Source organism: Paraburkholderia metrosideri, assembly GCF_904848625.1.
GTDB classification, from domain to species: Bacteria; Pseudomonadota; Gammaproteobacteria; order Burkholderiales; family Burkholderiaceae; genus Paraburkholderia; species Paraburkholderia metrosideri.
On record NZ_CAJHCP010000002.1, the window covers coordinates 630,601 to 683,567 of the forward strand.

48 protein-coding genes are annotated in these 52,967 nt (G+C 62.6%); 25 read left to right on the top strand and 23 right to left on the bottom strand.

Annotated features, from left to right (window positions below; translation table 11 throughout):
* The first annotated feature begins 328 nt into the window (after positions 1 to 328).
* Both gnd and LMG28727_RS05615 read left to right on the top strand, forming a co-directional pair.
* Complete coding sequence (gene gnd, locus LMG28727_RS05610; RefSeq protein WP_201641296.1) at positions 329 to 1,366, top strand: phosphogluconate dehydrogenase (NAD(+)-dependent, decarboxylating); 1,038 nt, start codon at positions 329 to 331, stop codon at positions 1,364 to 1,366.
* 143 nt (positions 1,367 to 1,509) lie between these two features.
* Complete coding sequence (locus tag LMG28727_RS05615; RefSeq protein WP_201641297.1) at positions 1,510 to 2,205, top strand: HAD family hydrolase; 696 nt, start codon at positions 1,510 to 1,512, stop codon at positions 2,203 to 2,205.
* Between the two features lies 1 nt (position 2,206).
* On the opposite strand, the gene LMG28727_RS05620 is transcribed toward LMG28727_RS05615, so the two are convergent.
* Positions 2,207 to 2,743, bottom strand: a complete 537-nt coding sequence (locus LMG28727_RS05620) for an ankyrin repeat domain-containing protein (RefSeq protein WP_201641298.1) — start codon at positions 2,741 to 2,743, stop codon at positions 2,207 to 2,209.
* 769 nt (positions 2,744 to 3,512) lie between these two features.
* Here LMG28727_RS05620 and LMG28727_RS05625 point away from each other — a divergent pair.
* Positions 3,513 to 5,906: a phosphoketolase family protein gene (locus LMG28727_RS05625; protein WP_201641299.1), complete on the top strand. Its 2,394-nt coding sequence runs from the start codon at positions 3,513 to 3,515 to the stop codon at positions 5,904 to 5,906.
* A gap of 12 nt (positions 5,907 to 5,918) precedes the next feature.
* Positions 5,919 to 7,076, top strand: a complete 1,158-nt coding sequence (locus LMG28727_RS05630) for an acetate/propionate family kinase (protein WP_201641300.1) — start codon at positions 5,919 to 5,921, stop codon at positions 7,074 to 7,076.
* A 2-nt stretch (positions 7,077 to 7,078) separates the two neighbouring features.
* On the opposite strand, the gene LMG28727_RS05635 is transcribed toward LMG28727_RS05630, so the two are convergent.
* Positions 7,079 to 7,375, bottom strand: coding sequence for a BON domain-containing protein (locus LMG28727_RS05635; protein ID WP_236591616.1), 297 nt, complete (start codon positions 7,373 to 7,375; stop codon positions 7,079 to 7,081).
* A 191-nt stretch (positions 7,376 to 7,566) separates the two neighbouring features.
* Entirely contained in the window at positions 7,567 to 8,883 is a 1,317-nt protein-coding gene (locus LMG28727_RS05640; protein WP_201641301.1) for an MFS transporter, read from the bottom strand.
* Between the two features lie 241 nt (positions 8,884 to 9,124).
* Here LMG28727_RS05640 and LMG28727_RS05645 point away from each other — a divergent pair, with 241 nt between their 5' ends.
* On the top strand, positions 9,125 to 9,526 hold the full coding sequence (locus tag LMG28727_RS05645; RefSeq protein ID WP_201641302.1) for a PaaI family thioesterase: 402 nt from the start codon (positions 9,125 to 9,127) through the stop codon (positions 9,524 to 9,526).
* A gap of 104 nt (positions 9,527 to 9,630) precedes the next feature.
* Here the strand turns inward: LMG28727_RS05645 and LMG28727_RS05650 are convergent, their stop codons facing one another.
* Positions 9,631 to 10,167: a GNAT family N-acetyltransferase gene (locus LMG28727_RS05650; RefSeq protein WP_201641303.1), complete on the bottom strand. Its 537-nt coding sequence runs from the start codon at positions 10,165 to 10,167 to the stop codon at positions 9,631 to 9,633.
* 6 nt (positions 10,168 to 10,173) lie between these two features.
* Entirely contained in the window at positions 10,174 to 10,746 is a 573-nt protein-coding gene (locus LMG28727_RS05655) for a helix-turn-helix domain-containing protein (protein WP_201641304.1), read from the bottom strand.
* 213 nt (positions 10,747 to 10,959) lie between these two features.
* On the opposite strand from LMG28727_RS05655, the gene LMG28727_RS05660 reads away from it, so the two are divergent.
* Positions 10,960 to 11,652, top strand: a complete 693-nt coding sequence (locus tag LMG28727_RS05660) for a YceH family protein (RefSeq protein WP_201641305.1) — start codon at positions 10,960 to 10,962, stop codon at positions 11,650 to 11,652.
* Between the two features lie 65 nt (positions 11,653 to 11,717).
* On the opposite strand, the gene LMG28727_RS05665 is transcribed toward LMG28727_RS05660, so the two are convergent.
* From LMG28727_RS05665 to LMG28727_RS05685, 5 genes are all read right to left on the bottom strand, one after another.
* A complete protein-coding gene (locus LMG28727_RS05665) occupies positions 11,718 to 12,236 on the bottom strand; it encodes an SLATT domain-containing protein (RefSeq protein ID WP_201641306.1) in 519 nt (172 codons plus the stop codon).
* 156 nt (positions 12,237 to 12,392) lie between these two features.
* Entirely contained in the window at positions 12,393 to 13,304 is a 912-nt protein-coding gene (locus LMG28727_RS05670) for an ABC transporter permease (RefSeq protein ID WP_201641307.1), read from the bottom strand.
* 1 nt (position 13,305) lies between these two features.
* A complete protein-coding gene (locus LMG28727_RS05675) occupies positions 13,306 to 14,220 on the bottom strand; it encodes an ABC transporter permease (RefSeq protein ID WP_201641308.1) in 915 nt (304 codons plus the stop codon).
* A 131-nt stretch (positions 14,221 to 14,351) separates the two neighbouring features.
* On the bottom strand, positions 14,352 to 15,647 hold the full coding sequence (locus LMG28727_RS05680) for an ABC transporter substrate-binding protein (protein WP_201641309.1): 1,296 nt from the start codon (positions 15,645 to 15,647) through the stop codon (positions 14,352 to 14,354).
* Positions 15,648 to 15,743: 96 nt separating this feature from the next.
* The gene (locus tag LMG28727_RS05685; protein WP_201641310.1) at positions 15,744 to 16,802 is read right to left on the bottom strand and encodes an ABC transporter ATP-binding protein; all 1,059 of its coding nucleotides are present in this window, start codon (positions 16,800 to 16,802) and stop codon (positions 15,744 to 15,746) included.
* Positions 16,803 to 17,132: 330 nt separating this feature from the next.
* Here LMG28727_RS05685 and LMG28727_RS05690 point away from each other — a divergent pair, with 330 nt between their 5' ends.
* Genes LMG28727_RS05690 through LMG28727_RS05700 form a run of 3 tightly spaced genes read left to right on the top strand, consistent with a single transcriptional unit; the run spans position 17,133 to position 19,430 of the window.
* A complete protein-coding gene (locus LMG28727_RS05690; RefSeq protein ID WP_201641311.1) occupies positions 17,133 to 18,098 on the top strand; it encodes a polysaccharide deacetylase family protein in 966 nt (321 codons plus the stop codon).
* Positions 18,095 to 18,829 carry a GntR family transcriptional regulator gene (locus tag LMG28727_RS05695; protein ID WP_201641312.1) on the top strand — a complete coding sequence of 245 codons (735 nt, stop codon included), beginning with the start codon at positions 18,095 to 18,097 and terminating at the stop codon, positions 18,827 to 18,829. Before LMG28727_RS05690 ends, LMG28727_RS05695 begins: the two co-directional genes overlap by 4 nt.
* A 10-nt stretch (positions 18,830 to 18,839) precedes the next feature.
* Entirely contained in the window at positions 18,840 to 19,430 is a 591-nt protein-coding gene (locus LMG28727_RS05700; RefSeq protein ID WP_201641313.1) for a flavin reductase family protein, read from the top strand.
* Positions 19,431 to 19,478: 48 nt separating this feature from the next.
* On the opposite strand, the gene LMG28727_RS05705 is transcribed toward LMG28727_RS05700, so the two are convergent.
* The 3 genes from LMG28727_RS05705 to LMG28727_RS05715 are packed head-to-tail and all read right to left on the bottom strand — an operon-like array spanning position 19,479 to position 23,057.
* A complete protein-coding gene (locus LMG28727_RS05705; RefSeq protein WP_201641314.1) occupies positions 19,479 to 21,065 on the bottom strand; it encodes a gamma-glutamyltransferase family protein in 1,587 nt (528 codons plus the stop codon).
* Positions 21,066 to 21,075: 10 nt separating this feature from the next.
* Positions 21,076 to 22,260: an amidase gene (locus LMG28727_RS05710; protein WP_201641315.1), complete on the bottom strand. Its 1,185-nt coding sequence runs from the start codon at positions 22,258 to 22,260 to the stop codon at positions 21,076 to 21,078.
* A complete protein-coding gene (locus LMG28727_RS05715; protein WP_201641316.1) occupies positions 22,257 to 23,057 on the bottom strand; it encodes a cysteine hydrolase in 801 nt (266 codons plus the stop codon). The genes LMG28727_RS05710 and LMG28727_RS05715 overlap by 4 nt, the downstream gene beginning before the upstream one ends.
* A gap of 208 nt (positions 23,058 to 23,265) precedes the next feature.
* Here LMG28727_RS05715 and LMG28727_RS05720 point away from each other — a divergent pair, with 208 nt between their 5' ends.
* From LMG28727_RS05720 to LMG28727_RS05785, 14 genes are all read left to right on the top strand, one after another.
* Positions 23,266 to 24,252 (top strand): BMP family protein, encoded by a 987-nt coding sequence (locus LMG28727_RS05720; RefSeq protein WP_201641317.1) that lies wholly within the window; start codon positions 23,266 to 23,268, stop codon positions 24,250 to 24,252.
* A gap of 1 nt (position 24,253) precedes the next feature.
* The gene (locus LMG28727_RS05725; protein WP_201641318.1) at positions 24,254 to 25,882 is read left to right on the top strand and encodes an ABC transporter ATP-binding protein; all 1,629 of its coding nucleotides are present in this window, start codon (positions 24,254 to 24,256) and stop codon (positions 25,880 to 25,882) included.
* Entirely contained in the window at positions 25,879 to 26,979 is a 1,101-nt protein-coding gene (locus tag LMG28727_RS05730; RefSeq protein ID WP_201641319.1) for an ABC transporter permease, read from the top strand. The genes LMG28727_RS05725 and LMG28727_RS05730 overlap by 4 nt, the downstream gene beginning before the upstream one ends.
* Positions 26,979 to 27,896, top strand: a complete 918-nt coding sequence (locus tag LMG28727_RS05735) for an ABC transporter permease (protein WP_201641320.1) — start codon at positions 26,979 to 26,981, stop codon at positions 27,894 to 27,896. The genes LMG28727_RS05730 and LMG28727_RS05735 overlap by 1 nt, the downstream gene beginning before the upstream one ends.
* A 103-nt stretch (positions 27,897 to 27,999) precedes the next feature.
* Entirely contained in the window at positions 28,000 to 28,770 is a 771-nt protein-coding gene (locus tag LMG28727_RS05740; RefSeq protein WP_201641321.1) for a TetR/AcrR family transcriptional regulator, read from the top strand.
* Between the two features lie 437 nt (positions 28,771 to 29,207).
* Positions 29,208 to 31,073 (top strand): allophanate hydrolase, encoded by a 1,866-nt coding sequence (gene atzF / locus LMG28727_RS05745; protein WP_201641385.1) that lies wholly within the window; start codon positions 29,208 to 29,210, stop codon positions 31,071 to 31,073.
* Between the two features lie 84 nt (positions 31,074 to 31,157).
* A complete protein-coding gene (locus tag LMG28727_RS05750) occupies positions 31,158 to 32,255 on the top strand; it encodes a BMP family ABC transporter substrate-binding protein (RefSeq protein ID WP_201641322.1) in 1,098 nt (365 codons plus the stop codon).
* A gap of 47 nt (positions 32,256 to 32,302) precedes the next feature.
* Positions 32,303 to 33,427, top strand: coding sequence for an ABC transporter permease (locus LMG28727_RS05755; RefSeq protein WP_201641323.1), 1,125 nt, complete (start codon positions 32,303 to 32,305; stop codon positions 33,425 to 33,427).
* Positions 33,420 to 34,346, top strand: coding sequence for an ABC transporter permease (locus LMG28727_RS05760; protein WP_201641324.1), 927 nt, complete (start codon positions 33,420 to 33,422; stop codon positions 34,344 to 34,346). The genes LMG28727_RS05755 and LMG28727_RS05760 overlap by 8 nt, the downstream gene beginning before the upstream one ends.
* A 104-nt stretch (positions 34,347 to 34,450) precedes the next feature.
* Positions 34,451 to 35,143, top strand: coding sequence for a biuret amidohydrolase (biuH, locus tag LMG28727_RS05765; protein WP_201641325.1), 693 nt, complete (start codon positions 34,451 to 34,453; stop codon positions 35,141 to 35,143).
* Between the two features lie 2 nt (positions 35,144 to 35,145).
* Positions 35,146 to 36,762, top strand: coding sequence for an ABC transporter ATP-binding protein (locus tag LMG28727_RS05770; RefSeq protein WP_201641326.1), 1,617 nt, complete (start codon positions 35,146 to 35,148; stop codon positions 36,760 to 36,762).
* Positions 36,759 to 37,454, top strand: coding sequence for a cysteine hydrolase family protein (locus tag LMG28727_RS05775; RefSeq protein WP_201641327.1), 696 nt, complete (start codon positions 36,759 to 36,761; stop codon positions 37,452 to 37,454). Before LMG28727_RS05770 ends, LMG28727_RS05775 begins: the two co-directional genes overlap by 4 nt.
* A gap of 3 nt (positions 37,455 to 37,457) precedes the next feature.
* The gene (gene hpxZ, locus LMG28727_RS05780) at positions 37,458 to 37,853 is read left to right on the top strand and encodes an oxalurate catabolism protein HpxZ (protein ID WP_201641328.1); all 396 of its coding nucleotides are present in this window, start codon (positions 37,458 to 37,460) and stop codon (positions 37,851 to 37,853) included.
* Positions 37,854 to 37,887: 34 nt separating this feature from the next.
* Positions 37,888 to 38,670 (top strand): GntR family transcriptional regulator, encoded by a 783-nt coding sequence (locus tag LMG28727_RS05785; protein WP_201641329.1) that lies wholly within the window; start codon positions 37,888 to 37,890, stop codon positions 38,668 to 38,670.
* 40 nt (positions 38,671 to 38,710) lie between these two features.
* Here LMG28727_RS05785 and LMG28727_RS05790 read toward each other — a convergent pair whose 3' ends face one another.
* Complete coding sequence (locus LMG28727_RS05790) at positions 38,711 to 39,754, bottom strand: rod shape-determining protein (RefSeq protein WP_074768585.1); 1,044 nt, start codon at positions 39,752 to 39,754, stop codon at positions 38,711 to 38,713.
* A 178-nt stretch (positions 39,755 to 39,932) separates the two neighbouring features.
* A complete protein-coding gene (locus LMG28727_RS05795) occupies positions 39,933 to 40,820 on the bottom strand; it encodes a LysR family transcriptional regulator (protein ID WP_201641330.1) in 888 nt (295 codons plus the stop codon).
* A 284-nt stretch (positions 40,821 to 41,104) separates the two neighbouring features.
* On the opposite strand from LMG28727_RS05795, the gene LMG28727_RS05800 reads away from it, so the two are divergent.
* On the top strand, positions 41,105 to 42,205 hold the full coding sequence (locus tag LMG28727_RS05800; RefSeq protein WP_201641331.1) for an NADH:flavin oxidoreductase/NADH oxidase: 1,101 nt from the start codon (positions 41,105 to 41,107) through the stop codon (positions 42,203 to 42,205).
* A 196-nt stretch (positions 42,206 to 42,401) separates the two neighbouring features.
* Here LMG28727_RS05800 and LMG28727_RS05805 read toward each other — a convergent pair whose 3' ends face one another.
* From LMG28727_RS05805 to LMG28727_RS05840, 8 genes are all read right to left on the bottom strand, one after another.
* Positions 42,402 to 43,238, bottom strand: a complete 837-nt coding sequence (locus LMG28727_RS05805; protein ID WP_201641332.1) for an IclR family transcriptional regulator — start codon at positions 43,236 to 43,238, stop codon at positions 42,402 to 42,404.
* Between the two features lie 103 nt (positions 43,239 to 43,341).
* Positions 43,342 to 44,070, bottom strand: coding sequence for an SDR family NAD(P)-dependent oxidoreductase (locus LMG28727_RS05810; protein WP_201641333.1), 729 nt, complete (start codon positions 44,068 to 44,070; stop codon positions 43,342 to 43,344).
* Positions 44,071 to 44,100: 30 nt separating this feature from the next.
* Entirely contained in the window at positions 44,101 to 45,408 is a 1,308-nt protein-coding gene (locus tag LMG28727_RS05815) for an MFS transporter (RefSeq protein WP_201641334.1), read from the bottom strand.
* A 97-nt stretch (positions 45,409 to 45,505) separates the two neighbouring features.
* Entirely contained in the window at positions 45,506 to 46,255 is a 750-nt protein-coding gene (locus tag LMG28727_RS05820) for an SDR family NAD(P)-dependent oxidoreductase (protein ID WP_201641335.1), read from the bottom strand.
* Complete coding sequence (locus LMG28727_RS05825; RefSeq protein WP_074768558.1) at positions 46,252 to 46,773, bottom strand: 2,4'-dihydroxyacetophenone dioxygenase family protein; 522 nt, start codon at positions 46,771 to 46,773, stop codon at positions 46,252 to 46,254. Before LMG28727_RS05825 ends, LMG28727_RS05820 begins: the two co-directional genes overlap by 4 nt.
* Before the next feature lie 214 nt (positions 46,774 to 46,987).
* Positions 46,988 to 48,286: a cytochrome c gene (locus LMG28727_RS05830; protein WP_201641336.1), complete on the bottom strand. Its 1,299-nt coding sequence runs from the start codon at positions 48,284 to 48,286 to the stop codon at positions 46,988 to 46,990.
* Between the two features lie 20 nt (positions 48,287 to 48,306).
* On the bottom strand, positions 48,307 to 50,079 hold the full coding sequence (locus LMG28727_RS05835) for a GMC family oxidoreductase (RefSeq protein ID WP_201641337.1): 1,773 nt from the start codon (positions 50,077 to 50,079) through the stop codon (positions 48,307 to 48,309).
* 43 nt (positions 50,080 to 50,122) lie between these two features.
* Complete coding sequence (locus tag LMG28727_RS05840; protein WP_201641338.1) at positions 50,123 to 50,830, bottom strand: gluconate 2-dehydrogenase subunit 3 family protein; 708 nt, start codon at positions 50,828 to 50,830, stop codon at positions 50,123 to 50,125.
* Positions 50,831 to 51,143: 313 nt separating this feature from the next.
* Between LMG28727_RS05840 and LMG28727_RS05845 the strand changes: the two genes are divergently transcribed.
* Positions 51,144 to 52,967, top strand: a 1,824-nt coding sequence (locus tag LMG28727_RS05845) for a DNA-binding protein (RefSeq protein WP_201641339.1), incomplete at its 3' end; no start/stop codon positions are given.

Sequence of the window (52,967 nt, forward strand, 5' to 3'; positions counted from 1 at the left end):
GCCACCCGCGCGCAATCTCGCGCAAATCGCGCGCAAATCTCATTGCCAGGAACTTTACGCCGCGCCACGCCTCTGCAAAGAGGCGTATCGTCTTTTGACACGCGCGGCGCCGCCCGTTTTTCCGTTGCCGTTTGCAGCATGACCGAAGGGCGGCTAACGTGTGTCCGTCGCGAGCGCATCGGCGCGGCTACAGTGGGTGGAGTCCTGCGAGGTCGCCAGCCAAGCTTGGCGAAATATCCAGCGGTACGGATAACCCCGCAACCCGACATAGCCGCGAGACGACGAACCCAGATCAAGCAACGCAACGACGCACTTTCCGGAGCGAGATATGCAGCTAGGCATGATTGGATTGGGACGCATGGGCGCCGACATGGTGCGACGCCTGACGAAGGGCGGTCAGCAATGTATCGCTTACGACGTACAGGCCGCCGCGGTCGAGAAACTGAAACAGGACGGCGTAGCGGGCGCTTCATCGCTCGAAGACCTGGTCGCACAACTCGACAAGCCGCGCGCGGTGTGGCTGATGGTGCCCGCCGCCGTCGTCGACTCGACATTGGAGAAACTCGTGCCGCTGCTGGAACCGGGCGACATCGTGATCGACGGCGGCAACTCGTACTATCACGACGACATCCGGCGCGGCAATGAGCTCGGCGCGCGTCAGCTTCACTATGTGGACGTCGGCACGAGCGGCGGCGTTGCGGGTCGGGAGCGCGGCTACTGCCTGATGATCGGCGGCGAGGCGGATGTCGTGAAGCGGCTCGAGCCGATTTTCTCGACGTTGGCGCCGGGCGCGGGCTCGGCACCGGCCACACCGGGCCGTCAGGCTGGCACCAGTACCGCCGACCAGGGCTTTCTGCATTGCGGGCCGCAAGGCGCCGGCCATTTCGTGAAGATGGTCCACAACGGCATCGAATATGGAATGATGGCCGCGTACGCCGAAGGCCTGAACATTCTCCATCACGCCGACGCCGGCAAGCATGCGCGTGAAGTCGATGCGGAGACCTCGCCGCTGCGCCGTCCCGAGTTGTACCAGTACGATCTCAATCTTGCCGACGTCACCGAGGTCTGGCGGCGCGGCAGTGTGATCGGTTCGTGGCTGCTGGACCTGATCGCCGGATCGCTGGTCAGCGACGCCGATCTGAAGAATTACGCGGGACGGGTGTCGGATTCAGGCGAAGGACGCTGGACCGTGGCGGCTGCGATCGATGAAGGTGTGCCCACGCCCGTGCTCAGCGCGGCGTTGTTCGCGCGCTTCAGCTCCCGTGGCGACGCGGACTTCGCGAATCGCGTGCTGTCGGCGATGCGGCATGATTTCGGCGGACATGTGGAAAAGGGCGCCGAGCCGTCCGGTGGGCAGAAAAGCTGATCCGTGCACCGCGTGCAGTGCCAGTTTCGAGGCCCAGCGCTCGAACGTCGGCCTTGAACCTGGCGCCACGCGTTAGCTGATCAACGGATCAGTGGATCAACCCATCCACCCGCCAAACCGTCTAACCAACCCAGGAAACCGCGATGCAAGCCACTACCTCCAACCCGCACGACGTCGTGTTTCTGTTCGACTGCGACAACACGTTGCTGGACAACGACCACGTGCTCTCGGATTTGCGCGCGCACATGATGCGGGAGTTCGGCGCGGAGAATAGCGCGCGGTATTGGGAGATTTTTGAAAACCTGCGCACGGAACTGGGTTACGCCGACTATCTGGGCGCGCTCCAGCGTTACCGGCTGGAGCATCCACGCGATACGAAGCTGTTACTGATGGCATCGTTTCTGATCGAGTATCCGTTTGCGAACCGGCTGTATCCGGGCGCGCTGGATGCGCTCAGGCACGTGGGGCAGAGCGGACCGACGGTGATTCTGTCGGACGGCGACGTGGTGTTCCAGCCGCGCAAGCTTGCGCGTTCGGGTCTATGGGACGAGGTCGAAGGGCGGGTGCTGATTTACATCCACAAGGAACTGATGCTCGATCAGGTGATGGAGTGTTACCCGGCGCGCCACTACGTGATGGTCGACGACAAGCTGCGAATTCTCACCGCGATGAAAAAGGCTTGGGGCGACCGGTTGACCACGGTCTTTCCGCGTCAGGGTCACTATGCTTTCGATCCGAAAGAGATCGCCAGCAATCCGCCCGCAGATGTGAGCGTCGAGCGGATTGGCGAACTGGCGGATATCGACGTGAATGCGCTGATACTGGCCGCGAAGGGATAACTCAGGAACCCAGTTCCTTCAGGCGCGCCTGCGCATCTGCGGCGCCCATGCGGGCCGCTGCACCGCCCGCCGTCACGCCATTCGCATCGCGGGCCTGCGGGTCCGCGCCGCGCGCGATCAGCAGTTCCATGATCGCCGTGCGATTGAACATCGCCGCCACCATCAACGCGGTGCGGCCATCCGGCGAAGCACCTTCGACATCCGCGCCATGCGCGAGCAGTGTTTCGATCACCTTGTCGAAACCTTTGAAAGCCGCGCCCGCGATCGGCGTTTGCCCATTGTCGTTGCGAAGGTTCGGATCGGCGCCACGTTCGAGCAGGGTCCGCACCGCATCCGCGTGACCGTGATAGCTTGCCAGCATCACGAGGCTGTCGCCCTTGTCGTTGCGCAGATTGGGCGGCACGCCTTTCTCGATGACGGCGGCGAGCATGGATGCATCGCCGCGACGGGCAAGGTCGAATACTTCCTGAGCGAGCGCGAGCAACTCGGGGTCCATCGGCGATTGAGAAGGCGGCGGGGTATCGGCGTGGTCCGTCAATGGAATCTCCTTGCGAGTGAAGCGGGACTGGCGCCGCGATGGCGCCGGAATATCGCTCAGGATACACATTTTGCTGCGTCGCCGCGCACCTCGCGCAGCGTTGAATCAAGCGCTCACGTCAACCCGAAAAGCTTGACCAGCAAAGCGAACACGCCGATCAGAACAGCGACGCCCGCCCACAGGATCACGAGCGAGAGAACGATTGTCACGAACACTTTGAGGGAGCTGGGTTTCGACATGGCGGCCATGGAAGTAAGAGGCAGAAAGTGCGGGACGCATGACGCACGCGTGGCCGCAATGCATTCGGGTTGAGCAGCTTATAGACATTCCGTCGATACGCACAGGCAGTCTAGCGCAAGACAACCCGCTCGATCACATCTCGCCGACTACTTAAAGACATGCCACGTAGACAAACCGCGCGGTCAGGCCGACGATCAGGCGGCGACCGTATTGGCCGCTGTACGACGCACCCAGGCGCCTTTCAATTTTCAGGTGTGCGTCCTCGCCGCACGCATTACCTCGACGCAGATCAAGCTTTGGACGATTGCATCGAACCATGCGGCACGCTGCCTGTCACATCCCCAGACGGTCGCGGCACAGGTCGGAACCAGCCTTTGGTAAATGACCTGCGCCGCTATGCTTTCGTTGTGTCATCTGCATGACAAGCCGGTGCCGTAGCACTTTTTAGCACCGGCGCGCGTCGCCAGGTTCTACTACCCGCCGACGTACCCGCTAACCTGCCTGACAGTCCTTTTCGAGGAGTGACGCCATGGCTGAAGCAACTTCACGTCCCACGCCGCCGCAAACCCTGGACCCCGACACGCTGCGCAAGATGGACCGCTACTGGCGCGCATGCAACTATCTGTCGGTGGGAATGATTTATCTGCGTGACAATCCGCTTCTGCGCGAGCCGCTGAAACCCGAGCACATCAAGAATCGCCTGCTGGGCCATTGGGGCTCGGACCCGGGGCAGAGTTTTCTGCTGGTGCATCTGAACCGGCTGATCAAGCAGCTCGATCTGAACATGATCTATCTGGCCGGTCCTGGCCACGGCGCGCCGGCCAGTCTCGCGCATTGTTATCTCGAAGGGCATTACTCGGAAATCTATCCCGACCGCAGCGAAGATGAAGCCGGCATGCGGCGCTTTTTCCGGCAGTTCTCGTTTCCCGGCGGCATTGGCTCGCATTGCACGCCGGAAACGCCCGGATCGATTCATGAAGGCGGCGAGTTGGGTTACAGCCTGTCGCATGGGTACGGCGCGGCGTTCGATAACCCCGATCTGATCGTCACTGTGATGATCGGCGACGGCGAAGCGGAAACCGGTCCGCTCGCCACCTCGTGGCATTCGAACAAATTCCTGAATCCGATCCGCGACGGTGCGGTACTGCCGGTTCTGCATCTGAACGGCTACAAGATCGCCAATCCGACCATCCTCGCGCGGATTCCCAGCGAAGAACTGGAAGCGTTGCTGACTGGCTATGGGCACAAGCCGTATTTCGTCGAAGGCGACGATCCCGACACCATGCATCAGCAGATGGCCGCGACGCTCGAACAATGCGTCAGCGAAATCAGGGCGATTCAACAGCACGCACGCAGCAGCAACGACCCGACGCGGCCGCGCTGGCCGATGATCGTGCTGCGCTCGCCCAAAGGCTGGACTGGCCCGAAGGAAGTGGACGGCCACAAGGTCGAGGGCTCGTGGCGTGCACATCAGGTGCCGGTGCTCGATCCGGTCACCAATAGCAAGAGCCTGAAACTGGTCGATCACTGGCTGCGCAGCTATCAACCCGAGACGCTGTTTGACGAGGCCGGGCGTCTGGTCGAAGAACTGCGCGAACTCTCGCCCGAGGGCGCACGCCGTATCAGCGCGAATCCGCATGCGAATGGCGGCTTGCTGTGCAAGACGCTCGATCTGCCAGCGTTTCAGGATTACGCGGTGACGGTTAAGAAGCCGGGCAGTTCGTACACGTCGCCGACCGATGTGCTCGGCAAGTTTCTGCGCGACGTGATGCGCAACAACATGACGAACTTCCGCGTGTTCGGCCCGGACGAAACGGCCAGCAACAAGCTGACCGCAATCTATGAGGCTTCGCAGAAAACCTGGCTGGCCGACACCGAGCCGAGCGACAAGGACGGCGGCGACCTGTCACCCGACGGCCGCGTGATGGAAATGCTCAGCGAACACACGCTCGAAGGCTGGTTCGAAGGGTACGTTCTGACGGGGCGCCATGGTCTGTTCGCCACGTACGAAGCGTTCGTCCACGTGATCGACTCGATGTTCAACCAGCACGCGAAGTGGCTCGAAAAGTCCAAACGCGATCTCGGCTGGCGCCAGCCGGTGCCGTCGATCAACCTGCTGATCACGTCGCTGGTCTGGCGTCAGGATCACAACGGCTTCACGCATCAGGACCCGGGCTTTCTCGACGTCGTCACGAATAAAAGCCCGGACGTGGTGCGCATTTATCTGCCGCCCGATGCGAACTGTCTGTTGAGCGTGGCCGACCACTGTCTGCGTTCGCGCGACTATGTCAACGTGATCGTCGCCGACAAGCAGCCGCATTTGCAGTACCTCGATATGGACGCGGCGGTCACGCATTGCACCAAGGGCATCGGTATCTGGGACTGGGCGTCGACCGACCAGGGTGTCGAACCGGATGTGGTGATCGCCTGCGCGGGCGACATCCCCACGATGGAAGCGCTCGCCGCGGTGCAGATCCTGAAGGAACGTTTCGCCGATCTGAAAATCCGTTTCGTCAACGTGGTCGATCTGTTCCGGCTGATGCCCGAGCATGCGCATCCGCACGGTTTGTCCGATCGCGATTTCGATTCGCTGTTCACCACCAGCAAACCGGTGATCTTCAATTTCCACTCGTACGCGTCGCTGGTGCACAAGCTGACCTATAACCGCTCGAATCACGAGAACCTGCACGTACACGGGTATCACGAGAAGGGCAATATCAACACGCCGCTCGAACTCGCGATCATCAATGGCGTGGACCGCTTTACGCTGGCGATCGACGCGATCGATCGCGTGCCAAAACTGCGCGGCGTCGGCGATCACGCCAAGGAATGGTTGCGCGGACAGATCATCGAGCACCTGGCTTATGCGCACGCCGAAGGCATCGACAAGGAAGAAATCCGCAACTGGACGTGGAAAGGCTAACCGGGGTCGCTCATGCACACTCAGGACGCAGCGCACAATCAAACGATTCTGGTGCTGAATAGCGGTTCGTCGTCGCTGAAATTCGGGCTTTTCTCGCCGTCGGGCGATGACGAATCGCTGCTGCTGGAAGGCGCGGCTGAAGGTATTGGCCGCGCTGACGGCAGCTTGCGGATCACGTCACCCGATGGCGGCGTGCTGGTGCAACAGGACCACGTGCTCGAATCGCAAACCGACGCGTTGCAAAGGCTCTCGCAGGTGCTCGCGCAACAGCGGTTTGCGCAGCCGTCGGCGGTGGGGCATCGGGTCGTGCATGGCGGTCCGCATCTGCGCAAGCATCAGCTTCTCACCAATGAAGTCCGCCAGCGCCTGAAAGACGCGGTGCATTTTGCGCCGCTGCATATTCCGCCGGCGCTCGCGCTGATCGACGAGGCGATGAAGATTTTCAGCACGGTGCCGCATTTCGCGTGTTTCGATACGGCGTTCCACGCGACGCTGCCGCCGCGCGCGGCACAACTGCCGTTGCCGCGCCGTTATGTCGAGGCCGGCGTGATGCGCTACGGCTTTCATGGGCTCTCGTACGAGTCGCTGGTCAGACGGCTCGGCGCCGATTTGCCGCCCCGCGCAGTGTTCGCGCATCTGGGCAATGGTTCGAGTGTGTGCGCGTTGCGCGATGGCCGATCGGTGGATACGTCGATGGGTCTGACGCCGACGGGCGGCGTACCGATGGGCACGCGCAGCGGCGATCTGGATCCCGGCGTGCTGCTCTATCTGATGCGCGTGGAAAAGCTCGACGCCGACGCGCTGGAAACCCTGTTGAATCGCCACAGCGGCCTGGCCGGTTTCGCCGATGGAGAAAGCGACATGCAGGCGCTGGAAAAGCGCGCAGCGGCCGGGGACGCACACGCGTTGCTGGCACTCGACGCGTTCGCGACCGCGGTGCGCAAGACGATCGGCGCGTATGCGGCGTTGCTGGGCGGCATCGACTTGCTGGTGTTTACCGGCGGGATTGGTGAGCACAGCGCGGCGATACGTCAGCGCGTGTGCGAGGGGCTGGCATTCGCCGGACTCATCGAAGGCGAACCGGCAGGCAAGGTGAGGGCCATCCACACCGAGGAGGAAAAGCAGATTGCGCGCCATTGCCGGGCGTTGTTGCAAGCCGAAACCGGCTGAGGTTATTTCGCCTTTGGCGCTTTGACGACGGTGCGGTCCGACACGCCGGTTACACCGAATAGCCGCGTGACGTCTTCGAGCACGGCGGTTCGCTGCTGGTCGCGTTGTAACTCGCCTGTCAGCGTGATGCGGCCATGCGACACCTTCACCTTGACGCTGTGTTCGGGGACCGCGGCGTCCCATGCGAGGCGGCGCGTGGCGTCGGCGGCGATTTGCGCGTCGCTCAGACGGGTGCTGGTGAGGTCGGTGCCGGCCTGGGTGGATCTGGGCTTCGCTTTCGCGAGACGGGCTTGTCGCATGGGCTCTCCATAAAAGTCACATGGATTGAACAACACTAGCAGATGTGGCGGATTCTGCTTTCCGCGACGGTTCTGAATGACGAAGTGGGGCGACGCTGCGGGCGAGTGCCGGCCGATTGCCGGCCGATTGGCGCCCGCTTGCGGCCCGCTTGCCGGCATGGCTCGCCCCGTGTCGTCATCACCCGGCTGCGCTAGTGATGGCGTGGCGACCTTGCACCCGTACCTGAAGCCGCTCCCCGGAACACCCATCCATTGAACAAGGCCCCGCCCAGCATCAAGCCACTGGTGATCAGAAACACCGCCTGCATGCCCAGATGCGCGCCGACAAAGCCGCCCGCCAGCGGCCCCGTTACCTGACCCGCGTAATTCGCCGATGTCGCATAGCCAAGAATGTATCCGGCGGAACGGTCGGGGACGTTGTGTCGAATGACGCTGGTGATCGACGGCAGCAGACCGGCTAGCGCGAGACCCATCAGGAAACGCAGCACCACCAGTTGCACGCCGCTCGTCACGAACGCCTGGGGCACCAGCAATACCGCACAAACGGCGAGGCACGCGACGATCACCTTCGGCGCGCCGATCCGGTCCGCGAGACGGCCGACGCGCGATGCGGCGAGCACGCTGCCCAACGCCGACGCGGACATCACGAAACCGGACACCAGCGTCACGTGCCGTACGTCGTGCACGAGTTGGCTCACGTACACGGTGATGATCGGCTCGATCGACATGTTGGCGAACATCAGCAACGCGGCAGTGACCAGCATCGCGAGCACGGGTCGCAGATCGGGGACGCTGGCCCAGCCGGTGGTGGTGCTGGCAGCGGGAGTATCGGCGGCGTTACCGGTGGTGTTACCGGTGGTGTTATAGGCGGCGCTGGCCGTGGAATCGCCAGACTTCGCGCGCTTGCGTTCGACGGGCTTTTCCTTCACGAGCCAGGTCGTCGCGATGAACGCGCAGAAGATCAGCGCCCCTGCGATAAAAAACGTATTGCGGATGCCGATCAGCGGCGGCAGCGCACCACCGATCAGCGGTCCAACCAGATTGCCCGCCATCACGCCCGAGGCCAGTGTGCCGAGGGCCCAGCCGGTACGTGAGCGTGGCGTCTGCGTCGCGATCATCACGGTAGCCCCAGACGAATAGCCGCCGACCAGTCCCGCCAGAAAGCGTAATCCCACCAGTTGCCAGACATTTTGTGCGAGCCCGAGCAGCGACATCACGACGGCCATGCCGAAACTGGCGCGGATCAGGATCAGCTTGCGTCCGTAGCGGTCGGCCATGCGCCCCCACAATGGCGACACGAGTCCGGCAGCCAGAAACGTCGCGCCGAACGCGACGCCCGACCATTGCACCGCGGCCTTGGGAGACGTGACGCCAAGTTGCTGCACGTACAGCGGCAGGAACGGCAGCAGCAGGGTCATCGCGACGATGGTCGAGAATGAGCCGAACAGGCAGACGTAAAGATTGCGCTGCCAGTGTGGCGCGCCGTCGGAAGGAGGGCTTGAACTCATTGAGAGAAACGGTGAGGCTGGCTGCAAAAATGGAACGCGATGCGGCGCGCCGGACAGGGGCGCCGCGCACGAAGCGAAAGAGGATTGTGCCTGAGAGTAGGGGATGAGGCGGCCGACGCGGGCATCTTGAGCGCTGCGAGGCTTGTGAAACGCAAGCTGCGTTTCTGTTCGACTCGATGACACTGCCGGGATAGTGACGCCAGGTGAGAGAATGCGTGGTGCCCACCCGATAAGGTTTGAAATGGACCATCCTGACTTCCCCATCGACAACCCGTTTCTCGAATCGCTCGGCGTGCATCTCACGCAATGGCGCGACGGCTACGCGGAGCTGATCATGCCCATCGATGCCAGCAAGCTCAATCGGCAGGGCGTATTGCAAGGCGGCGCGATCGCGACCTTGCTCGACGCAGCAGCGGGTTATGCAGGCCTCTACGCACCCGTTGGACAACCCGCACGGCACGCGTTCACGCTATCGCTGACCACCAATTATCTCGACAAGGGCCTCGGCCAATCAGTGACGGCGAAGGGCTTTCTGGAACGTCAGGGCCGCTCTATTTTCTTTTCGCGCGGCGAAGCATGGGTGGATGGCAAGCTGCTGATCGCCAGCGCGCAGGGCACGTTCAAGTATTCGAAGACTGCCTGAAACACTGCCTGAGTCTGCGCACACACCGCGAAACGACACGCTCCCCGATACCCGAAGCGGCACACTGCGCCACTCAGCCAGCAACGCGACGCACCGCGCGCCCGTCAAAGCGCCTTGTACATAATCGTGGTCGCATCGAACCGCTCACCGTTGAGCGGAGCGCGCGCATAACCCGGAATCACCCCGGCCGCCTGATAACCCAGCGCGGCATAAAGCGGTTCGGCGTGGTCGCCGGTCCGGGTGTCCAGCGTGATCAGACTGCGCTGCAGGCGCTGCGCATGGCGCTCGATTTCCGTCATCAGCGCCCGCGCAATGCCTTGGCGGCGCGCGTCGGGATGCACCAGCAGCTTGCGCACTTCCGCACGATGGCGCTGGTTCGGCATCGTGTCGTAATCCAGTTGCACGGTGCCGGCAATCGTATCGCCCAGACGCGCGACCAGCAGGATCAAGCCACCTTCGCGCAGCGAGGGCAGCACGTTGCCGCGCCAGAATGCCTCGCTTTCGTCGACGCTGTACGGCATCACAAAGCCCACGCTCGCGCCGTCATGCACGCAGGCACGCAGCAACGCGCCCAGCTCCGCAACACAGCCGGTAAGCTCGTCGGCGCAAAGGGACGTCATGGTCATCAGATTGGCGTTCATGCTGGCTCACACGATAAAGAGAAGGTAGCGCGCGCCGCTGCTGGCAGGCGTCACGAAAGCACTCGGTCCGAAGAGCTGATAGCGCAGACAGTCGCCAGGTTGCAGTTCGTGGCGATGACCGTCGACGGTGATCTGAAGCCGCCCTTCGAGCAGGACCAGATGATGTTCGAGGCCGGCGCGCGGCGACGCGTCGTAGGCGATCTGCACGCCCGCATCGAGCGAGCATTCGAGCACTTCGCCGCTCAGTGCCTGCGCCGGCGGCGACACGGAACGGCGCGTGAAGCCGACGCTGGCGTCGGTCCAGACAGGCTGCCGCTCGCGCGGCACGCGCGGTTCAAACTCTTCTTCGACCATTCGCATCAGCCGCGACATGGGCAGGCCGTAGGCGACGCAGAGCTTGCCGAGCACGCTCGCCGTGGGGCTGACCGCGGCGTTTTCGAGCCGGGACAGCGTGGCGCGGCTCACGTTGCTGAGTTTCGCGAGATCGTCGAGCGACCAGTTGCGCTCGGCGCGCAGCGCGCGTAGCCGATGGGCAATGCGGCGATCGATAGCGTTTTCATCGGAGAGTATGTTTTCCATTTCAGGGAAAATATCTCGAATATGGAAAACAATCAATAGAACAAAAACGGCAGCAACGGCGCTGTCCGGAGATTCGCTCACTGCGGAGCCCCGGGCCGTTTATCATATTGGCCACTTGTCACCGAATCAGAAAGCGCTGACGGGCTGCGCAACGCCGGCCGTCAAGCGGCACTTCATCCACGAGACCCGGCGACCCAAGCCGCACGATCACTCATGAATACCACTTCCGACGCTTCCTCCCGCCCCGCGATCCGCGCTCTGACGTTGCTCGAAGGGCGCGTCCTCGGCGTGCTCGTCGAAAAGCAGCACACGGTGCCGGACAGTTACCCGCTTTCGCTCAATGCGTTGACCCTTGGCTGCAATCAGAAAACCGGCCGCGCGCCGGTGATGAATGCGACCGAAGCCGAGGTGCTGACCGCCGTCGATGGATTGAAGCGGCTGAGCCTCGTCATGGAAGGCAGCAGCAGCCGGGTGCCACGCTTCGAGCACAACATGAATCGCGTGCTGGGGCTGCCCAGCCAGTCGGCGGCGTTGTTGACCACGTTGTTGTTGCGCGGCCCGCAGACTGCCGCCGAACTGCGCTTGAACAGCGCGCGGCTGCATGGCTTCGCCGATATTTCATCGGTCGAGGCGTTTCTCGAAGAACTCGCCGACAACGATCCGCCACGGGTCGTCAAGCTGGCACGCACACCTGGCGAGCGCGAGAATCGCTGGACCCATCTGCTGTGCGGCGAGGTCAGTGCGAGCGAGCTTGCGCAGCCGGGTGATGAGGACGACACCGTGCCTTTGTCCACCTTCGAGGCGGTGAAGGCCGAGCAGAAACGTCTCGCCGACGAGGTGAGCCGGCTTCAGACGGTAGTGCGGCGCATGGCGGCGGAGTTGGGGATCAGCGTCGACGATCTCTGATCGGATAATCGACCCAGCGCGCCCATGTCCACGCTTTTTCAGGCGGCATGACTCTGTCGCATCGATCACGCGTCACGGCTGCGCGCTGTATCCGCCGACAACGTACGCTGGGTGCGATAGAAAATCCGCGGCGGCACGTTGGGCGAATCTTGCGCGAGCCGGTCGAGTTCGTCGCGAATCGATGTGAGGTAGTGGCCGTCGCGCGCATCCGGGTCGCCGGAAAAAATCGCTTCCAGCCTGCGACGTACCGCGCCATAACGCGCACCAGCGGAGCGATGTTTCTCCGCGCGCTCGGCGTACTTCAGAAAGGTTTGCAGCGCGGCGGAAACGGCGGCGGCGACACTGACAAACCCCACGACAATCCGCAGCTCCACCGACACCGCATCCGTTGTAAGCGACGCAAACACCGCTGTGCCGACGAACGCGGTCAATGCGGTCACGAGCCAGCCGAGTTGGCGATCGCGCGCCGATAACATATCGGCCATGTCGTAGTGGCTCATCTGGGACTCACGCGCGCGGCGAATCCACTTCAGCAGAAGCTGGTTCTCATCGACCGGCGGCTCATAGGGAGGCAGTTTCGTCATGTCGCTCGTCAGGGTGGTGGATACCTGACGCTACTGTGCCACATGACTCAGGCCGTCGAGTTCCGACGCGCGACCCGGACCGTAGTCGGCCGATTCCCGGTAGACGGCCTGACAGGGCGAGAAGCGCTTGCTGTACGGGCCGCGCCCGTCGCCAGCTCAGGTCGCCTTCAACCCTGCGACCGCGCGCCGTCGCGCGAGCAATCTCACGGCGAGCAAACAGACGCCCATCACCGTCAACGACAACACCGTCGTCATCGTTCCGAGCGCGTAAATGACCGGTGTCGTCACCGATGTGGTGAGCCCCTGAAGTTCGAGCGGCAGGGTGTTCTGATCGCCGATCGCCTGCGATGTGCGGGCGATCTCGTCCCATGACAGCGTGAAGCCGAACATCGCGACACCCACCACCGACGGTCCGATAATCGGCAGCACGACGTGCCGGAAGCTTTGCCACGGCGTCGCGCCCAGATCGCGCGATGCCTCTTCATAGGCGGGATTGAAACGGTTGAATACCGCGAACATGACCAGCAGACCGAATGGCAGCGTCCATGTCAGATGCGCGCCGAGTGCGGACGTGAACAGGCCCATCGACGTCGTATAGCTGTCGGCGAACGACTGATAACCCCAGGCCGCAGCGAGGTACTTCACGCCGTTATCCAGCAGCCGGAACGTCAGACCAATGCCGAGCGACACGATGATCGACGGCATGATGAGGCTGGCCACCGACACATAGAACACCGCGGTATCGCCGCGAAACTTGCGACGGAACGCGAGGCCTGCCGCCACCGAAAACAGCACGGTCAATACGGTCACGGCCAAAGCAAGCCGTACGGACCGGCCAAATGCGCCCCAGATATCGACATCGCCCACGCCGTCGCGCAGCACGGAGAACCAGTGCAGCGACACCCCGCGCATGGGGAACGTCAGACCGCCCTCGGGTCCCTGGAACGACAGAATGAAAATCGTGATCACGGGCCCGTAGAGAAACAGCACGAACAAGCCGAATAGCAACGCGAGCCAATAGAAACTGGCCGGACGACGTTCCCGATGTTTAACGCGAATGGCCTGCATGTCACAGCTCCTTGCGAATGTCGACGACGCGCGTCAAACCCCACACGATCATCAGCACGACGGCCAGCAGGATGATCGCGTTGGCCGCTGCCGCGGGAAATTGCAGGTAGCCGGTCTGCACCTGAATGATCTTGCCCACCGATGCAATCTGTTGGCCGCCCATCACGCCGACGGTCAGGAAGTCGCCCATCACGATCGTGATGACGAAGATCGAGCCGATCACAATGCCGGTTTTCGACAACGGCAACACGACGTCGCGCACCACTTGCCAGCCGCTAGCGCCCGCGTCGCGAGCGGCTTCGAGCAGCGACCGGTCGATCCGCATCATCGCGTTGAAGATCGGCACGATCATGAAGAACGTGTACAGGTGAACAAACGCAAGCACCACGGAGAAATTCGAATACAGCAGCCATTCGAGCGGCTGGTCGATCACATGCAGGCCGAGCAGCGCCTGATTGACGAGGCCATTACGGCCGAGCAGCGGCATCCACGAAATCATCCGGATCACATTCGAGGTCCAGAACGGAATCGTGCAGAGCAGGAACAGCACGGTCTGCATGCTCGTTGTCCGCACGTGGAAAGCGAGAAAGTACGCGAGCGAAAAACCTAGCAGCAGTGTGACGGTCCACACAATCGCGCAGAACTTGAGCGTCGACCAGTACGTCTTGAACGTCACGCAGACGTCCGTCATCGACGAACAGCCGTTGAAGATTGCCGCGTAGTTCTTCAACGTGAACGCGGGAATGATCTGGTATTCGTTGAAGTCCCAGAAACTGACGATCAGCGTGATCACCAGCGGCACGATGAAAAACAGCAGGAACGTCAGCGACAGCGGAGTCGCCTGCAACCACGCAGGCGCGCGCCGGTGTTTGACGGGCGCGTCCTCGGCGTGTGAGGGAAGGTCGATCGTTGCCATGGGCAAGGTGTCCGGGGAATAACAGCGCAAGAAGAAATGCGTGCGCGGTGGAGAACATTCGTCATAGCCGACGCCTGGTGAAGGCATCGGCTATGACAGTGAATCGAACTACAGGCGCTGCGCGTGGCAGATCAGGCCGCAATGAACTCGTTCCACTTCTGAACCATATAGATGTTCTCGTCCATCACCGCATTCCAGCACGCAATCGCGCCCATACGCTGGGTGTACGAACCGCCGTCGCGCACCGCGCCGGCTTTTTCGAGCAACTGGCCGTCCGGCGCCTTGATGTCCTGCGCGGCCGGTTTGCCTTCCATCCAGTAGTCCCATTCGTACGGCTGCATGTGCGTCTTTGCCGTGTCGACCACGCCGGGGTAGTAGCCCTGACGCATCAGATACGCACCGGCCCAGCCATCCTGGAACCAGTTGACGAATTCGTACGCCGCGTCGAGCTTCTTGCCTTGCAGTGAGCGCGGAAAACCAAAGCCCGATGCCCACGAGCGATAGCCTTCCTTCAGCGGCTGGAATTTGCACGGAATGCCCATCGTGCGAACCTTGGTCACGGCAGGCGACCACATCGACTGGATCACCACTTCGCCCGAGGCCATCAGGTTCACGCTTTCGTTGAAGTCTTTCCAGAAGGCGCGGAATTGCCCGGCATGTTTGGCTTCGATCAGGATCTTGATAGTCTGGTCGATCTCGGCTTTGGTCATGTTGCCCTTGTCGCCGTATTTCATGTGACCCATCGCCTCGATGGCCATTGCCGAATCCATGATGCCGATTGCGGGAATGTTCAGCAGCGCGGCCTTGCCTTTGAATTCCGGGTTCAGCAGTTGCGCCCAGCTGTCGACCGGGTGCTTGATCAGGTCGGGTCGAATGCCCAGCGTATCCGCGTTATACGTGGTGGGAATCAGCGTCATCCATTCGGTCGGCGTCGCGGAGAACTCGGTCGAACGCGCGCCGGTCAGAAACATCACTTTCTTCGGCGCAGTACCCTGATCGCCGATCTTCTTGCCGTTCACTTCCCCACGCGTGAGGACCGGCGTGATCTTGTCAGCGAGTTTGATGCGCTTGGTGTCCATGCCCGCGAGCGTGCCGGCCGGAATCAGTTTTTTGAGCGCGAAATATTCGGTGTCGACGATATCGAACGAGTTGGGCTGGGTAATGATGCGCTTGGCGACGTCGTCGGTCGTGACCGGTACGTACTGGATTTCGATCCCGGTGTCTTCCTTGAACTTCTTCGCGATGTCGGCGCTCTGGTTGACTGCCGTGCCGAGATAGCGCAGCGTGATTTTTTCCTGCGCGTGGACGTACGGAAAACCGGCGATACCGGCCGCTGCCACCGCGCCCTTAATGAACGTGCGGCGCGACAGGCCTTTTTCCTTGACATCCGCTGCGGCCACTGCCGGGCTCTCGTTCGCTTCACTCATTGCTTTCTCCTCATTTGACGTTCGTTTTAGCGCTTGTTTAATGCGGTATTCGTTGCTGCCTGACGTAAAGTCCCTGCTAACAGGGCGTCAAATTCATCAAGCCGCCAGCGGATGCGCGTCCTGCTCGTTCCACCACACCACCACGCGAGCATCCGGGCCCAGCCGCGAAGGGTCGTAATCGCCGTCGCTCACGAATGAAATCAGTTCGGGCGAGCCGTCGAGCGGATCGAGTGTCATCCGCAGATGCGTGCCCTGGTACTCAGCTTCGCGGACTTTGCAGGGCACGCCGCCAATGCGCGTCATGCCACTTTCTCCGCTTGCGTTCTGCACCGGCGTGACGCCATGCGGCACGACGCGCAGATGATCGGCGCGCACGGTAAACAAGCGGCCATTCGTATTGAAGACGTTATGGCCGCCCAGAAAGCGGGCCACGAATTCGGTGCGCGGATGATTGAATACTTCGAACGGCGTGCCGCTCTGTTCGATCCGGCCATGACTCATCACCACGACGAGATCGGCGAGCGCCATCGCTTCTTCCTGCGAGTGCGTGACGTGAACGAAGGTGATGCCGAGTTCTTTCTGCCAACGCTTGAGTTCGGCACGCATCTGTACGCGCAGGAACGGGTCGAGTGCGGAGAGCGGTTCGTCCAGCAGCAGGCAGCCTGGCTGATTCAGCAACGCGCGCGCGAGCGCCACGCGCTGCTGCTGGCCGCCCGATAACTGCGCTGGTTTGCGCTCGGCATAAGCGGACATCGCTACCAGTTCGAGTAATTCGGCCGCGCGCTTGCGTCGAACATCCTTGGCCACGCCGCGCATTTTCAGACTGAACGCAACGTTGTCGAGCGCGCTCAGATGCGGGAAAAGGGCGTAGTTCTGGAACACCATCGCGGTTCCTCGCGCGGCGGGCTCCGCACGTGTGACGTTTCGACCAGCAATCAGAACGTCACCTTCAGAGACGGATTCATGACCGGCGATCATCCGCAAGGTCGAGGTTTTGCCGCAGCCCGATGGACCAAGCAGGCAGCAATACTGGCCGCCTGCAATGCGCAGGTCGATCGCGTCGACCGCAAGCGAATCGCCGTATTGCTTCGACACATGCACCAGTTCGATGTCGGCGGCTTTGGTTTCGAGCACCGTTGAAGCAGACTGAATCATGAAGGAAGGGTCCTCGTGAACGGCGAACAGTGGGGCATGCACGAAACAGACATGCCGTTAATGCGAAGCAGGCAAATGCAAGACATGTGCCATCCGGCCTATCGCCCCGCTCGCAGATCGCCAACGCGCCGTTGTGCTTAACGTCTACACGTTGGCTCGCATATTGCAAACGATTTGCCCCAACGATCGTTAGCGATCGGCAAGACCTGTTTCTGCGCAATCACGGTGCGTCTTCGGTCCGTCCCGGGGCATGAACCGGCCAATCCGGTTCATGCCTGACGCGACCCGTTGCACGATTCGACGCCATTCATCAACTACGGCTTCTTCTCAATGAACGACATACGGAACCTGCCTGCAGCACTGAACCGCGCGCGCGAATCGATCGCCACGCACGGCCGCTTTCCCTACCGGCCGATCACCGACAGCGATGCGTTCCGCTGGCCTGGCGATGCCGGTCTCGCGGTTTATCTGGGCTTCAATATCGAGCACTTTGCGTTTGGCGAAGGTCTTGGCGCGGCGCTCGGTCCGATTTCGCCGCAACCGGATGTGCTGAACCATAGTTGGCGCGAGTACGGTAATCGGGTGGGCGCATGGCGCTGTATCGAACTCTTCGATCAGCTGGACCTGCCGGCGGGCACACTCATCAACACCGCGCTCTACGATCATTGTCCCGAGTTGATTGCAGCCTGCGTCGCGCGTGGCGACGAACTGATCGGCCACGGTCATACGAACGCGCATCGGCAGAGCGATCTCGACGAACGCGGCGAACGTGAGTTGCTGTTGCATTGCCGCGAGCGGATTGCGCAAGTGTCGGGTATGCCGCCGCAGGGCTGGCTGTCACCGTGGATTTCGGAATCGCATCTGACGCCCGACCTGCTTGCGGAGACCGGCTATCGGTATACGCTGAACTGGTGTCACGACGATCGTCCGGTGCGCATGAACACGCGCGGCAAGCCGCTGTGGTCGATTCCGTATCCGCAGGAACTGAACGATCTGCCGATGATGGTAGGCCGTCACATGGATGGCCGTGCGTTCGCCGACATGATCATCGATCAGTTCGACGAGATGCTCGAACAGGCGAATCGCGGCGCACGGCCTCAGGCACTCGTGATGGGTATTGCATTGCATCCGTATCTGGTGGGGCAGCCGTATCGCCTGAGGCATTTGCGTCGCGCGCTTGAACATATCGCAGCGGCACGCGCGCGGGGTAACCTGTGGATGACGACGCCCGGCGCGATTGCCAGTCATATGGACGCTCTGGAGCGGGACGACATCGTACGGCCGGCCATTGTATGAACGCGAAAGCCGGCGTGGCCACCGCAAGGAACACGGCGCGTGAGGAGGCGGATATCGATACCCGTATCTATCAATCGATCTTCGACGGCGTGTTGAATCACCGGCTGACACCCGGCACCAAATTGCCGGAGCCCGAGTTGTGCCAGCTATTCGGCGTGGGCCGCGCGGTCGTGCGTCGAGTGCTCGAAAAGCTCGCGTACGACGGCATCGTCGTATTGCGTCCGAACAAAGGCGCGGTGATTGCCGAACCGACGCCGGAAGAAACGCGTGAGATCTTCGAAGCGCGGCGTTCCGTCGAACGCATGCTGGTCGAGCTGGCGGTGCAACGCGCTAGCGACAAAGACATCAAGGCGTTGCGGCAACAATTGGCAAGCGAGCACGACGCGATGCATCGCTTCGATCAACCTTCGTGGGCGACGCTTGCCAGCGGATTTCATATGCGCATCGCCGCGCTGGCCGGCAATTCGATCCTGCAAAACTATCTGAAGGAACTCGTATCGCGCTGCTCGCTGATTGTCGGTGTGTATGAACCGCCGGGGCACGCACCGTGCGAGCACGCGGAGCATGCTGCGATTGTCGATTGCATCGAAGCACGCGATGCAGCGGGGGCAATGGTGCACATGGACGCGCATCTGCGCGATTTACAGGACCGCATTGAAACCTCGCGGATGCGCGGCGAAAAAAGCCTCGGCCAATTGCTCGGCCTGACCGTCCACGCTTCTTCCAACTAGGCCAACCGACATGGAAATCGATTTCGAAGCGATCACCGAATACCAGCGCTACAAGCTGATGGCGAGCCTGATCGTGCCGCGTCCGATTGCGCTTGTCACCACGCTCGGCGCCGACGGCACGATCAACGCCGCGCCTTTCTCGATGTTCAACATGCTAGGCGAGGAGCCGCCGATCGTAATGATCAGCATCAATCGTGTGGCGGACGGCACACTGAAAGATACAGCGGTCAATATCGTGCGCACCGGTGAGTTCGTCGTGCATCTCGCCGACGAAGCCATCGCCCAGAAAATGCATCGTTGCGGTGCACGCTTGCCACCGAATGTCAGCGAGCTTGCAGAGGTCGGACTGACGCCCGTGCCGAGTTCTCACGTTGCGCCGCCGCGCATTGCAGAAGCGCCGGTTGCGTTCGAATGCACGATCTGGGAAACCCTGGAAACGAGCAGCAGGCAGATTTTTATCGGCCGCGTGCATCGGCTGCATGCGCGTGATGAGTTGATCGATATCGACACATGGCGCGTGCGTTTGCAGCACTATTTTCCAGTGGGCCGGTTCGGCGCGAGTGATTATGTGACGACGCGGGATCGCTTCACGCTCGAGTGATTGATGGTTCGACGCGCAGGTTGCGACACCCTGCGCGTCGAACGTCTTTCAAATCGCGAGTGCGCGTCCATCGCTGCGAGGGTCATGCGCACCCAAGGCCGAACCGTCGGTATCGATTCGAATCACGCCGGGGTGGCCCGCCAATGGACTTTGTGCCGCAATTGCGCTCACTTCATGCCCGCGTGCCGCGAGTGTTGCAAACACATCCGCTCCGGCATCTTCTTCGAGCTTTAACGCATCGCGGGTATCGGAGAAGGTCTTGCCGAGTAGAAAGCGCGGGCGGGCGAGGGCAGTGAGGGGGTCCATTCCATAATCGATCAACCGCGTGAGGATGGCGGCAAGCGTTTGAGGCTGACCATCCGCACCCTGCGTGCCGAATAATAGATGCGGGCGGCCGTCTTTCAGATACATGCCGGGGTTGAGCGTATGAAAGGGCCGCTTGCCCGGCTGCACGGCGTTGTGATGGGCGGAATTCGTGCTGAACGATGCCCCCCGGTTGTGCCACAGAACGCCGGTGTCGCCTGCCACCACGCCGCTGCCCCAGTCGAAATAGACCGTTTGCAGCACGCTGACGCTGCGCCCCTGGCTATCGGTTGCGCCGATAAACACCGTGTCGCCGGGACGAAACACATGCGGCCATGCACGTGCTTCGCGCGGATTAATCGCGCGGGCATGCGCGTCGAGCGTGGCGGCCGACAGCATCTGTTCGACGGGCACGGGGTTGAACTCGGGGTCGGACACGAAGCGGTCACGATCGACAAACGCGCATTTCACCGCTTCCACCAACAGGTGATAGTAATCAGCGCTGCCTTCGGGAATCGAGCGTAGGTCGAATCGATTTAGCGTTCCCATGATTTGCAGCGTCGTGACGCCTTGCGTCGGCGGCCGCAGGCTCACCAGTTCGCCGCCGCGATACGCGACGCGCAACGGAGTTTCGTCGCGTGCATGAGTTCGGGCGAGATCGCTCGCGCTGACGGGTGAGCCAGCCTTTTGCAAGCCGCGCGCCATTCGCTCCGCGAGATCGCCTTCATAAAATTCGCGCGCACCGAAGCGGGCAATCCGTTCGATACTTCTGGCCAGTGCTGGTTGCGCAAAACGCTCATCGATAGCGGGAATGTTGCCGTGCGGTGCGAAGGTCCCGGCGAAGCCGGGTAGCGCATTCAATTCGCCAGCGCGCAACGTCTGCCAGAAATGCTGTGACGGCGTGACCGGAAAGCCCTCGCTGGCATAGTCGATTGCTCGGTCGAACAGCGACGACCATGTTTGCGTGCCGCTCCATGCGCTTTTGCTGATCTCATAGGCGCGATGCCATGTATCGACCGTGGCGGCAGTCGTGATGGCGGATTCCGCGCCGCGCGCCGGAATCGCGGAGTCGAACGCGGGCAGTTGCGCGGCGGCCTGACCGATGCCGGACACCGTGCGCAGCATGCCATCGCGGTCGCCGATCACCCAGAACGCGTCGCCACCCAGCCCGGTGAAGTGCGGATAGGTAACGCACAGCGCTGCACCGATCGCAATCGCGGCCTCGATCGCGTTCCCACCCGCGCGCAATACATCGCGGCCGGCTTCGCTCGCTAACGCATGAGGACTGGTGACCATGCCGCCCGTGCCGCCGACGGATTTCGGATTCTGCATCGATGCTCCACTACTGAAGGTTGGGGCGCGTGTGGCGCGAGTATAGATCGCGCGCGAGGCTCAGCAACGCGCGATCGCTGCCGCGTGCGCCAATGATCGACAGCGCGAGCGGACGATCGATTTCGTCGCGGAAAGGCAGCGTGATTTGCGGTAGACCGGCAACCGTGGCAAGCGCGTTGATCGTGAGGGCATCGTGGTAGAAGCCGCCGATTGCGTCGGCCGACGCTTGCTTCGATAACAACGCGACCGGGGTGGTCGGCATGACGAGCACAACCTTTTGGTCGAAGAGCGGGTCCAGCATGCCGCGCAACTCGGTATGAAGCGCGCGGTATTGGGCCGCCTGTTTGGTGTCCAGCACGTTCAGCCTGGCGAAGCGTTCAACGATGGAAGGACCGAAGTGCGGCTGTGCAGATCGGATCCAATGCCCGAGCGTGGCATCGATTTCGAGGTCCTGGACACGTTGATAACACGCGAGCCAACGCGCTTCGCCGCCGGCGAATACGTCGAGCGAAGTGGCAGCCCCTAGCGATTCAGCCAGCGCAACCAGCCTCGATGCGTCGTCGGCCTCGTTGCGTGCGCGAGCCTCGAACGCTTCGTTAACGCGGACCAGTCGCGCCAGCGGCTTGACGACGTGAGCCAGATCCGCGGGTAGCAACACGTCGCCCACGGCGGCCAGCACGTCGACAGACCGCGCGAACCAGCCAACCGTATCGAAGCACGGCGCGAACGGCAACACGCCTTCGAGCGAGATCGCGTCATGCGTAGGTCGCATCCCCCACACACCGCAGAACGCGGCAGGCACACGCACGGAGCCACCGGTATCGGTGCCGAGTGCAAAGTCCACCTCGCCAGCCGCGACCGCAGACGCCGAACCACTCGACGACCCTCCCGGCAATGCATGCGGCCAGTGCGGATTAAGCGGCGTGCCGTAATGATGGTTCGCACCTTCGAGGCTATAGGCGAGTTCATCGGTAATCGTTTTTCCGTCGAGCGTCGCGCCGGCGGCCAGCACCATGTCGACACAACGCGCGTTGACAGGCGCGGCCTGATGGCTCGCCAGCCAGTCCGGATTGCCGCCACCCGTCACCACGCCGGCAACGTCGATCAGATCTTTGACGGCAAAGCGCAAGCCATCGAGTGGCCCTCGCGAGGTCGCGGCCACTCGCACACGCGGACCAGGAATAAACGCACTCATTTGACGTCCGCCAGTGCGTCGACAATCCGCGCCGAATCGGTGACGAAGCCAAAGCACTTCTTCACGTTCCAGATCGTCGCTTCGGTACAGAATGCCGGCGACGACGTCGCACAGCAGTCTTCGACCAGCACGCAGCCATAGCCAAGGAAATTCGCATCGGTCAGCGAATGCAGCACGCACTGGTCGGTATTCACGCCCGCGAACATCACGGTGCGAATACCGAGATTACGCAGAATGCTGTCGAGCGGGGTGTCCCAGAAGCCGCTAATGCGATATTTGTCGACACAGATATCCTGCGGCAGCGGCGCGAGTTCATCGACCACGGCCGCCGCCCACGAATCCTTTTCGAGCACATGAGAACCGTTGCTCGCGAGCGGCTCGCCGAGGCCGGTCCCCACGCCTTTCGGCTTATAGAGATGCAACTGGTTCGGCGGCATGTTCGCGAGATCGGGGCGGTTGCCCCAATTGACCCAGATGACCGGCACACCGTTTTCGCGCAGCACCGGCAGCAGGCGCTGCAATGGTGCAATCGGCGCGCGGTCGGCACTGAAATCGCCCCCAATCTGGGCAACCCATCCTCCGCTGGTGCAGAAATCATTCTGCATATCGATCACGATAATCGCGGTGCTGCGCAGATCGAGACGCACGTTTTGCGGCTCGCACGGCAGCGTCGCGACGACCGGCTCAGGCGCGGGCAACGACATGTCGACCAGCGTGTCGCTCGCGCTCCAGCGGGGCCGTCCGTCGCGGCCCAACTGACCGGAAACGCTTGTGCCGTAGGCGTCGTGCTGTTTCATCAAAAATTCTCCATTGAGTTTGAATGACTGTTTGAAAGAGGCCGCCGCGACTGTTGGGCAGCGCATCGGGGCAACCTCTGATCCGGTATTTCAGGCGGGTCTGAACCAGGCGGCCACACCGCGCAAATCGTTACTTGGCATCGAAGTTGCATTTGCTTCGTTCATGAATAACCTACTTACCCAAACCAAACGCAAAAGGAATGCCAGAATGTTGCTCAACAAGATCGCCACGCTCAAAACGCTCGCTACATGTGTGGTTGCAGTCGCTGCGTCGACTGCTGCGGTTCATGCGGTCGCAGCCGATCCGCTACGGGTCGGCGTGCTGATTCCCGGCTCGAAGTCGGACAAGGGCTGGATGGAGTCCGGCTACGACGGGCTCGCCGCTGCACAGAAAGAACTCGGCCCGAAGTTGAAGACGCAGATGATCGAGAACATCAACTACGCGGACATGGAACAGGCGTTGACCAACCTCGCGTCGAAGAACCAGTTGGTGATCGGCGTCGGCGGACAGACGCAGGCGTCGGTGCTCAAGATCGCAAAGCGCTTTCCGAATGTGAAGTTCGCGATTGTCGGCGGCAACAAGGGGCAGGACATGCCGCCGAACGTCGCGGGCTATGACGTGAAGCAGGCGGAAATTGCCTACGTCGCGGGCGCCGCAGCGGCGATGCTGTCGAAGAACGGCGCGGTGAGTTATGTCGGCGGGATGGAGATTCCGTCGATCGTCAACGCAGGCAAGGAATTCGGTAACGGCGCGCGCTCGATCAATCCGAAGATCAAGTACTTCGAGAGCTATACGGGCGATTTCGACAACGTGTCGAAGGCCAAGGAAGCGACGCTCGCGGCGATCTCGCAAGGCGCGGACGTCCACTATCACATTCTCAATCTCGGCTTGCGCGGCATGGAGCAGGCGGCCAGCGAGAAGCACACGCACGTGATCGGCAGCTATACGGACCGGTGCGGCACCGACCCGTTGTATATCGCGTATTCGATTACGGGCGTCGGTTATCAGGTGCAGTACGCGATCGATCAGATGGCGGCCGGCACATGGCAGCCGGGTTACAAGGCGTTCGGTCTGGCAATGGGACCGAAAGCGTCGGACATGGTGGTGTGCAAGCCGTCACCTGAAATGACGACGAAGCTCAAGCAGATCGAGCAGGACATCGAAAGCGGCAAGATCAAGGTGTCAGAAGGCTGATATGGACGCGACTCCTGTTTCCGCACCTGCTGCGGCCGTGCCGGTGGGCGAAGCGGCGACACCCCGCGCCAGCGTGCTGCGCATGGACGGCATCGGCAAACGCTTCGGGCAGTTCCAGGCGTTGACCGACGTGTCGCTCGAATTGTGCGCCGGTGAAGTGCATTGTCTGCTCGGCGAAAATGGCGCGGGCAAATCGACACTGTGCAACGTGATGTTCGGCGTGCATCAACCCGATGCCGGTGCGATGTGGCTCGACGGTGCACCGTACCGGCCTCATAGTCCGCGCGATGCGCTGACGCACGGCATCGCGATGGTTCATCAGCATTTCAGTCTGGTCGAAGACGTGAGCGTGCTCGACAACCTGCTGCTGGGCCAGGCGCGTGGCTGGCTCGACCGCAAACGCGAAGCGCAGCGCGTGCGCGTTCTGGTCGCGGAACTGGGGCTCGCGCTCGATCCGGACGCACGGGTCGCGGATCTGTCGGTGGGTGAAAAGCAGCGGGTCGAGATCGTCAAATGTCTGATCCGCGAGCCGCGCCTGCTGGTGCTGGATGAGCCGACCGCCGTGCTGTTGCCGGCTGAAATCGACGCGTTGCTGAACACCTGCGCGAAGGTGGTCGAGCGAGGCTGTGCGGTCGTGCTGGTGACCCACAAGCTCGCGGAAATTCGCCGCATTGCGAATCGCGCGACGGTGTTGCAAAGCGGGCGAGTGGTAGCCCGCTCCAGCAATCCTTCCGCCGATGTCGATGCGCTCGTGCGAGCGATGATTCAACGTCCGGCCCAGGCTAACGACGCGCAGCCCGCGGATAACACGGTGCGCGCGGTAGCACCCGCCGCAACACCCAGCGCGTCACCGTATGGACGCCCGCTCGCTGACGAAGCATTGCAGGTCGACGGTCTCACCGTGCGCGACGCAGACGGCGTGATGCGTTTGCAGGACTGCACGCTGGTGGTCAACCGTGGCGAGATCGTCGGCATTGCGGGCGTGGAAGGCAACGGTCAAAGCGAACTCGGCGCGGTGCTGGCGGGGATGCAGAAAGCGAGCGCAGGGCGCTTCTTCGTGCAAGGCAAAGACTGCACGCATGCCGCTCCGCAGACGCTGACCAGGGCGGGCGTCGGCGTCGTGCCGGAAGACCGGCACGCGGTCGGCTGCGTGCCCGACATGAGTGTCACCGACAACCTGTTTCTCAACCGTCTCGACGACTACGCACGGCGCGGCTTCATGCGTCGCCGCGCGATGCGGCGCGACGCGCGTACATTGATGCAGCGCTTCGACGTACGCGCTGCCAGCCCCGATGTCGCGTTTCGTGGTCTGTCTGGCGGCAATCAGCAGAAAGCGGTGCTCGCGCGCGAACTCACGCTCGACGGCCTCGCCGTTCTGGTCGCCGCGCAGCCGACCCGCGGTCTGGACGTCGGCGCAGTCGCCGCCGTGTACGAGCACATTCGCGCGGCACGCGACGACGGCGTCGGCGTCCTGCTGATCTCTTCGGAACTGGACGAGTTGATGGCGGTGGCCGACCGCGTGCTCGTCATGTATCGCGGCCGCATCATGGGCACCTGTGTGCCGGACAAGTCGCAACTCACTCTTCAACGCGAGCGCATCGGCGCATGGATGGCAGGCCAGACAGCATGACTTCGACCACTACCTCATTAGCCTCTTTACCGCGTGCATCATGGCGTGCTTCGCGGCGTCTCAGAACCGCCCTGGTGCTGGGTGGCGCGGCGCTGGTCGCGGTCGCCGCGGCACTGGCGCTGATCGCGCTGGTTCACGTGCCGATCGGCGACGCGCTCGCCGCGTTTGCCGATGGCGCGTGGGGCTCGCCCTATGCAATCGGCGCGTCGATCAATCGCAGCCTGGTCTTCGCGCTGGTCGGCGGCGGCTTCGTGCTGGCGAACCGCGCGCAGTTGACCAACGTCGGCGGAGAAGGGCAGATTGCGATGGGCGGGATCGTCGCCACCGCGGTGAGCCTCTACGGTCACGTTGCACATTTGCCGCTGGGGCTGTCGTTCATTCTGCCGATGCTGGCCGCCGCGCTAGCGGGTGCCGCCTGGGGCGCCATCCCCGGCTGGCTGAAAGCCCGCGCCGGCACCAACGAAGTGATCAGCACGCTGCTGCTCACGTTCATCGCCGTGTGGCTGCTCTATTGGTGCGTGCAATCGGAAGCGCTGCTGCGTCAGCCGATGAGCAACGCGGCCACGCTGCCCGAATCGCTCGAGATTCCCGACGCGACCAAATTGCCGATGCTGTCTTCGACCAGCTCGACCGGCCTGCACGTCGGCTTGCCGCTCACCGTCGTGCTATGCGTCGCGGTCGCGCTGATGCTCGCCTATAGCCGCTTCGGCATGTACTTGCGCGCGGTCGGCCTGAACGCCGTGGCCGCACGCCGCGCCGGCATGCCGATCACCTCGACGGTGGTCGGCGCGTTGGCGCTGGCGGGTGCGCTCGGCGGGCTCGCCGGTGCGTTGATGCTGCAAGGCGACCAGTACTCGTTGAAAGCGGGCTTTTCATCGGGCTATGGTTTCGACGGCCTCGTCGTTGGTCTGCTCGCACGCGGCTCGATGACGGGTGTGTGTGCGGCGGCGCTGCTGTTCGGCTTTATGCGCTCGGGCGGCATCAATATGGAAATGGTCGCGTCGGTGCCGTCGGCGCTGGTGCTGATCGTGCAGGGCATTGTGATCGTCGCGCTCGCGGGCGGTTCATTGTGGCTCGAACCCAAAGGAGCACGCTAATGAATGCGGAATTTGTGGCGGCTTTTGTCGGCTCGTCGATTCGCTTTGCCGCGCCGCTGATGCTGGCATCGACCGGCGAGTTGATCAGCGAACGCGCCGGCGTGCTCAATATGAGCGTGGAAGGCATGATGCTGTCCGGCGCGTTTCTCGGCGCAGCGGGTGCGTGGGCCACCGGCAACGCGTCGCTCGGACTGGCCATCGGCATGCTCGGCGTGCTGCCGATTGCGTTGTTGCAGGCGTTCCTGAGTGTGACGTTACGCGCCAATCAGATCGTGACGGGCATCGGCATCAACATTCTCGCGCTCGGGGCGACGACGCTGGCTTATCGGGAGCTTTTCGGCGAACGTTCGAGCGCCGCAATTCCGGGGCTGGCGCGCTGGTCGCCGCCAGGGCTCGGTGCAATTCCGGTGATCGGTGAGCCGGTGTTTCACCAGGTGTGGCTGGTCTATCTGGGTCTCGCGATTCTCGTCGCGACGTCGCTCGTGATGCGGCGTACCGCGTTAGGCGTGGCTCTGCACGCAGTGGGCGCGGCGCCGCGCTCGGTCGATCAATCGGGACTGTCGGTGACGCGGCTGCGTTATGGCGCCGTGCTGTTCTCGGGCGTGATGTCGGGCGCAGCGGGCTGCTTCATTTCGATCGGCGACATCCACACCTTCACGGAAGGAATGACCAGCGGCGCGGGGTACCTTGCGATTGCGGCAATCATTTTCGGTAACTGGAAAATTGGCCGCACCGTGGGTGCATGCCTGCTGTTCGGCGCAGCGAGTGCGTTGCAGTTCCAGTTGCCGCTGATCGGCGTGCATGTGCCGACCGCGCTGCTGGTGATGTTGCCGTATTTACTCGCGCTGATCGCAGTGGCGGGACTAATCGGCCGGCAAACCGCACCGCTCGCATTGACCCAGCCGTTCCGCCGATAAGGCCGCGCTTACAATGCTGGGGCGTCACGCTGCGTTCAACGAATGCGTGACGCCGAACGTACTTTATTCAAGCAACCCGCCACCGCCCAGGCTTGCCATCGATATGACACGCGCTTCAGTCCGAACGACTTCCGTTGCACCCGCTTTAGCGTCGGGCACGCTCACCGCCGCCCCGGCTCCGACAACCCAGCGCCAGAAGCTCGCGGCAGCGACCCGTCAACGCATCTTCAAAGTTGCGCTTGCCGAGTTTTCGGACAAAGGGCTGAGCGGCGCGCGAGTGGAAACGATCGCGAGCCGCTCGAAGGTCAACATCCGGATGATCTATCACTACTTTGGCGGCAAGGAAGCGCTTTATCTCGAAGTACTCGAATTCGTGCTGGCGCGGCTGCGGGAAGCCGAACTGAAGCTCAAGCTCGATGTCGACCGGATCGATCCGGTCACGGCGATCGTGCAGCTTTACGATTTCATCGAAGGGCACTTCGCGGCGCATCCCGAGCTGTCAAAGCTGTTGTCGTTCGAAAATCTGAACCGCGCCCGTGTGATGAAGCGTTCCACCGCGATTCCGGAGATGTCGTCGCCGGTGTTGAGTCTGCTGCGCACGGTGATCGCGCGTGGCGAGCGCGATGGTTCGTTGCGCAAGAATATGGATGCGCTGCATCTTTATGTCGGCCTCGTGAGCTTGTGCTCGTTTCATAAGTCCAACGCGTATACGTTGTCGCGAATCTTCAATACCGACATGCTCGCGCCGCAATGGCAGGAAGATCATAAGAATCAGGCGCATGAGATGGTGCGGGCGTTCGTGGTGAGCGGGGCGACGGAGCCGGCACTGTTGAACGCGGCGTCGGAGAAGCGAAAGAAGTCGGCGAGTGCGTGAGCGTCGAAACGCGTGGTCGGCAGCAGACTGATTCCCCACGAGATCCCTGACGCTTTTCTGCCGTTGATTGGCGACTTGCATCGTTCCGCTTTAACGACCCCCGACGCGTACGTCCTCACGTGCTGACTACGCGAATGGCTTCACGCCGACTCTGAAAGACTGCCGAAGCTGCACGATGGCCTGTCGTTGAATCGACAGGCGCAAGCGCGGGGCGTGCAATCACCGAGTTGGTGAGCGCTGCACCAACGGCGCGTCACCATCAGGTATCTGAAAGCTGGCTGTCCGGCCAGCTGAAAAGGCCGGGAAAGCCCGCCCGACAACGCAGACAGCCCAGTTTCCCCAACTCGTCACGCACATGGCATAGCTCCTGCTAATTTGAGTTCAAACTTGTATTCAAGATTGAACTCAAGGAAGGACAAGTGCCCAAATCTGCATCCATGACGGTCAAAGGTCTGCTCGACGCTTATGCAGACCGAACCTCGACGCCCACGCAAACCATAGCGGCCGCGCTCGCCCGTATCGACGAAATCGATCGGCCCGAAGTCTGGATTCTGCGTGTGCCAACCGAGGCGCTCGAAGCACGCGCCCGCGCGCTCGACGCGCAGTTCGAAGCACAGGGCAGCGCAATTTTCGAACGTATGCCGCTGTTCGGCGTGCCGTTCGCGGTGAAGGACAACATCGACGTCGCCGGTTTGCCGACCACTGCCGCCTGCGAGCCGTTCAGCTATACCCCGGGCGTGTCGGCGTTCGCCGTGCAGCGTCTGCTCGATGCGGGCGCGATCCTGATCGGCAAGACCAATCTCGATCAGTTCGCGACCGGCCTCGTCGGCACACGTTCGCCTTACGGCGCGGTGCGTCACACCGAGTCGCCGTTGCGGGTATCGGGCGGATCCAGTTCGGGTTCGGCGGTCGCGGTGGCAGCGGGCTGCGTGGCGTTTTCGCTAGGCACTGACACAGCCGGTTCGGGCCGCGTACCCGCAGGCTTCAACGGACTCGTCGGACTGAAACCGTCGCTGGGACTGGTCAGCAAGCGCGGTGTCGTGCCGGCGTGCCGCAGTCTCGATACGATTTCGGTGTTTGCCCACGATGTCGACGATGCGTGGCGCGTGCTGAACCAGATAGCCTGTTTCGATCCACTCGACGGTTATTCGCGCAAGGTGCGTCCGCGTGGTTTGCTGCGTGGAGCGCCGCGCGTCGGCGTGCCCGATCCGCTCGAATTTTTCGGCGATGCGGCCGCGAGCCAGGCCTTCGCCGCGTCACTCGACACGCTCTCGACGCATCTGCACGTCACCCCCCAGCCGATCGATTTCGCACCGCTCAAGGCCGTCTCAGCGCTGCTGTACGACGGCCCATGGGTCGCGGAGCGCCGCGCCGCGCTGGGTGCTTTTTTCGACAGTCACCGTGAAGCGATCGACCCGACCGTCGCGAAGGTGATCGGCAAGGCCGACCAGTTCAACGCCGTCGATCTGTTCAATGGCCACTACGCGCTGGCCGATCTGAAGCGTCACGCTGAAACGCTGTTCGACAGCATCGACGTGCTGATCGTGCCGACCACCCCGACGCATCCGCTGATCGCGGACGTGCAGGCCAATCCCGTCGAGTTGAACAGTCAGTTGGGCACCTATACGAACTTCGTGAACCTGCTCGATCTGTGCGCGCTGGCGGTGCCGTGTCAGCGGCGCCGTGACGGCCTGCCTGCGGGCGTCACGCTGATTGCGCCGAGCGGAGCGGACCGTCTGCTTGCGGATCTGGGCGCACGGATTCAGGCGCTGTTCGCCGCCGCTGCCACCAATGCAACCGATCCCACTGACACGCCGCCCGCCGCGAAGAACCCGGCCGCAAGTGCAGCGAAAACCGCACCCACGATCGACCCGTTACCGTTCCAGGAGCCGAGCATCACGCTCGCCGTGGTCGGCGCGCATCTGCGTGGCCAGCCGTTGAACTGGCAGCTTCAGCAAGCCGGCGCGCGCTTCATTGAAGCGACGCACACCGCCGCTGGCTACCAGCTCTTTGCCCTCGCAAACACGCAGCCGCCTAAACCCGGTCTCGTGCGCGTGACCGACGCCAGTGATCAGCCAGGCCAGCCGATCGCCATCGAACTATGGGACCTGCCGTTGCGGACCTTCGGCCAGTTCGTCGCCGAGGTACCCGCACCGCTTGGCATCGGCACGCTGCAACTCGCTAGCGGACTGACCGTGAAGGGCTTCATCTGCGAGCCAGCGGCAGTCGGCGACGGCAGCGGTGCCGTCGACATCACGTCGTTCGGCGGCTGGCTTGCGTATCTCGACAGCCTGCAACGCTGAAACGCGCCCGCGATCCATCAGCTCTTCATCTCCAACCACGCCAACCCGGCCCGCTCACTCATCCTTACTCAGGAATTGGACACCATGACCAGTCGCCGCAATTTCATCAAGAGCGCCAGCCTGTTGACGCTTGGCAATATTCTGCCCATCCAGTCGGTATTTGCCGCACCGAACACGACGGTCGGCGTGATCTACGTCGGTGCGCGCAACGACTACGGCTACAACCAGGCGCAGGCAACGGCCGCTGCCGTCATCAAGAAGATGCCGGGCGTGAAGGTGGTCGAGGAAGAGAACGTGCCCGAGACCATCGCCGTCCAGAAGACCATGGAAGCGATGATCGAACAGGACGGCGCGACGTTGATCTTCGCGACCTCGTTCGGTTACTTCGACCCGCACGTGCTGAAGATGGCCGCGAAGTATCCGAAGGTGCGATTCGCGCATTGCGGCGGATTGTGGAAGCAGGGCAACCCGCCGAACATCACCAGCTACTTTGGTTATATCGATGAATGTCAGTACCTTAACGGCGTAGTCGCCGGTCATATGACGAAGAGCAAGAAGCTCGGCTTTGTCGCGGCCAAACCGATTCCGCAGGTGCTGCGCAATATCAATTCGTTCACGCTCGGCGCGCAATCCGTCGATCCGTCGATCACCACCCAGGTGATTTTCACCGGCGACTGGTCGATGCCGGTCAAGGAAGCCGAAGCGACCAACAGTCTCGTCGATCAGGGCTGCGATGTGGTGACCTGTCACGTCGACGGCCCGAAGGTCGTGGTCGAGACAGCCGAGAAACGCGGCGCATTGAGTTGCGGTTATCACGCGAGCCAGGCGGCGCTTGCACCGAAGGGCTATCTGACCGGCGCGGAATGGGATTGGGCGACGCCGTACAAGCAACTGGTGACGGGCGCGCAAGCCGGCACCGCACAACCGAACGTGCTCCGAGGCGGCCTGAAGGAAGGCTTCGTGAAGATGTCGCCGTACGGCGCGAAAGTGACCGACGTCGCGAAGCACAACGCCGACACGATCAAAACCAGCATGGTGGCCGGCAATTTCGTGATCTTCAAAGGCCCGATGCAGGACAACAAGGGCGGCGTCGCCATCGCATCGGGCACGAGTCACGCGCAGACCGACTACACACTGGAAAGCATGAATTACCTGGTGCACGGCGTGGTTGGGCAAATCTGATTCCGCTGGGTCGGAACCATTGGGTCGAATGAAACGAAGGAGCCGCGATGCGTGCCAATGCCCCTAATCCGTCGATGGCAAGAGTGATGCTGTCGCTCCTGCCCGCGCTGCCGACCGTGCTGGCGGTGCTCGGCACGTTGCTGCTGTTTTCGCTTTTCCTGCTAGCGCAGGGACAGCCCGCGCCCGATGCCATCGCGCTGATTTTCCAGGGCGCGTTCGGCTCGTCGTTCGCGTGGCAGAGCACCTTGCTGCGTGCTGCACCGTTGATGCTGACCGCGCTGTGCGTCGCGTTGCCCGCCCAGGTCGGACTGATCGTGATCGGCGGCGAGGGGGCGCTCGCGCTCGGTGGCATGTGCGCGGCGATCGTTCCTCAGGCGCTGCCGCACGGCACGCCCTGGCTGATCGCCACGCCGCTGATGGCGGTGGCCGGAATGCTCGCCGGCGGCGTCTGGATCGGCGCGGTCGGTGCGCTGCGGCAGTGGCGCGGCGTCAACGAGACGATCAGCAGTCTGTTGATGTCGTATATCGCGATCGCCGTGTTCAAGCATCTGGTCGAAGGGCCGTTGCGCGATCCGGCGAGTCTGAACAAGCCGTCCACGTATCCCGTTCCCGACTCGATGATGATCGGCTCGATCCCCGGGCTCGACACTCATTGGGGGCTCGTCTGGGGCATCGTCGCGTGCCTCGCGGCGTGGGTGTTCGTGAAGTTCAGCACGAAGGGATTCGCGATGCGGGTGGTCGGCGGCAGCCATCGCGCCGCGCGGCTGGTCGGTCTGCCTGTGAATCTGCTGGCTCTGAGCGCATGCGTGCTCGGCGGTGCGGCGGCGGGCCTCGGCGGCATGTTCGAAGTGGCGGCCGTGCAGGGCAGCGCCAATGCGTCGCTGCTGGCGGGCTATGGCTATGCGGGCATTCTGGTCGCGTTTGCCGCGCGCCAGAACCCGCTGGCGATCATCGCGTGTGCGCTGATGATCGGTGGAATCGAAGCGAGCGGCAGTCTGCTGCAACGACGGCTCGATCTGCCCGACGCCACCACCCTGGTACTGCAAGGCCTGCTGTTCGCGAACCTGCTTGCGTGGGAAGCGCTCGGCGGCCGCATCGCCGCGTGGCGCGTGAAGTTGCAGGCCGCCGCGCAAGCCGATCTTCCTGTGCAACTGGAGCAGACCCATGCCTGATATGCACTCTCCCATCGTGATTCTGTTGCTGTCGCTATTTGCTGGAGCGATCCGCGTCAGCACGCCGTATCTGTTCGTCAGTCTCGGCGAATGTCTGACCGAGAAGGGCGGCCGCGTGAATCTCGGTCTCGAAGGCATTCTCGTGTCCGGCGCAATGAGCGGCTACGCGGGGGCGTTTCTCAGCGGCTCGCCGTGGACCGGCGTGTTGTGCGCCGGGCTGGTCGGCTTGCTGCTCGGTTGCCTGCACGGCCTCGTGTGCTCGTTGCCGCGCGTGTCGGACATCGCGTTCGGCATCGCGTTGATGCTGCTCGGCACCGGACTCGCGTTCTACCTCGGCAAACCGTTTATCGAACCGCAAGCGCCAATGCTGCCGTTCATCGACCTCGGCGCGTGGAGTTCGTCGCCGCAATTGCATAACGCGCTGCATCTGAATCTGCTGTTCGTAATCGGCGTGATTCTGGCTGTCGTTCTGCAATGGGGTTTGCGAAACACGCGTTGGGGGATGGTGCTTCGGCTGGTCGGCGATCACGCGGAAACGGCGCGTGCGATGGGCTATCCGCTGACCCGCGTACGGATTGCCGCGACCGCCGTGGGCGGCGTGTTCGCGGGGATAGGCGGTGCGTATCTGTCGCTGGTTTATCCGGGCAGCTGGAACGAAGGACTTTCCAGCGGACAAGGCCTGATGGCGGTTGCGCTGGTGATCTTCGCGCGCTGGCAGCCGTTGCGTTGTCTGTGGGCCGCGTTGCTGTTCGGCGCGGCGGGCGCGCTCGGTCCCGCGTTGCAGGCGATCGGCGTGACCAGCGGTTATTACCTGTACAACGCCGCGCCCTACGTGCTGACGCTGCTGATCATGATCATCAACTGCCGGCCGGATCGCACGCTGGCGGGCGCGCCGGGCGAACTGAGCCTGACCCGCTGATCTGCTGACCCGCTGACGTGCCGACGTGTCGACATACGCGCGCCATGTTTGCGCCCCTTGAAACGCTACTGCTCTTCTCGAACCCAACTCAGGACGTCTTCACCATGAACCGATTCATCGAAGCGAGACCCTACCCGTGGCCGTACGACGGCAACCTGCGCCCGGACAACACCGCGCTCGTGATCATCGACATGCAGACGGATTTCTGTGGCCACGGCGGCTACGTCGACAAGATGGGCTACGACCTGTCGCTGACCCGCGCGCCGATCGAGCCGATCAAAAGCGTGCTGAAGACGATGCGCGAGCAGGGCTTCACGATCATTCACACGCGTGAAGGGCACCGGCCGGATCTGTCCGATCTGCCTGCCAACAAGCGCTGGCGCAGCCGCCGCGCGGGTACCGACGGCGTGGGTATCGGCGACGACGGCCCGTGCGGCAGGATTCTCGTACGTGGTGAAGCGGGCTGGGAGATCATCGACGAACTCAAGCCGCTCGACGGCGAGATCGTCATCGACAAACCGGGCAAGGGCTCGTTCTGCGCGACCGATCTCGAACTGATCCTGCGCACCCGCGGCATCGTCAATCTGATCCTGACCGGCATTACGACCGACGTCTGCGTTCACACGACGATGCGCGAGGCCAACGACCGCGGCTTCGAATGCACGGTGCTGGCCGACTGCTGCGGCGCGACCGACAAACACAATCACGACGCCGCGCTGCACATGATCACGATGCAGGGCGGCGTGTTCGGCACCGTGTCGGACTCGGGTGCGTTGCTGCAAACACTAGGCGGCTGATCATGTCGACACTACCGCGGCAGGCGCTCGGCGTCGAGGTGATCGACGCGAGCAAATCGTTCGGCGCGTTCCGTGCACTGGACGGCGTGTCGATCAAGGTCAAGGCGGGCACGATTCACGCGCTGCTCGGTGAGAACGGTGCAGGCAAGAGCACGCTCGTGAAGGGGCTGGTCGGCTATGGCGTGCTCGACGACGGCCAGATCGCCGCCGACGGCAAGGAGGTTCACATCCACTCGCCGCGCGATGCGCAGGCGTTGGGCATCGGCATGGTGTATCAGCATTTCACGCTGGCGTCGGGTTTGTCGGTGGAAGAGAACCTGTTGCTCGCGCGCGGCAAGATGTCATGGAAAATCGACTGGAAAGCGGAGCGCGCGGCGCTCACCGCCTTCATGCAGCGGATGCCGTTTCGCTTGCCACTGGACGCGCCGGTGGCGACGCTCGCCGCCGGCGAAAAGCAGAAGCTCGAAATTCTCAAGCAGCTTTATCTACAGCAGCGTTTTCTGATTCTCGACGAACCGACCTCGGTGCTGACCCCGCAGGAAGCCGACGAAGTACTCGGCCTGATGCGCGAGTTGACCACGCGCGGCGAATTGACCGTGCTGATGATCACGCACAAATTCCGCGAAGTGATGGCTTATGCCGACGACGTCACCGTATTGCGCAAAGGCCGCCAGGTCGGCACGAGCGCGGTGGCAGACACGAACCGCGACCAGCTTGCCGCATGGATGATGGGCACCGTCGCCACCCAGGACGCGCCGGTGATGGCCGCTGTCTCCGTGGAGCGCGTGCCGCGCAAGCCACTCGACGAAGCGGCGCCAGTGCGTCTCGCGCTGCGCGATGTGTCCGTGGAAGACGATCGCGGTCATACGGCAGTGAAGCACGCGACACTGTCTGTGCGCGCGGGCGAAATTCTCGGCCTTGCGGGCGTCTCCGGTAACGGCCAGAAGGAACTGGTGGAGGCGCTGGTCGGTCAGCGTCGCGTGAAAACAGGTGATATGCAGGTGGCGGGCAGACCGTACCACGCAACCCGCGATCAGATGACCCAGCGGCGCGTGTTCGCGATTCCCGAGGAGCCGTTGAAAAACGCGTGCGTCGGCTCGATGAGCGTCGCGCAAAATCTCGCGCTGCGTGACTTCGACCGCGAGCCGTTGAGACGCGGCGGCTGGTGGCTCGACCGCCGCGCACTGCGCGAGCGCGCGATGCAACGGATCGGCGAATTCAACGTGCGGCCGCCGGTGCCCGAGCGCGCCATCGGCACGCTGTCCGGCGGCAATGTGCAGCGCGCGGTGCTGGCTCGCGAACTCGGCCAGCCGGTGGACGTGCTGATCGTCGCGAATCCGGTATTTGGGCTCGACTTCGCTTCGGTCGCCGATATTCACGCGCGGTTGATGGCCGCACGCGATGCAGGCGCGGCCGTGCTGCTGGTCAGCGAGGATCTCGACGAGTTGCTGGAACTGGCAGACCGTATCATGGTGATTGCCGAAGGCGAACTGGTGTACGACACGCCCGCCGCGCGTGCGGACCGGGCCGTGCTAGGACAGCATATGGCAGGGCACGGCGACACCCACGCGCAGCCCGACGCCAGGCCGGCTGAAAAAATCAAGGAAGCGATTGGATGACCCCCGAGACATCACCAGGCACAACGTATTCGATCGACGCCCAACCGGGCCCATTCACGTTCGACGTCACCAAAACCGCGCTGGTCGTGATCGACATGCAGCGCGACTTCATCGAGCCGGGCGGTTTTGGCGAATCGCTGGGCAACGACGTGTCGCTGCTCGCCGAGATCGTGCCGACCGTGGCCGCGCTGCTCGCATTCGCGCGCAGGCAGAACTGGCTCGTGGTGCATACGCGCGAATCGCATGCGCCAGATCTGGCCGACTGTCCGCCCGCAAAACGGTTAAGAGGTGCGCCAAATGCGCGGATCGGCGATACCGGTCCGATGGGCCGCATTCTGATTCGCGGCGAGCCGGGTAATGCGATCATCGAACCGCTCGCGCCGATAGCCGGTGAAATCGTCATCGACAAACCCGGCAAAGGCGCGTTCTACGCGACCCGGCTCGGCGAGGAACTCGCGATGCGCGGCATCACGCACCTCGTGTTCGCCGGCGTCACGACCGAAGTCTGCGTGCAAACGTCGATGCGCGAGGCCAACGACCGCGGCTACGACAGCCTGCTCGTCGAAGACGCGACCGCGAGCTATATCCCGGCGTTCAAGCAGGCGACGCTCGACATGGTGCGCTCGCAAGGCGGCATTGTCGGCTGGACCGCGCCGCTGTCGTCGTTAATCCGAAGCGAAGGGAAAATCTAGAGTATGGAAGTCAATCAACCCGAAATCGTCGCGCAGGTTCGCGCGGCATTTGTCGACTACGAACGTGCGCTGGTCGACAACGACGTCGCGGCGATGAACGCGCTGTTCTGGCACACAGCGGAAACGGTCCGTTATGGCATTGCCGAAATTCAGCACGGCGGCGAGGCGATCCGCGCATGGCGCGAGCGTTGCGCGCCGGTGCCACCATCGCGCAAACTGCATCGAACCGTGGTGACGACGTTCGGCACGGATTTCGCGACCGTCAGCACTGAATTCACCAGCGACACGACGCCTTTGCTCGGCCGTCAGATGCAAACCTGGGCCAGGTTCGGCCCCACCGATGGCTGGAAGATTGTCGCCGCGCATGTCAGCCTGATCGATCCCGCCGTGATGTCGTGAAGCGTCGATAATAAGAAAACAGGACCTTGGCCTCATGAACGACGACCCGACGAATCTGCTGGAGACGCCCGACGCGGGATCTTCCATGCCGCACGACGCGCCCGCTGCACAGACCCAGGCGCAGATCCCGGCTGCGGCCAACCCGCTTGCTGAACAGGTTTATCAACAGCTGAAGAGCGACATCTTCAGTTTCAGGCTGTTTCCAGGCGACCGTTTCTCGGAGAACGGCATCGCGCAGCACTACGGCGTATCGCGCACGCCGATGCGCGACGGGCTGTTCCGGCTGCAGCGCGAGGGTTATCTGGAAGTCGGTTTCCGCCGTGGCTGGAAAGTGTCGCCGATCAATTTCGATCAGCTCGACCAGCTTTACGATTTGCGCATCGTTCTGGAAGTCGCCGCGGTCGAGCGAATCGGCGCGGGCGGTGAAGCCGCGCATGCGGCGCTCGAGACGCTGAAGGCGGTGTGGTGTGTCGCGCCTGAGTCACGCGAGAGCGTTCCGGTGAAAATGTTCGGCATGGACGAAAACTTTCACCGCCAACTGGTGGCCGCAACGGGCAACCTGGAAATGCTGCGTGTGCATAACGAAGTGACCGAGCGCATCCGCATTGTGCGGCGGCTCGATTTTCTGAAGCCGCACCGAACCAGCGCGACTTACGATGAGCATTCGACCATGCTGAATCTGATCGAACGCAATCGCGTGACCGAAGCAATCATCCTGCTGCGCGCGCATATCACGCAGAGCAAACTGGAAGTGCGCAAGATCACGCTATCGATGCTCGCGGCGGCGCGCGATAGCAAGTTGCCGTTTGTGTCGTGAACAGCGGCGCGTCGAACCACGCACGTCCACCGCGTCACACTCAATCGTAAGAGAACGCTCCGCCGAACTTCTCGATCCGTTCGAGTGCCATGCCCGAACCGCGCACCACGCAGGTGAGCGGCGCTTCGGCGACGAACACCGGCAAACCCGTTTCCTCCGCCAGCAGGCGATCCAGATCGCGCAACAACGCGCCGCCGCCCGCCAGCATGATGCCGCGCTCGGCGATATCCGCGCCGAGTTCCGGCGGCGTTTGCTCCAGTGCAATTTTCACCGCCGACACAATCTGATTCAGCGGATCGGTCAACGCTTCGAGAATCTCATTGCTCGACACCGTGAAGCTGCGCGGAATGCCTTCGGACATGTTGCGCCCTTTGACTTCCATCTCCAGCACTTCGGAGCCGGGGAATGCTGAGCCGATTTCCTTCTTGATCGCTTCGGCGGTTTGCTCGCCGATCAGCATCCCGTAGTTGCGGCGAATGTAGTTGACGATCGCGTCGTCGAACTTGTCGCCGCCCACTCGCACCGAGCCTTTATAGACGATGCCGCCGAGCGAGATCACGCCGACTTCGGTCGTGCCGCCGCCGATATCGACCACCATCGAGCCGGTCGCGTCCGACACCGGCAAACCCGCGCCGGTCGCGGCGGCCATCGGCTCTTCGATCAGATAGACCTGCGACGCGCCGGCGCTATGCGCGGCTTCCTTGATCGCGCGCCGTTCGACCTGGGTCGAACCGCACGGCACGCAGATGATGATGCGCGGCGACGGCGCGAACATCCGCGACTCGTGCGCCATCTGGATGAAGCGCTTGATCATCTGCTGGGTGATGTTGAAGTCGGCGATCACGCCGTCTTTCATCGGGCGGATCGCCTCGATGTTGCCGGGCACCTTGCCGAGCATCTGCTTGGCTTCCTTGCCGACGGCCAAGATGATTTTCTTGCCGTTCGGACCACCTTCCTGGCGGATCGAAACCACCGAAGGTTCGTCCAGCACGATGCCTTTGCCACGCATGTAGATCAGCGTGTTCGACGTGCCGAGGTCGATTGCCAGGTCATTGGAAAAATAACCGCGTAAAAAACCGAACATGCCTAATCCTGTCTCTCGGATGCCGGGCGCATGAGCGCCGCTTGGGAGCGCCGCGCGATGGCGGCAGGCGACCAGGTGACGGTCGGAAGAGAGGGAAGAATAACAGTTTCGGCTGCACGCGCGAGGTTGGCGGCCGAGGTTTGTGACGGCTTGGCCGGGATCGGAGGGCCGACGTGTGTCACGCGGGTTCGGCGTTCGCGAAGTGCTGACGAAGATGCTCGATCGCCCGGGCGGCGAACGAGGAAACCGGCCACTCCGACCGATGAATCAGCCACAACGTATCGACGACCGGTGGACCGCATTCCACCACCGCAATGGCGTCCTGCCGCGCAAACGCAGTGCGCGCATAGCGCGGCATCACCGTGAATCCCAGACCTCGCGCTACCGGTTCGAGAATCAATCCGATCTGATTGGTGAAACCTTGGCGGCGCAGCGTCTGAACCCCGGGATTGCCGGGAAAACGCCGGCTCAGCAGCCGGCTCGCCATCGCCTGGCCGTCAGGATGGTCGATAAAGCCGAGCCGTTCGAGGTCGCTCCACGCGTGGATGTCGGTCTGCGTGGCGGGCACGATCAGCTCCAGCGGTTCCTCGGTGAAATGACTTGCAGCGAGTCGCGGATCGTCCGGCTTGAGTGTGACGAGGCCGAGTTCGTATTGATTCTGTAATACCGCGGCGAGCACTTCGGAATCTGGCGCGAAGCGATGCCGTACGACCCAGCCGGGCTTCGCCTGTTGCAGCGCAAGCAGCATGGGAAACAGCGCAAGTCCGATACTGCCGGGGCTGATCAGACTGATTTCGCCCGATTCCGTGTCAGCGCCGCTCAGTCTCAGCCGCAAGCGCTTATCGGCTAGCTCGGTCTCTTCGCAATAAACGAGCAACGCGTGCCCGGCCGGCGTCAATTCCAGTTGACGCGGACGCCGGATCACCAGCAGCCCCAATTCGTTCTCCAGATGCCGCAGATGCTGGCTCACGGCGGCCTGCGTCAAGTGCAACCGTTCCGCCGCGCGCGTGAAGCTGCCGAGCTCGGCCAGGGTCGTAAACGTTCGCAGCCACTGCGGATTTAGCATAAGAATAATTTATCGAATTGATAATCTTGACGTAGTTTTAATTATAGCGGTGAGCGTTTAACCTTGTAGCACGTCAGGATTCCGCATAGCGAGTCTTGCTGATTCGCCAACCGGCTTGCCGGTGACCGACCTCGACGCTGCGGGCATGGGCTGCGCTCACGCACGTCGGCGAACAGATAGGCAGGGCGAGATCGCGGCAGGGGCAGTTGCAAACCGAACCGGGTTAGCCAATCCGAACCACCTGAAATTCGCCCGGCATGACCGGGAAATACTGGGAAATACGCATGTCAGCACTCTTCACACCGTTTCAACTCAAGGACGTCTCGCTACGCAACCGCATCGCCGTTCCGCCGATGTGCCAGTACAGCGCCGTCGACGGCTTTACCAATGCCTGGCATCAGGTCCACTACGCGAGCCTCGCACGCGGCGGCGCGGCGCTGGTGATCGTCGAGGCGACCGCGGTCTCGCCAGAAGGACGCATCACGCCGGCCTGCACGGGCTTGTGGAACGACGCGCAGGCGGAAGGCATGGCGCAGATCGCGGCGTCGATCAAGGCAGCGGGCGCGGTACCCGGCATCCAGATCGCGCACGCAGGGCGCAAGGCCAGCGCGAACCGTCCGTGGGAAGGCGACGATCACATTGCCGAAGGGGACCCGCGCGGCTGGGACACGCTGGCGCCGTCGGCAATCGCGTTCGGCGCGAATCTACCCAAAGTGCCGAAAGCGATGACGCTCGACGACATCGCCCGCGTGAAGGCGGACTTCGTGGCCGCCGCCCGCCGCGCACGCGACGCCGGTTTCGAATGGCTCGAATTGCATTTTGCGCATGGCTATCTCGCACAAAGCTTTTTCTCGGTGCACGCGAACCAGCGCGACGATCAATACGGCGGCGACCTCGCGGGCCGCAGCCGGTTCCTGCTGGAAACGCTCGAAGCAGTGCGCGAAGTGTGGCCGGCAAACCTGCCGCTGACCGCGCGTTTCGGCGTGATCGAATACGACGGGCGCGATGAGCAGACGCTCGACGAATCGATCGAACTGACGAAGGCGATGCGCCGTGGCGGCCTCGACATGCTGAGTGTCAGCGTCGGCTTCTCGACGCCGAAGGCGAAAATTCCGTGGGGACCTGCGTTTCTCGCACCGATTGCAGAGCGCGTGCGACGTGAAGGGGGATTGCCGGTGTCGTCGGCATGGGGCATCGACTCGCCGGAGAACTGCGAGCGCGTCATCGCACAGGAGCAACTCGATCTGGTGATGGTCGGCCGCGCGCATCTGGCCGATCCGCACTGGCCGTACTACGCGGCGCTGGCGCTGAAGGCCGAGAAGCCGTCGTGGGTGCTGCCCGCGCCGTACGCGCACTGGCTGGAGCGCTACGCGGTGGCGGAGTGACGGGTGGTGCAATGAGCGGCGTCGGTACTTGACGCGAGTTTGACGTGCGCCCGGCGCTTGCCAGTGAATGTCTGCGCCGGGTGCGTTTGAGTTGGTAATGGTGGCTTCAGGGGCTTGGGCGGCTTGAGCGACTTGAATGGCCTCAGCGGCTTGAACGGCTTCAGCGGCTTGAGTGGCTTCAGCGGCTTCAGCGCACCTAGCGCCCTGGAATCGGTCCTAACCGCGCCGCAATCGTCCTGCACGCCATCAGCAACGGCTCGATATAGCTGGCTTGCGCGTCGCCCTTCAAACGATAAGACGGCATGCTGATGCTGATGCACCCCACCGCTCGCCCATCGGTTCCGCGAATCGCCGCGCCATAGCAGGAGATCGCAACTTCGTTTTCTTCGCGGTCTTCGGCATAGCCACGCTGCTCGGTGGCAGTCACTTCTTTACGCACCGCGTCGAGCGTGACCAGCGTGTGTTCCGTGAAGCGCTCCAGCGGTGCGTCTTTCAGCAGCGCTTCGCGCTCGGCCACGCTTAGTGTGGCCAGATAAGCCTTGCCCACCGAGCTCGACGTGAGCGATACCCGTGTGCCGACGCGCGACGCCATGCGCACCGCGTGCGGACTTTCGAGCTTTTCGATGTACACCATCTCACCCTGACTCGGCACCGCAAGGTGGATTGTCTCTGACGTGACGTTGCGCAATTCCATTAGCGCATCGACGGCGGCGAGGCGTAAATCCGAACGCTCCCAGCTACGGCTCGCCAGATTCACGAGGCGCGGGCCGAGCCCGAACGTGGTGCCGTTTGCCGCCGCGACGATCAATCCCTCCGCCTGCAACGCGGCCACGATGCGATGGACAGTAGGGCGCGGATAGCCACTCGCCGCGCTCAGTTTCGCGACATTGGGCGGCGTCTCGGCGTCGGCGACCAGTTGCAGTACCGCAATGAATTTGGAGAATGCGGCAGCGCCGGCAACGGTTTTGGCATCGGTGGCACTGATGACACCGGCGGTATCTTTCGAAGGGGACGTGGGATCGGGAGTCGACATCAGAAGTAGTCAGGCACGGTTGAGCAATTATGCCTTTATCGCAGGCCTGGATGGTATCGATCCACCGTGGCCCCGCTCATAGTGGCCGCCGCGCGGCAAGCCGTCAGGCGACCAGATAGCCGCCGTCGACGGGCACGATCGCGCCCGTCATGAACGACGCCGCGGGCGTGCAGAGAAACGCCGCGACTTGCGCGACTTCGTCCGGCGTGCCCCAGCGACGCATCGGCGTGCGATCGAGAATTGCCTGCGAACGGCCGTCGTCGTCCTGCAACGCCTGGGTCAGCGGCGTGGCGATCCAGCCGGGTGCGATGGCGTTCACGCGAATGCCGTCGGCGGCGTACGCGAGCGCCAGCGACTTCGTCAACTGCGCAACCGCGCCCTTGCTCGCGCTATACGCGGGCACGAGACCACCGCCGAAGAAGCTCAGCATCGAAGCCGTATTGACGATGCATCCCGACGACGCCTTCAGCAACTCACGCGCCGCCGAGCACACCCGCATCGTGCCGTTCAGGTTGATGTCCATCACGCGCTCGAACACCTCGATGCGATGTTCTTCGATACGGCTGATCACCCCCGCGCAATTGACCACGATGTCGAGCCGGTCGAACGCTTTCAGCGCGGCAGCGACGTCATCGGTTGAGCGGACATCGAGCGTCACGCGTTCGATCTCGCGGTTCAGCGAATCCGGCGCGCCTTGCGGCAAGGGCAAACCGGCCGCAACCGTTTTTGCGCCGAGTTGCGCGAGTCCGTTGGCGATCGCCGCGCCGATTCCGGACAGGCCGCCGGTCACGAATGCGACCTTGCCTTCGAGGAGATTGTTCTGGAATGTCATAAAAGTCAGCAACGAGTGCTCAGGTTGAGATCAGACAGGTTGAGTGTTGGCCGTATCGGGCAGCGGCTCGGGCGCCACCTCTTTGACGACGAACAGATAGACGAAGGCAGCGGCGAACGCGACAGCCGCGCTGATCAGCAGCGCGTTGACGAACGAATGCGTCTGATCGACGACAATGCCCGTGATGACCGGCGCAAACGAGCCGCCCAGGTAACCGCCGAAGTTCTGCATGCTGCCGAGCGACGCGACCAGATGGCGCGGCGCGGCCACCGTGACCAGGGCCCACGCGCTGCCGCTGGACATATTCACGAAGAACATCGCAACCGACACATAGACGATCGCGAGCGTCGTGCTCGGCGTGTACGCGGCGGGCACCGTGAACGCCGCTGCACCGATCAGGCCGACGCAAACCGGCCACTTGCGGCTGCGGATCGGCGCCATGCCGCGCTGAAGCAGATAGTCGGCGATATAGCCGCTGCTCAACATGCCGATCGTGCCGAAAATATACGGAATCGACACGAGCCAGCCGGTATGCGCGATGCTCAGATGACGCTCGTTCTCGAGATAGCCGGGCAACCACGTGAGATACAGCCACACCATATAGATCACGCCCATGAAGCCGAAAATCATGCCCCAGGTATTGCGCAGCTTGAACAGCGCGCCCCATTCGGCGAAGCTCAAACCCTTCCTCGCGCGTTCCGCGGTCTGCACGGTACCTTCGTTCAGGTGAGCGGTTTCAGCTTCAGTCAGCGTGAGTTCGTCGCGATTGCGGTAGACCATGTACCAGCCGAGCGCCACGGCAATGCCGAGCACCCCCATGATGACGAACATGGTTCGCCAGCCGAAGGCCAGCATCAGCACGGTGAGCAGCGGCGGGGCGATCATCGGTGCAATCGTCGAAGAAGAGACGAAGGTGCCGGTCGGGCCGCCGCGCTCACGCACCGCGAACCATTCGTTGACGACCTTCGCGCCCGCCGGAAACAGCGGCGCTTCGGCGATGCCGAGCACGACCCGCGCCGCCAGAAAATGATTGAGCGTCTGGATGAAGCCGCCCGCCACCTGTGCAATCGACCACACCAGCATGCCGAGTCCGAGCATCACGCGCGATCCGAAGCGGTCGAGCAATGCGCCCACCGGCAGTTGCGCAAACGCATACGAGAGTGAGAACGCCGACAGCAGCAGCCCCATCTGCGAAGCGGACAGATGAAGCTCCTGACTGACCAGATGATTCGCAATCGACAGCGTACTGCGGTCGAGATAGTTGACCACGCCCGCAATCGTCAGAAAGACGACCGCCACGACCTGGATGCGTTTCAGACGCTGTGATTTTTGAAGCATGTTTGTCTCCTGCCTGATGTGGTTTTTCGGTGGTTTTTCGGTGGTTTTTCGGTGGTTTTAATCGTGCTGATGCAACGCTTCGGTATCGGTATCGGTATCAGTAAGTGGCCCGCCCGCCGGACAGATCGAAAATCGCGCCAGTGCTGAACGAGCACGAATCGGAACACAGCCAGAGCGCAAGCTGCGCGACTTCCTGTGTGGTGCCGAGGCGTCCCAGCGGGCTTTTGTCGATCATCGTCTGTACGTGAGCCGGCGCCATCTGCGCGAGTAGCGAGGTTTCGACAGCAGCCGGCGCGATGCCGTTGACGAGGATGCCGGTTTGCGCCAGTTCCTTGCCGAGCGACTTCGTCATCGCGATCACACCGGCTTTCGCTGCGCTATACGCCGATGCATTCGGCGTGCCTTCCTTGCCCGCCAGCGAGGCCACGTTGACGATGCGCCCGCTGTTCGCACGCCGCATCACCGGCACGACGAAGCGGCTCACGTGATACGTGCCGAGCAGATTCACGTCGATCACGCGTTGCCATTCGAGCGGATCGTATTGGTCGAGCGGCATCGTCGGGCCCGCGAAACCCGCGTTGTTCACGAGGTAATCGATCCGGCCATACGCGTCGAGGGTGGCTGCCAGCGCAGCCTCGATCGACGCGGGCCGCGTGATGTCCACGGCGAAGTGGCGCGGCGCGTGCGGCGCGTCGAGATCGCCCGGCACGCGGTCCCAGTTGACCACCGACGCGCCGTTCAGCGCGAAGGCATCGCAGATGGCGCGGCCGATGCCCGTCGCCGCGCCCGTCACCACCGCAACACGCCCCGCAAAATCGTAGCGGGCGAAGCTGGCGTGCGAGCTCATCGGATGAACTGGTCCACGTAGTCCTCGCCGAGGCCGACTGCCGCGTAGTGCTTGCGGCACATGTCGATTTTCGTGAACACGTCTTCGTAGCCGGTGTAGTTGCCGTACGGGTCGCAATAGAACATCACGCCGTTCACCTGGAAGTACGTGATCATTTCCTCGACGTCTTCCGGCACGTACAACGTGTGTGTTTCGCCCGGCGGTTCGTAAACGTAGCTGCCTTCGGTGGCTTCCCAGTCATGCTCCAGATAACGCCAGCGCCCCTTCAGCACCATGCCGTGTACGCTCTGCGGATGCCGATGGCGGCTCAGCACACCGGACTTGCGCACGCGCAGCAGGTTCATCCAGTAACCTTGCGATGCGTTCAGGCACAGCGGGCGGAACGACACGTTTTCCGCCTGCGGGACCCACACGCGTTCATCGGTCGGGATCGCGAAAGGGACGACGATTTCCTGTTGCGCTTCCTTCGGGAAGGGCAACTGGTAGGGCGTCATCGGGGAATAAGCAGCCTCAGACATGCGGAGATCCTCTTTTCAAAATGTCCATATTGTGGACGTATAGTCCACGATATGGTTATTATCGGGATGCGATGCAGCCGAGGTCAATCCTGGGGGAATTACTGAGACGCATACTTCACGCACCACGCAGCGATACTCCAGAACGCAAAAAAGCCGGCGTGTCGCCACGCCGGCTTGTCTGTGCAACATCAGCGGTTATGCCGCCGGGTGCGATTTATTTGCTTTGGGCAACACCCATCGGTGACTGCGCGCCAAGACTGCTGCGCGCTTTCTTTACGTCGTCGACGGAAACCGGGGCGGCTGCATTGCCCCAGCTATTGCGCACATACGTCGAGAGGGCGGCGATGTCGCCGTCGGTCAGCTTCCAGCTGAAGTTCGGCATGGCCGCGCCAGTCGGATTGCTCTGGGTGACCGCGCCACGACTGCCGATCAGGATCGTGCGCAGCATGTTGGACGCGTCCGGCGCGCGCACACCCGCGCTATCGGCCAGCGACGACACCATGCCCGTCACGCCTTCGCCCGATGAGCGGTGGCACGCCGCGCAGTTCGCCATGAACAGCGAGTGGCCGAGGGTCATCGTCGAGTCGGTCGACGCCAGCGGGGCGGGCGCTTTCTGACCCGAACCCGGCAAGCTCTTCAGATACACGCCGATCGCATGCAGATCCGCCGTGCTCAGGTATTGCAGCGAGTTCGTCACGGCTTCGGCCATCGGACCCGATGCGACGCTGCGGTTGTTGCCGCCCGTCTGCAGGTACTCGACGATCTCATCCGTCGACCAGTGGCCCAGCCCCGTGTACGGATTGCCGGTGATCTCCGGCGCGTGCCAGCCTTCCAGCGAGCCGCCTTGCAACAACGCCTTGTCGCCGCCAAGGAAGTTCTTCGCGGTATGGCACGACGCGCAGTGTCCGAGTCCTTCGACCAGATACGCACCCCGATTCCATTCCACCGACTGCGTGTCGTCGTGTTTGAACGGCGTGTTGTCGAAGAACAGCAGGTTCCAGCCGAACATCAGCATGCGGATGTTGAACGGGAAGGGCAGTTGATTCGCGTCGACCTTGTTGTTCACGGCCGGGACCGTGTCGAGGTAGGCCTTGATATCGCGCACGTCCTGGTCGCTGACCTTCGCGTACGCGGTGTACGGCATGGCCGGGTACAGGAATTCGCCGTGCTTGCCACGGCCCTGTTTCACCGCGCGGATGAATTCCGCGTCGCTCCAGGTGCCGATGCCGGTGTCCTTGTCGGGCGTGATATTGCTTGCGACGATCTTGCCGAACGGCGTTTGCAACGGCAATCCGCCTGCGAACGGCTTACCGCCTTCTGCCGTGTGACAGGCGATGCAATCGCCGGCGCGCGCGAGGTACATCCCGCGTTTGATCACGTCGGCGTCGGAACCTGCCGAAGAAGCAAGCGGCGCGGCCGTCGAAGACGGCGCGCTCTGCGCGTGCGCATCGTCCGCATGATCCCACGCGACGAACGCCGCGGCGGCCAGCACCACCGCGCTGAAAGAACCCATGAGTGTCTTGATTCGCACGATCAGATCCTCACCAGTGGGCCCGGTGACTTCAGGTACTGCCTCTTGATCGCTTCCGCCGCCCAAAGCGTGGTCGCCCCGACGGTGCCGGTCGGGTTATAGCCGCCGTTGTTGGCGAATGCGGACGCGCCCACCACGAACGTGTTGTGCACATCCCAGCTTTGCAGATAGCGATTCAGCGCGCTCGTCTTCGGATCGTCGCCGATGATCGCGCCGCCCGTAGTGTGCGACGACAGGTTGTCCATCGGCGAGAACGGCTTGGTGGTCGGCTCACTGCGGACGACGGTTTTCGCGCCCATCGCGTGGCCGATCTCTTCGGACTTGTCGGCCATGAACTTCGCCGAGCGCTTGTCGTTTTCGATCCAGTCGAACGTCACACGCAGAAGCGGACGGCCAAAGCGGTCCTTGTATTCCGGATCGAGATCGAGGAACACGTCGCGATGCGGATAGCTGTTGCCCATCACGTAGATCGAGTTGTAGTTCTGGTACGCGTGCTGATACGCCTTCTTCCACTCGCTGCCCCAACGCGGCGTGCCGGGCGGCACACCGTTGGCCAGACCGATCGGCCGGCCGTTGGTGGAGTGCACGAGCGCCACACCGCCGCCGATGAAATCGTGGTTCGTGTGGTCGAAGTTGTCGCTGTTGAAGTCGTCGATTGCCTGGGCCAGCGCGCCCGCGCCGATGAACGGATTGAGCCGCTCGTTCTCGAAGAAAATCGATGCGCCCGAGATGGTCTGGTACGCGTAATTACGACCCACGACGCCTTCGCCGGTATCGCGGTTATACGGCTTGCCGATCCCCGACAGCAGCATCAGACGCACGTTGTCCATCTGGTACGCCGAGATCACGACGATGTCGGCGGGCTGTTCCCATTCGTTGTTGTCGTGATCGACAAACGTGACGCCCGTCGCGGTCTTTTTGTCTTCCGCGAGATTCACACGCAGCACTTCGGATTCCGTGATCACGCTGAAATTCTTGCGCTGCATCAGCGCGGGCATGATGCACGCCTGCGGGCTGCTCTTCGACCAGTTGCCGCAACCGAAAAACTCGCAATAACCGCAGTAGGTGCACGGCGCCATATGCACGCCGAGCGGATTCACATACGCGCCGGACGTGTTGCCCGCCGGCACCGGAAACGGGTGATAGCCAAGACCGCGCGTCGCCTTGTCGAACATCGTCGCGACCCGCGTGCGCTCCAGCGGCGGCAGCGGATAGTCGCGATTGCGCGGACCTTCGAACGGATTGCCGCCTTCCTGCACCTTGCCCTGAATGTTGCCCGCGCGGCCCGAGGTGCCCGCGAGGCGTTCGAACTTGTCGTAGTAGGGCTCGAGATCCGCGTAGGTGACGCCCCAGTCCTGAACCTGCATGCCTTCGAGGAATTTGCTCTTGCCGTAACGCTCGACCGTGTTCGTATAGGTCTGAAAATCGTTCGGCAGGAAGCGCCAGGTCATGCCGTTCCAGTGCGTGCCCGCGCCGCCGACGCCGATGCCGAACTGGTACGTGTTCCAGTCGCGCAACGGCAGCGCGGTCTGATCAACGTTGTTGCGGAACGTGAGCGTTTCGAGCGCGGGCGGCTGCATCAGCGCGCGGCGCGTGGCGAAACGCAATTCGTCGGTGTCGACGGTGGTGGGGAAGTCGCTGCTGGTGTCGCGCCATGCGCCGCGTTCGATCGCGACCACGTTCAAACCCGCGAGGGTCAATTCGTTCGCCATCAGCGAGCCGGCCCAGCCGAGCCCGACAATGACGGCATCGGCCTTAGCACGTTTGAGTGCCATGTGTTTCTCCGCTTGTTGCAGGTGGGGATGAAGCGCGCGTCAATCAGCTCTTGCGGCTGATGAGGCTGATCGGAATGATCTTCAGGTCTTCGCCCTGACGGCCGATCACGTCGCGGAAATCGTATTGCGCGCCGGGAAAGCCGAGCATCTTCCAGCCGGCCATGTCTTTATTGCCGCCGTAGATCGGATCGGCGAAGAAGCCTTCGCGCACGTTCTGCAAGACCATGTTGAAGAACGCTTTCGAGTCGACCGTGGCGAGTTGGAGACTGCCGGCTTCGAGTTGCGTGAGCAGCGCATCCTGCTGCGCCGGCGAAAGCTCATTGAAGGCTTTGCCGCTGAAGCTTTGCTTGCAGTGATCGTCGAGCGATTCGAGACCCGCGCGATAGCGTTCGGCGGGCGTGTCCTTGAACTGCGGACCCTGGCTGGGCGTGCCCGGCCGGATATCGCCGAGGCGGTATTGGGTGGCCGCGCGGCCATAGTCGCCGCTCAACTGGCGGTCGATAAACAGCGCGCAACCCGCGTCCTTGCCGCCGATGCTCAGTTCGTCTGCAGGAATCAGACGGTCGGCGATGGCCTCGACCGCGGCGACTTCGTTGGCGGTGAAGAACTTCCAGCCATCTGGCACGACCGGTTCAGGCAGCACGACCGGATCCTTGAACCACGGCATGCCGCCGAAAATCACGCGGGCCTTGGCGACCGCGATACCTGCGGCCATCAGCACCAGTGATGAAAGAAATTTGCGCCGAAGCAAGTCGTTCTCCCGGAAATCAAACGCCAATGCGAATAAAAAATGGAACGCTCACGAGCCGTTTCGACGTCGTTCTGAGGTTCCGTTGCGACGATATTCTAACTGGTTAGTTAAAAATTCACAGCCGAAATGGCTTGCCGGTCGGGTGTGCGCAGTGCGCAAGAGGCAGTCAATGCGCGGAATTGGTGGCTGTTGACCCGTCTCTTCGACGAAGCGAAGGGGGTAGGCCATCTATTATCATTAGAGGGTTACTGGGTGGAAAAAGCGTATTGAAAGCTTGAACACCCTTGGATCATGCTGGTTTTCGAGGCGATTTATGTCGACGGACGCAAACGCAATCACGGATGAACTGGTCGCTGGAGCGGCCGATCGCCTGATTCAGGAAGGTCGGAAGGTGTCTGCTGTGGCCGTCTGGTCACAGGTTCAGGGCGAATCGATCGTCGCTGTTGCGGCGGCGCTCGATCGCTGGCGCGAAACGCGCGAGCTTCAAACACCGCCCACGCAGGCGGCAGCGGCGTTGCCTGAGAATCTTGCCGAAACGATTGTCGGCGCGGCTTCGCGAATCTGGTCCGCCGCTCACGACGAAGCGCAGCGGGTAGCCAGCCAACGCGTGGAGGTCGTCAATCGCCATCTCGAGTCCACGCTCACGGAACGCAGTGAAGCGCTGGCCGAGTATCAGAAGACGGTCGAAGCAATCAGGATCGAGCGCGAGCGGCTCGCCGCGTTGACCGAAGCACACACGGCGTCGGAGCGGGCAGCTGCGCGTCTTTCGACCGAACTGGCCGCCGCGACCGAACGCGTCGACGCGGCGGAGACGCGCGTCGGCGAACTCGTGCAGCGGGCCTCGCAAGACGACACCCGGATCGAGTATCTGGAGTCCGCGCTCGACGACGCGCGGGCGACGTTCGCGTCGGTGGTCGCGAGCAAGGACGAGGAGCTCGCGCGGGTCAATCACGAGCGCGATGGGTCGGATCAGGCCGCCGCGCTTCTGTCGACGGAACTCGCGAGCGCGATCAGCCGCGCGGAAGCAGCCGAGGCGCGTGTCGGCGAACTGATGCAGCACACATCGGAAAACGACGCGCGGCTCGAAGCCACCCAGGCCGCGCTCGATGAGACGCGTGAAAAGTTGAGTTCGGTCACAGGCGTCGTTTCGGCCAAAGACGAAGAGATCGCACGCATCACCCGTGAGCGCGATGACGCGCGGCGCGAAGCCGCCACGTTGAGCGAAGCAGATGAAGCGAAGTCCGCAGAACTGGCACGGTTGACCGAAGAATCCGGCGCAGCGACGGCTCGTGCCGATGCCGCGACGGCACTGGCGAACGAGCATCTTGCACGGATTTCCGCGCGGGAAGCCGATCTGGATGAAGTCCGCACCGCGCTGGCGGCGGAGCGCCATACGTCGGCGACGCGACTGGAAGAAGCGTCAATTCATCTGGAGGAGCTGCAGCGTCTGGTCGAAGCGCTGGAGAAAGCGAATCACGAGATTTCGGCGCTGCAAGGGGCGAAGGCCGCAGCAAGCGATGCAGTGGCTCAGGCTGCGCAGCAGGTTGCCGAGGTGATGGCGCGTGCTGAGCGGGCTGAGCAGCAGGTTGCCGCTTTGGAAGACGCAAAAGCGGCGATGAGCGATGAAGTGGCTCAGGCTGCGCAGCAGGTCTCTGCGGCGATGCAGCGGGCTGAAATTGCCGAGATGCAAGTCCTCGAACTGCAAGACTCAAAAGCGGCCGCGAGCGATGAAATGGCTCAGGCCGCTCAACAGCTATCGGCCGCGATGCAGCGGGCCGAAGCTGCAGAGATGCAAGTCCTCGAACTGCAAGACGCAAAAGCGGCCGCGAGCGATGAAATGGCTCAGTCCGCTCAACAGCTATCGGCCGCGATGCAGCGGGCCGAATCTGCAGAGATGCAAGTCCTCGAACTGCAAGACTCGAAAGCGGCCGCGAGCGATGAAATGGCTCAGGCCGCTCAACAGCTATCGGCGGCGATGCAGCGGGCCGAAGCTGCAGAGATGCAAGTCCTCGAACTGCAAGACTCGAAAGCGGCCGCGAGCGATGAAATGGCTCAGTCCGCTCAACAGCTATCGGCCGCGATGCAGCGGGCCGAATCTGCAGAGATGCAAGTCCTCGAACTGCAAGACTCGAAAGCG

What these genes read in the sequence shown, in the direction of transcription:
- gnd (WP_201641296.1), top strand. Translation starts at nt 329, where the DNA reads ATGCAGCTAGGCATGATTGGATTGGGACGCATGGGCGCCGACATGGTG.
- LMG28727_RS05615 (WP_201641297.1), top strand. Translation starts at nt 1,510, where the DNA reads ATGCAAGCCACTACCTCCAACCCGCACGACGTCGTGTTTCTGTTCGAC.
- LMG28727_RS05625 (WP_201641299.1), top strand. Translation starts at nt 3,513, where the DNA reads ATGGCTGAAGCAACTTCACGTCCCACGCCGCCGCAAACCCTGGACCCC.
- LMG28727_RS05630 (WP_201641300.1), top strand. Translation starts at nt 5,919, where the DNA reads ATGCACACTCAGGACGCAGCGCACAATCAAACGATTCTGGTGCTGAAT.
- LMG28727_RS05635 (WP_236591616.1), bottom strand. Translation starts at nt 7,375, where the DNA reads ATGCGACAAGCCCGTCTCGCGAAAGCGAAGCCCAGATCCACCCAGGCC.
- LMG28727_RS05640 (WP_201641301.1), bottom strand. Translation starts at nt 8,883, where the DNA reads ATGAGTTCAAGCCCTCCTTCCGACGGCGCGCCACACTGGCAGCGCAAT.
- LMG28727_RS05645 (WP_201641302.1), top strand. Translation starts at nt 9,125, where the DNA reads ATGGACCATCCTGACTTCCCCATCGACAACCCGTTTCTCGAATCGCTC.
- LMG28727_RS05650 (WP_201641303.1), bottom strand. Translation starts at nt 10,167, where the DNA reads ATGAACGCCAATCTGATGACCATGACGTCCCTTTGCGCCGACGAGCTT.
- LMG28727_RS05655 (WP_201641304.1), bottom strand. Translation starts at nt 10,746, where the DNA reads ATGGAAAACATACTCTCCGATGAAAACGCTATCGATCGCCGCATTGCC.
- LMG28727_RS05660 (WP_201641305.1), top strand. Translation starts at nt 10,960, where the DNA reads ATGAATACCACTTCCGACGCTTCCTCCCGCCCCGCGATCCGCGCTCTG.
- LMG28727_RS05665 (WP_201641306.1), bottom strand. Translation starts at nt 12,236, where the DNA reads ATGACGAAACTGCCTCCCTATGAGCCGCCGGTCGATGAGAACCAGCTT.
- LMG28727_RS05670 (WP_201641307.1), bottom strand. Translation starts at nt 13,304, where the DNA reads ATGCAGGCCATTCGCGTTAAACATCGGGAACGTCGTCCGGCCAGTTTC.
- LMG28727_RS05675 (WP_201641308.1), bottom strand. Translation starts at nt 14,220, where the DNA reads ATGGCAACGATCGACCTTCCCTCACACGCCGAGGACGCGCCCGTCAAA.
- LMG28727_RS05680 (WP_201641309.1), bottom strand. Translation starts at nt 15,647, where the DNA reads ATGAGTGAAGCGAACGAGAGCCCGGCAGTGGCCGCAGCGGATGTCAAG.
- LMG28727_RS05685 (WP_201641310.1), bottom strand. Translation starts at nt 16,802, where the DNA reads ATGATTCAGTCTGCTTCAACGGTGCTCGAAACCAAAGCCGCCGACATC.
- LMG28727_RS05690 (WP_201641311.1), top strand. Translation starts at nt 17,133, where the DNA reads ATGAACGACATACGGAACCTGCCTGCAGCACTGAACCGCGCGCGCGAA.
- LMG28727_RS05695 (WP_201641312.1), top strand. Translation starts at nt 18,095, where the DNA reads ATGAACGCGAAAGCCGGCGTGGCCACCGCAAGGAACACGGCGCGTGAG.
- LMG28727_RS05700 (WP_201641313.1), top strand. Translation starts at nt 18,840, where the DNA reads ATGGAAATCGATTTCGAAGCGATCACCGAATACCAGCGCTACAAGCTG.
- LMG28727_RS05705 (WP_201641314.1), bottom strand. Translation starts at nt 21,065, where the DNA reads ATGCAGAATCCGAAATCCGTCGGCGGCACGGGCGGCATGGTCACCAGT.
- LMG28727_RS05710 (WP_201641315.1), bottom strand. Translation starts at nt 22,260, where the DNA reads ATGAGTGCGTTTATTCCTGGTCCGCGTGTGCGAGTGGCCGCGACCTCG.
- LMG28727_RS05715 (WP_201641316.1), bottom strand. Translation starts at nt 23,057, where the DNA reads ATGAAACAGCACGACGCCTACGGCACAAGCGTTTCCGGTCAGTTGGGC.
- LMG28727_RS05720 (WP_201641317.1), top strand. Translation starts at nt 23,266, where the DNA reads ATGTTGCTCAACAAGATCGCCACGCTCAAAACGCTCGCTACATGTGTG.
- LMG28727_RS05725 (WP_201641318.1), top strand. Translation starts at nt 24,254, where the DNA reads ATGGACGCGACTCCTGTTTCCGCACCTGCTGCGGCCGTGCCGGTGGGC.
- LMG28727_RS05730 (WP_201641319.1), top strand. Translation starts at nt 25,879, where the DNA reads ATGACTTCGACCACTACCTCATTAGCCTCTTTACCGCGTGCATCATGG.
- LMG28727_RS05735 (WP_201641320.1), top strand. Translation starts at nt 26,979, where the DNA reads ATGAATGCGGAATTTGTGGCGGCTTTTGTCGGCTCGTCGATTCGCTTT.
- LMG28727_RS05740 (WP_201641321.1), top strand. Translation starts at nt 28,000, where the DNA reads ATGACACGCGCTTCAGTCCGAACGACTTCCGTTGCACCCGCTTTAGCG.
- atzF (WP_201641385.1), top strand. Translation starts at nt 29,208, where the DNA reads ATGACGGTCAAAGGTCTGCTCGACGCTTATGCAGACCGAACCTCGACG.
- LMG28727_RS05750 (WP_201641322.1), top strand. Translation starts at nt 31,158, where the DNA reads ATGACCAGTCGCCGCAATTTCATCAAGAGCGCCAGCCTGTTGACGCTT.
- LMG28727_RS05755 (WP_201641323.1), top strand. Translation starts at nt 32,303, where the DNA reads ATGCGTGCCAATGCCCCTAATCCGTCGATGGCAAGAGTGATGCTGTCG.
- LMG28727_RS05760 (WP_201641324.1), top strand. Translation starts at nt 33,420, where the DNA reads ATGCCTGATATGCACTCTCCCATCGTGATTCTGTTGCTGTCGCTATTT.
- biuH (WP_201641325.1), top strand. Translation starts at nt 34,451, where the DNA reads ATGAACCGATTCATCGAAGCGAGACCCTACCCGTGGCCGTACGACGGC.
- LMG28727_RS05770 (WP_201641326.1), top strand. Translation starts at nt 35,146, where the DNA reads ATGTCGACACTACCGCGGCAGGCGCTCGGCGTCGAGGTGATCGACGCG.
- LMG28727_RS05775 (WP_201641327.1), top strand. Translation starts at nt 36,759, where the DNA reads ATGACCCCCGAGACATCACCAGGCACAACGTATTCGATCGACGCCCAA.
- hpxZ (WP_201641328.1), top strand. Translation starts at nt 37,458, where the DNA reads ATGGAAGTCAATCAACCCGAAATCGTCGCGCAGGTTCGCGCGGCATTT.
- LMG28727_RS05785 (WP_201641329.1), top strand. Translation starts at nt 37,888, where the DNA reads ATGAACGACGACCCGACGAATCTGCTGGAGACGCCCGACGCGGGATCT.
- LMG28727_RS05790 (WP_074768585.1), bottom strand. Translation starts at nt 39,754, where the DNA reads ATGTTCGGTTTTTTACGCGGTTATTTTTCCAATGACCTGGCAATCGAC.
- LMG28727_RS05795 (WP_201641330.1), bottom strand. Translation starts at nt 40,820, where the DNA reads ATGCTAAATCCGCAGTGGCTGCGAACGTTTACGACCCTGGCCGAGCTC.
- LMG28727_RS05800 (WP_201641331.1), top strand. Translation starts at nt 41,105, where the DNA reads ATGTCAGCACTCTTCACACCGTTTCAACTCAAGGACGTCTCGCTACGC.
- LMG28727_RS05805 (WP_201641332.1), bottom strand. Translation starts at nt 43,238, where the DNA reads ATGTCGACTCCCGATCCCACGTCCCCTTCGAAAGATACCGCCGGTGTC.
- LMG28727_RS05810 (WP_201641333.1), bottom strand. Translation starts at nt 44,070, where the DNA reads ATGACATTCCAGAACAATCTCCTCGAAGGCAAGGTCGCATTCGTGACC.
- LMG28727_RS05815 (WP_201641334.1), bottom strand. Translation starts at nt 45,408, where the DNA reads ATGCTTCAAAAATCACAGCGTCTGAAACGCATCCAGGTCGTGGCGGTC.
- LMG28727_RS05820 (WP_201641335.1), bottom strand. Translation starts at nt 46,255, where the DNA reads ATGAGCTCGCACGCCAGCTTCGCCCGCTACGATTTTGCGGGGCGTGTT.
- LMG28727_RS05825 (WP_074768558.1), bottom strand. Translation starts at nt 46,773, where the DNA reads ATGTCTGAGGCTGCTTATTCCCCGATGACGCCCTACCAGTTGCCCTTC.
- LMG28727_RS05830 (WP_201641336.1), bottom strand. Translation starts at nt 48,286, where the DNA reads ATGGGTTCTTTCAGCGCGGTGGTGCTGGCCGCCGCGGCGTTCGTCGCG.
- LMG28727_RS05835 (WP_201641337.1), bottom strand. Translation starts at nt 50,079, where the DNA reads ATGGCACTCAAACGTGCTAAGGCCGATGCCGTCATTGTCGGGCTCGGC.